Origin of the sequence: Algibacter miyuki, from assembly GCF_030409805.1 — a bacterium.
Lineage (GTDB): Bacteria > Bacteroidota > Bacteroidia > Flavobacteriales > Flavobacteriaceae > Algibacter > Algibacter miyuki.
Map to the genome: position 1 here is coordinate 1,367,571 of NZ_JAUFQP010000013.1, position 57,671 is coordinate 1,425,241.

General features: G+C 33.2%; 55 protein-coding genes (1 of these 55 only partly in view). 21 read left to right on the forward strand and 34 right to left on the reverse strand.

The window, feature by feature from the left end; genetic code table 11:
• Window positions 1-100 precede the first annotated feature (100 nt).
• The gene (gene xdhC, locus QWY92_RS17725; RefSeq protein ID WP_290273849.1) at window positions 101-871 is read left to right on the forward strand and encodes a xanthine dehydrogenase accessory protein XdhC; all 771 of its coding nucleotides are present in this window, start codon (window positions 101-103) and stop codon (window positions 869-871) included.
• 49 nt (window positions 872-920) lie between these two features.
• Here xdhC and QWY92_RS17730 read toward each other — a convergent pair whose 3' ends face one another.
• From QWY92_RS17730 to QWY92_RS17745, 4 genes are read right to left on the reverse strand one after another with little or no spacing between them, the layout of a single operon-like run.
• Window positions 921-1,403, reverse strand: coding sequence for a hypothetical protein (locus QWY92_RS17730; RefSeq protein WP_290273852.1), 483 nt, complete (start codon window positions 1,401-1,403; stop codon window positions 921-923).
• A 54-nt stretch (window positions 1,404-1,457) separates the two neighbouring features.
• Window positions 1,458-3,785: a xanthine dehydrogenase molybdopterin binding subunit gene (locus QWY92_RS17735; RefSeq protein ID WP_290273855.1), complete on the reverse strand. Its 2,328-nt coding sequence runs from the start codon at window positions 3,783-3,785 to the stop codon at window positions 1,458-1,460.
• Window positions 3,778-5,187, reverse strand: a complete 1,410-nt coding sequence (locus tag QWY92_RS17740; RefSeq protein ID WP_290273858.1) for an FAD binding domain-containing protein — start codon at window positions 5,185-5,187, stop codon at window positions 3,778-3,780. The genes QWY92_RS17735 and QWY92_RS17740 overlap by 8 nt, the downstream gene beginning before the upstream one ends.
• Window positions 5,188-5,190: 3 nt before the next feature.
• Window positions 5,191-5,661 (reverse strand): nucleoside deaminase, encoded by a 471-nt coding sequence (locus QWY92_RS17745; RefSeq protein ID WP_290273861.1) that lies wholly within the window; start codon window positions 5,659-5,661, stop codon window positions 5,191-5,193.
• A 216-nt stretch (window positions 5,662-5,877) separates the two neighbouring features.
• On the opposite strand from QWY92_RS17745, the gene QWY92_RS17750 reads away from it, so the two are divergent.
• The 4 genes from QWY92_RS17750 to QWY92_RS17765 are packed head-to-tail and all read left to right on the forward strand — an operon-like array spanning window position 5,878 to window position 10,968.
• Window positions 5,878-6,561 (forward strand): TetR/AcrR family transcriptional regulator, encoded by a 684-nt coding sequence (locus QWY92_RS17750; protein WP_290273865.1) that lies wholly within the window; start codon window positions 5,878-5,880, stop codon window positions 6,559-6,561.
• Complete coding sequence (locus QWY92_RS17755) at window positions 6,551-8,215, forward strand: peptidase domain-containing ABC transporter (protein WP_290273867.1); 1,665 nt, start codon at window positions 6,551-6,553, stop codon at window positions 8,213-8,215. Before QWY92_RS17750 ends, QWY92_RS17755 begins: the two co-directional genes overlap by 11 nt.
• 3 nt (window positions 8,216-8,218) lie before the next feature.
• On the forward strand, window positions 8,219-9,580 hold the full coding sequence (locus tag QWY92_RS17760) for an HlyD family secretion protein (protein WP_290273869.1): 1,362 nt from the start codon (window positions 8,219-8,221) through the stop codon (window positions 9,578-9,580).
• Window positions 9,580-10,968 carry a TolC family protein gene (locus QWY92_RS17765; protein WP_290273872.1) on the forward strand — a complete coding sequence of 463 codons (1,389 nt, stop codon included), beginning with the start codon at window positions 9,580-9,582 and terminating at the stop codon, window positions 10,966-10,968. Before QWY92_RS17760 ends, QWY92_RS17765 begins: the two co-directional genes overlap by 1 nt.
• Before the next feature lie 63 nt (window positions 10,969-11,031).
• Here the strand turns inward: QWY92_RS17765 and QWY92_RS17770 are convergent, their stop codons facing one another.
• The 4 genes from QWY92_RS17770 to QWY92_RS17785 form a co-directional block, all read right to left on the reverse strand.
• Window positions 11,032-11,223, reverse strand: coding sequence for a cold-shock protein (locus QWY92_RS17770; protein ID WP_290273875.1), 192 nt, complete (start codon window positions 11,221-11,223; stop codon window positions 11,032-11,034).
• 66 nt (window positions 11,224-11,289) lie between these two features.
• Entirely contained in the window at window positions 11,290-12,852 is a 1,563-nt protein-coding gene (locus QWY92_RS17775; protein ID WP_290273877.1) for an SDR family NAD(P)-dependent oxidoreductase, read from the reverse strand.
• 194 nt (window positions 12,853-13,046) lie between these two features.
• The gene (locus tag QWY92_RS17780; RefSeq protein ID WP_290273880.1) at window positions 13,047-13,814 is read right to left on the reverse strand and encodes a patatin-like phospholipase family protein; all 768 of its coding nucleotides are present in this window, start codon (window positions 13,812-13,814) and stop codon (window positions 13,047-13,049) included.
• On the reverse strand, window positions 13,793-14,215 hold the full coding sequence (locus QWY92_RS17785) for an MgtC/SapB family protein (protein ID WP_290273884.1): 423 nt from the start codon (window positions 14,213-14,215) through the stop codon (window positions 13,793-13,795). The genes QWY92_RS17780 and QWY92_RS17785 overlap by 22 nt, the downstream gene beginning before the upstream one ends.
• Window positions 14,216-14,548: 333 nt before the next feature.
• On the opposite strand from QWY92_RS17785, the gene QWY92_RS17790 reads away from it, so the two are divergent.
• On the forward strand, window positions 14,549-15,118 hold the full coding sequence (locus QWY92_RS17790; protein WP_290273889.1) for a Crp/Fnr family transcriptional regulator: 570 nt from the start codon (window positions 14,549-14,551) through the stop codon (window positions 15,116-15,118).
• A gap of 78 nt (window positions 15,119-15,196) precedes the next feature.
• On the forward strand, window positions 15,197-15,943 hold the full coding sequence (locus QWY92_RS17795; RefSeq protein ID WP_290273893.1) for an acyl-CoA desaturase: 747 nt from the start codon (window positions 15,197-15,199) through the stop codon (window positions 15,941-15,943).
• Between the two features lie 41 nt (window positions 15,944-15,984).
• Here QWY92_RS17795 and QWY92_RS17800 read toward each other — a convergent pair whose 3' ends face one another.
• Both QWY92_RS17800 and QWY92_RS17805 read right to left on the reverse strand, forming a co-directional pair.
• A complete protein-coding gene (locus QWY92_RS17800; protein WP_290273895.1) occupies window positions 15,985-17,298 on the reverse strand; it encodes a DEAD/DEAH box helicase in 1,314 nt (437 codons plus the stop codon).
• A gap of 41 nt (window positions 17,299-17,339) precedes the next feature.
• The gene (locus tag QWY92_RS17805) at window positions 17,340-18,668 is read right to left on the reverse strand and encodes a DEAD/DEAH box helicase (protein WP_290273897.1); all 1,329 of its coding nucleotides are present in this window, start codon (window positions 18,666-18,668) and stop codon (window positions 17,340-17,342) included.
• A gap of 211 nt (window positions 18,669-18,879) precedes the next feature.
• On the opposite strand from QWY92_RS17805, the gene QWY92_RS17810 reads away from it, so the two are divergent.
• Entirely contained in the window at window positions 18,880-21,708 is a 2,829-nt protein-coding gene (locus tag QWY92_RS17810; RefSeq protein ID WP_290273900.1) for an IPT/TIG domain-containing protein, read from the forward strand.
• Window positions 21,709-21,764: 56 nt separating this feature from the next.
• On the opposite strand, the gene QWY92_RS17815 is transcribed toward QWY92_RS17810, so the two are convergent.
• The 5 genes from QWY92_RS17815 to QWY92_RS17835 all read right to left on the reverse strand — a co-directional run bounded on the left by QWY92_RS17815 (window position 21,765) and on the right by QWY92_RS17835 (window position 25,065).
• Entirely contained in the window at window positions 21,765-22,031 is a 267-nt protein-coding gene (locus QWY92_RS17815; protein ID WP_290273902.1) for a hypothetical protein, read from the reverse strand.
• Between the two features lie 65 nt (window positions 22,032-22,096).
• A complete protein-coding gene (locus tag QWY92_RS17820; protein ID WP_290273905.1) occupies window positions 22,097-22,474 on the reverse strand; it encodes a hypothetical protein in 378 nt (125 codons plus the stop codon).
• A 32-nt stretch (window positions 22,475-22,506) separates the two neighbouring features.
• The gene (locus QWY92_RS17825; RefSeq protein ID WP_290273909.1) at window positions 22,507-22,725 is read right to left on the reverse strand and encodes a hypothetical protein; all 219 of its coding nucleotides are present in this window, start codon (window positions 22,723-22,725) and stop codon (window positions 22,507-22,509) included.
• A gap of 72 nt (window positions 22,726-22,797) precedes the next feature.
• Window positions 22,798-24,369: a M6 family metalloprotease domain-containing protein gene (locus tag QWY92_RS17830; RefSeq protein WP_290273913.1), complete on the reverse strand. Its 1,572-nt coding sequence runs from the start codon at window positions 24,367-24,369 to the stop codon at window positions 22,798-22,800.
• A 255-nt stretch (window positions 24,370-24,624) separates the two neighbouring features.
• Entirely contained in the window at window positions 24,625-25,065 is a 441-nt protein-coding gene (locus QWY92_RS17835) for a response regulator transcription factor (RefSeq protein WP_290273916.1), read from the reverse strand.
• Between the two features lie 94 nt (window positions 25,066-25,159).
• Here QWY92_RS17835 and QWY92_RS17840 point away from each other — a divergent pair, with 94 nt between their 5' ends.
• A complete protein-coding gene (locus QWY92_RS17840; RefSeq protein WP_290273919.1) occupies window positions 25,160-25,360 on the forward strand; it encodes a hypothetical protein in 201 nt (66 codons plus the stop codon).
• Here QWY92_RS17840 and QWY92_RS17845 read toward each other — a convergent pair.
• From QWY92_RS17845 to QWY92_RS17910, 14 genes are all read right to left on the reverse strand, one after another.
• Complete coding sequence (locus QWY92_RS17845; RefSeq protein WP_290273922.1) at window positions 25,352-25,651, reverse strand: hypothetical protein; 300 nt, start codon at window positions 25,649-25,651, stop codon at window positions 25,352-25,354. The two genes, QWY92_RS17840 and QWY92_RS17845, sit on opposite strands and share 9 nt — an antisense overlap.
• A 127-nt stretch (window positions 25,652-25,778) precedes the next feature.
• On the reverse strand, window positions 25,779-26,525 hold the full coding sequence (locus QWY92_RS17850; protein ID WP_290273924.1) for a hypothetical protein: 747 nt from the start codon (window positions 26,523-26,525) through the stop codon (window positions 25,779-25,781).
• A 176-nt stretch (window positions 26,526-26,701) separates the two neighbouring features.
• Window positions 26,702-27,400 carry a thioredoxin family protein gene (locus QWY92_RS17855; RefSeq protein ID WP_290273926.1) on the reverse strand — a complete coding sequence of 233 codons (699 nt, stop codon included), beginning with the start codon at window positions 27,398-27,400 and terminating at the stop codon, window positions 26,702-26,704.
• An 11-nt stretch (window positions 27,401-27,411) separates the two neighbouring features.
• Window positions 27,412-27,915 (reverse strand): TlpA disulfide reductase family protein, encoded by a 504-nt coding sequence (locus QWY92_RS17860; protein ID WP_290273929.1) that lies wholly within the window; start codon window positions 27,913-27,915, stop codon window positions 27,412-27,414.
• 249 nt (window positions 27,916-28,164) lie between these two features.
• On the reverse strand, window positions 28,165-28,893 hold the full coding sequence (locus QWY92_RS17865; RefSeq protein ID WP_290273933.1) for a LytR/AlgR family response regulator transcription factor: 729 nt from the start codon (window positions 28,891-28,893) through the stop codon (window positions 28,165-28,167).
• 44 nt (window positions 28,894-28,937) lie between these two features.
• Window positions 28,938-29,954, reverse strand: a complete 1,017-nt coding sequence (locus QWY92_RS17870) for a hypothetical protein (protein ID WP_290273935.1) — start codon at window positions 29,952-29,954, stop codon at window positions 28,938-28,940.
• Window positions 29,955-29,967: 13 nt separating this feature from the next.
• On the reverse strand, window positions 29,968-30,567 hold the full coding sequence (locus tag QWY92_RS17875; protein ID WP_290273938.1) for a YbhB/YbcL family Raf kinase inhibitor-like protein: 600 nt from the start codon (window positions 30,565-30,567) through the stop codon (window positions 29,968-29,970).
• Complete coding sequence (locus QWY92_RS17880; protein ID WP_290273941.1) at window positions 30,564-31,889, reverse strand: YHYH protein; 1,326 nt, start codon at window positions 31,887-31,889, stop codon at window positions 30,564-30,566. Before QWY92_RS17880 ends, QWY92_RS17875 begins: the two co-directional genes overlap by 4 nt.
• A 31-nt stretch (window positions 31,890-31,920) precedes the next feature.
• Window positions 31,921-33,720: an ABC transporter ATP-binding protein gene (locus tag QWY92_RS17885; RefSeq protein ID WP_290273944.1), complete on the reverse strand. Its 1,800-nt coding sequence runs from the start codon at window positions 33,718-33,720 to the stop codon at window positions 31,921-31,923.
• Between the two features lie 61 nt (window positions 33,721-33,781).
• Entirely contained in the window at window positions 33,782-34,819 is a 1,038-nt protein-coding gene (locus QWY92_RS17890; RefSeq protein ID WP_290273947.1) for a sensor histidine kinase, read from the reverse strand.
• A gap of 6 nt (window positions 34,820-34,825) precedes the next feature.
• Window positions 34,826-36,046 carry an ABC transporter permease gene (locus tag QWY92_RS17895; protein WP_290273949.1) on the reverse strand — a complete coding sequence of 407 codons (1,221 nt, stop codon included), beginning with the start codon at window positions 36,044-36,046 and terminating at the stop codon, window positions 34,826-34,828.
• 2 nt (window positions 36,047-36,048) lie between these two features.
• Window positions 36,049-36,792, reverse strand: coding sequence for an ABC transporter ATP-binding protein (locus tag QWY92_RS17900; protein WP_290273951.1), 744 nt, complete (start codon window positions 36,790-36,792; stop codon window positions 36,049-36,051).
• Window positions 36,793-36,796: 4 nt separating this feature from the next.
• Window positions 36,797-38,002, reverse strand: coding sequence for an efflux RND transporter periplasmic adaptor subunit (locus tag QWY92_RS17905; protein WP_290274142.1), 1,206 nt, complete (start codon window positions 38,000-38,002; stop codon window positions 36,797-36,799).
• 8 nt (window positions 38,003-38,010) lie between these two features.
• On the reverse strand, window positions 38,011-39,342 hold the full coding sequence (locus QWY92_RS17910; protein ID WP_290273954.1) for a TolC family protein: 1,332 nt from the start codon (window positions 39,340-39,342) through the stop codon (window positions 38,011-38,013).
• Window positions 39,343-39,716: 374 nt separating this feature from the next.
• Here QWY92_RS17910 and QWY92_RS17915 point away from each other — a divergent pair, with 374 nt between their 5' ends.
• From QWY92_RS17915 to QWY92_RS17970, 12 genes are all read left to right on the forward strand, one after another.
• Window positions 39,717-41,051 (forward strand): cytochrome ubiquinol oxidase subunit I, encoded by a 1,335-nt coding sequence (locus tag QWY92_RS17915; protein WP_290273957.1) that lies wholly within the window; start codon window positions 39,717-39,719, stop codon window positions 41,049-41,051.
• A gap of 2 nt (window positions 41,052-41,053) precedes the next feature.
• A complete protein-coding gene (cydB, locus tag QWY92_RS17920) occupies window positions 41,054-42,130 on the forward strand; it encodes a cytochrome d ubiquinol oxidase subunit II (RefSeq protein ID WP_290273960.1) in 1,077 nt (358 codons plus the stop codon).
• A 21-nt stretch (window positions 42,131-42,151) separates the two neighbouring features.
• A complete protein-coding gene (locus tag QWY92_RS17925; protein ID WP_290273963.1) occupies window positions 42,152-42,685 on the forward strand; it encodes a DUF6933 domain-containing protein in 534 nt (177 codons plus the stop codon).
• Between the two features lie 94 nt (window positions 42,686-42,779).
• Window positions 42,780-43,679 carry a DMT family transporter gene (locus QWY92_RS17930; RefSeq protein ID WP_290273968.1) on the forward strand — a complete coding sequence of 300 codons (900 nt, stop codon included), beginning with the start codon at window positions 42,780-42,782 and terminating at the stop codon, window positions 43,677-43,679.
• A 138-nt stretch (window positions 43,680-43,817) separates the two neighbouring features.
• Window positions 43,818-44,402, forward strand: coding sequence for a TetR/AcrR family transcriptional regulator (locus tag QWY92_RS17935; protein ID WP_290273970.1), 585 nt, complete (start codon window positions 43,818-43,820; stop codon window positions 44,400-44,402).
• A gap of 1 nt (window position 44,403) precedes the next feature.
• Window positions 44,404-45,066 carry an NAD(P)H-binding protein gene (locus tag QWY92_RS17940; RefSeq protein ID WP_290273973.1) on the forward strand — a complete coding sequence of 221 codons (663 nt, stop codon included), beginning with the start codon at window positions 44,404-44,406 and terminating at the stop codon, window positions 45,064-45,066.
• Window positions 45,067-45,076: 10 nt separating this feature from the next.
• On the forward strand, window positions 45,077-45,709 hold the full coding sequence (locus QWY92_RS17945; protein ID WP_290273976.1) for an NAD(P)H-dependent oxidoreductase: 633 nt from the start codon (window positions 45,077-45,079) through the stop codon (window positions 45,707-45,709).
• 12 nt (window positions 45,710-45,721) lie between these two features.
• Window positions 45,722-46,720, forward strand: a complete 999-nt coding sequence (locus QWY92_RS17950; RefSeq protein WP_290273979.1) for an NADP-dependent oxidoreductase — start codon at window positions 45,722-45,724, stop codon at window positions 46,718-46,720.
• A 20-nt stretch (window positions 46,721-46,740) separates the two neighbouring features.
• Window positions 46,741-47,901: an iron-containing alcohol dehydrogenase gene (locus QWY92_RS17955; protein ID WP_290273981.1), complete on the forward strand. Its 1,161-nt coding sequence runs from the start codon at window positions 46,741-46,743 to the stop codon at window positions 47,899-47,901.
• Window positions 47,902-47,908: 7 nt separating this feature from the next.
• Window positions 47,909-48,715 carry a type 1 glutamine amidotransferase domain-containing protein gene (locus tag QWY92_RS17960; RefSeq protein ID WP_290273984.1) on the forward strand — a complete coding sequence of 269 codons (807 nt, stop codon included), beginning with the start codon at window positions 47,909-47,911 and terminating at the stop codon, window positions 48,713-48,715.
• 286 nt (window positions 48,716-49,001) lie between these two features.
• Window positions 49,002-51,068 (forward strand): tetratricopeptide repeat-containing sensor histidine kinase, encoded by a 2,067-nt coding sequence (locus QWY92_RS17965; RefSeq protein WP_290273986.1) that lies wholly within the window; start codon window positions 49,002-49,004, stop codon window positions 51,066-51,068.
• Between the two features lie 227 nt (window positions 51,069-51,295).
• Window positions 51,296-53,362, forward strand: coding sequence for a tetratricopeptide repeat-containing sensor histidine kinase (locus QWY92_RS17970; RefSeq protein ID WP_290273989.1), 2,067 nt, complete (start codon window positions 51,296-51,298; stop codon window positions 53,360-53,362).
• Between the two features lie 128 nt (window positions 53,363-53,490).
• Here QWY92_RS17970 and QWY92_RS17975 read toward each other — a convergent pair whose 3' ends face one another.
• The 5 genes from QWY92_RS17975 to QWY92_RS17995 form a co-directional block, all read right to left on the reverse strand.
• Window positions 53,491-53,997, reverse strand: a complete 507-nt coding sequence (locus tag QWY92_RS17975) for a peroxiredoxin-like family protein (protein WP_290273992.1) — start codon at window positions 53,995-53,997, stop codon at window positions 53,491-53,493.
• Window positions 53,998-54,267: 270 nt separating this feature from the next.
• The gene (locus tag QWY92_RS17980; RefSeq protein ID WP_290273996.1) at window positions 54,268-56,157 is read right to left on the reverse strand and encodes a monovalent cation:proton antiporter-2 (CPA2) family protein; all 1,890 of its coding nucleotides are present in this window, start codon (window positions 56,155-56,157) and stop codon (window positions 54,268-54,270) included.
• Window positions 56,158-56,160: 3 nt separating this feature from the next.
• A complete protein-coding gene (gene kefF, locus QWY92_RS17985; RefSeq protein ID WP_290273999.1) occupies window positions 56,161-56,757 on the reverse strand; it encodes a glutathione-regulated potassium-efflux system oxidoreductase KefF in 597 nt (198 codons plus the stop codon).
• Window positions 56,758-56,807: 50 nt separating this feature from the next.
• Window positions 56,808-57,431 carry a MarC family protein gene (locus tag QWY92_RS17990; protein ID WP_290274001.1) on the reverse strand — a complete coding sequence of 208 codons (624 nt, stop codon included), beginning with the start codon at window positions 57,429-57,431 and terminating at the stop codon, window positions 56,808-56,810.
• A gap of 183 nt (window positions 57,432-57,614) precedes the next feature.
• Window positions 57,615-57,671: the 3' end of an NAD(P)H-dependent oxidoreductase gene (locus QWY92_RS17995; protein ID WP_290274003.1), read on the reverse strand. The gene runs 618 nt beyond the window's last position; the window shows 57 of its 675 coding nt (coding positions 619-675); its start codon lies beyond the right edge, outside the window — the gene reads right to left on this strand; its stop codon occupies window positions 57,615-57,617.

Here is a 57,671-nt window from a genome sequence, read left to right on the forward strand (position 1 = left end):
TATGATGAATATTGAAATGTATAAGTCTGTTATAGAAGTTGTATTTACAGAATGTATAATCAAATAAAAACCTTATTTTTAAATTCTCTTTTTATGAAGAATGAAACATTGGATAGATCTTTTATCGGAATTTAAAATCAAGCAACAACCCGTTGCATTGTTGACTGTAACTAAATGTTTAGGCTCAACACCCTGCATTGTGGGTTCCCGAATGATTATAACTGATAAAGGTGTTTTACACGGCACTATTGGTGGTGGAAAATTAGAGTTCTTAGCTATGGATGAAGCCAAAATAGCACTTACAGAGAATAGAATCATCCAATGTGCTTATACCTTAGGTCCAGAATTTGAACAATGCTGCGGCGGAAAAGTTGAATTTATTATAGAACCCATGAATCAATCTCCTCAATTATTTCTATTTGGTGCCGGACATATTGGCGTTGAATTGGCTGAAATATTAGTCGATACGCCATTTAAAGTAAATATAATCGATTACCGAAATCATTGGTTTGAAAACTTATCTTTAGATGAAAGTATAACTTTCCATGCTGTTAATTTAGACGATTTTAAAACCTTTCGAGACGTTGTAAGCTGGGGAAAAAACTGCTATGTATTGGTGATGACCCCTGATCATTCGGTCGACTTTGATATTATTGCTATGGCGCTTGAAAATGAAACCCGTTTTTTAGGTTTAATAGGAAGTAAAACAAAACGTACACGATTCCATAATATGCTCATTAAAGATTTGAATATTAAGGAAGGCATGACGAATGTGATTTGTCCGATAGGCTTAAATACAGGAGGAAACACACCAAAAGAAATCGCTATAGATGTAGCTGCACAATTACTACAAGTGCATTATAAAGGATAACGTTTTTTCTGAATTATATAATCTGATAATAGAAATAAACAAGTTGAATTTAACTAAAGATAGTTTCGCTCAATGCATAATAAACGGCCATAAAGGCAGAAAAAACAGCACTTCCTAAAAAACGCCATTTTAGTTTGAAACGATTCTGAATGATATAATTCGCTGTAAACGAAATTGGAATATTCACCAAAAACGACCAGAAAGCAATTTCCAATAAATTGAATCCAAGGGCGTTAAATTCACCAGAAAACAATTTAATAAATAGCAAATGTCTCGCAATCCATAACGGGTTAAAATACATAATGGCTAAAATCGTTTTTGTAACCGTGGCTTTTATTCCAGTTAAAAACTGCGTCTTTTTTACAATCCAATCAAAATAATTAGGAATTTCAAAAGCATAAAACGTGGCACCAATACACATCATACCAAGTACGCGATACCAAGAAAATTCAGCTAGTAAAAGTGCAGCAACAGTATCACCTGCACTGTAAATTATGGCGCCTTTTAATATATTTTGTTTTTTATAGTGCAATGGAAATAGGTGTTATTTTTGAATTATTTTAGAAGGTATTTCGCAAAAAGCTAATTACGGGTTTTTATATAAACTCATCAATACTTTTTCGGGAGTCATGGGAGCGTGAAATTCTAAATCGTAATTAGGGTTAAAAGCTTTTATCGCATTTTGAAGCGCAAAATAAGCACCAATACCATACATTAAGGGCGGTTCGCCAACGGCTTTAGATTTTAAAATAGCCAGATCATGACCATCCGTTTCTAAAGGGATTACCTCTACCCGCTTAGGTGCCGAAAATATATCGGGTACTTTATAAGTAGATAAGGCATTAGAAAGTAGTTTGCCTTCATCATTATAAGCGATTTCTTCCATAGTCATCCAGCCGATACCTTGAATTAAAGCACCTTCCACTTGACCTAAATCGATGCCTTCGCTCATGCTTTTTCCGTAATCGTGTACAATTTTTACACTATCAAATTCGTAAGTGCCACGTGTACAATCGACTGTTGTGGTTATTATAGCTGTGCCGTAAACATGATAGGCAAACGGGTGCCCTTTTTCCGTCGATTTATCAAAATGAATATCAGGTGTGGCATAATGCGCATTTTCAGTTAAAGCTACACGGTTCAACATCGCTTTATTGATGAGGTCGGTCCAAGTTAACTTGGGTTTTTCAGAATTATGATATACAAACCCATCTTTTAAAACAATGCTTTCTTTTGAAGTTTCTAAGGCTTCCGATGCCACGATTTTCAGACGTTCCAACAAGGCGTTACAGGCTATTAAAGTGGCTTTTCCGTTTAAATCGGCAGTAGAACTTGCCGCGGACGGCGAAGTATTGGCAACGCGCGTAGTATTTGTGGTTTCAATCTTAATTTTTTCAATAGGAATCGAAAATACATCTGCAGCAATTTGCATCATTTTGGTGTTTACGCCCTGCCCCATTTCTACGGCAGCGGTACTAATGCCAACACTACCATCTAAATAAATATGAACTAAAGCTCGTGCATGATTCATGGGTGTGTTGGTGAATGAAATTCCGAAAGTAATCGGCATCAAAGCCAATCCTTTTTTGAAATTTATATGTGTTTTGTTATAGCTGTGAATCTCTCGTTCTAAAGCTTCGATATTAAATATGCTTTTAGCTGAATTCCAACTGTTTTTAGCTTCGACTTTCTTCGCTATTTGTCCATAAGAAAACGTGTTATTTTCTTCCAATAAATTAGTTTCTTGAATTTGGCTTGCGCTCACACCTATTTCATGTGCTGCTTTTGCAATGGCAGATTCAATAACAAACATACCTTGCGGACCACCAAAACCTCGAAAGGCCGTGTTTGTTGGTAAATTGGTTTTACAACTCAATACTTTTGTGGTGACGTTCGGTATATAATAACTGTTGGTGGCATGGAATAAAGTACGCTCGGCAATAGCTGGAGACAAGTCGGCCGAAGCACCAGAATTCTGTAAAAATTCTGTTTGGTAAGCTAGGATTTTTAAGTCTTTTGATAAGCCAATTTTATAGGTGCTTTCATAAGGGTGTCTTTTGCCTGTCATTCGTAAATCGTCGTGTCGATTCAAAATTATTTTCACCGACTGTTTCAAGTGAAAACTAGCCAAAGCCGCCATCACTGCCCATGGTGTTGCTTGGTCTTCTTTACCTCCAAAGCCACCTCCAAGTCGGGTAACATCCACCTCAATTTTGTGCATGGCAACACCTAAAACCTGAGCAATTGTTTTTTGCACAGATGTAGGTCCTTGTGTGGACGAAGTTACTTTTATATTCCCATTTTCCTGAGGTTCGGCATAAGCGCCTTGAGTTTCAATATATAAATGTTCTTGACCGTTGGAAAAGGTTTCTCCTTCAAAAATATACTCACAATTTTTAAATGCCTTTTCAGTATCGCCTAAACTAAACGATCGTGGTGCATTAATGAAACTGCCTTTGGCTTTCGCTTCTTTTGCTGTGGTAATTACAGGTAATTCTTCAATGTCAATGGTTATTAATTGTCTTGCTTTTCGAGCTATAAATTCTGATTCGGCAACAATTAAAGCAATCGGCATGCCCCAAAAATGAACTTCATGTTCTGCAAATAAAGGTTCATCTGGAATAATACCGCCAATTTCGTTTTTTCCAGGAATATCTTTATAAGTGAAAATTCGTTCTACTCCATTCAAAGCTTCTGCTTTAGAATAGTCGATATGCTTTATTCTTCCGTGTGCTTTTGGTGCATCAAAAACCACAGCATGAAAGGTGCCTTGTCTGATATTGATATCATCTACATACACCGATTCTCCACGGACATGTGTGTACGAATCTAAGTTTTTTATACTCTTTTTCAACGCTATTGTTACAGCGTCTAATTTTGAATTTAAGACGGTATTGGCTTTGTTTTTATCCATGTTTAACAAAATCTTTTAAGTTGAAATACTTCGGAAATAACACCGTAAAATGTGCGAAAAATAACTGACGTGCTAATAAACGTTTATAATCGCTAGTGCCTCGAACATCGCTAATAGGTGAAATGTCTTTTTGTAAGATTGTGTTGGCTTCTAAAATGGTTTGGGCTGATAGCGATTTTCCTTTTAAGAATGTTGAGGTGTTTTTTAAATACTTCGGAATCGCTGCAACACCACCCATAGAAACATGTACTTCGGAAATACTATCCTTTTCAACAGAAATATGTATAGCGGTATTTACACTTGCAATATCCAAATGTGTACGCTTCGATACTTTTTCAAAATTGAAAAAAGAATGTGCCGTTGGTAATTTAAATTCTATATTTTTTAAGAGTTCATCGTCCTTTAAATCGAAATTTTTATAGCCTTGATAGAAGTTTTTAAGCGAAATAACGCGTTCTTTTTCTTCGGAAGTAATAAGCGTGACCTTGCTATTTAAAGCGAGGAAGAAAATCGTCATATCTCCTATGGGTGATGCGTTTACTATATTCCCACCAAAAGACGCCATATTTCTTATTTGCTGAGAAGACACGAGTTTTAAGTGTGATTTCAAATTAGGAAAAACAGTATTTAATTCTGGATTGTTCCATAAATTAGAAGCTGTTTCATTGGCGCCTATAATACAAACCCCGTCTTCAATATGAATACCTCTTAACTCTTGGTTTTCTGTTAAAAGTGTGATGTCAAGATCGGTTAAATTATCGGCTTGTTGTACGTATAAATCTGTTCCGCCAGAAATTCGTTTTTCTTGAGATGCTTTTAAAGTTTCGGTACTTAATGCTTTTAATCTCTCAGGAATTTTTTCAAAATACTCTGGAATAAATCCGTTTTCAATCAGCCAACTAAATCCGGTTTCTTCTTTGGTTTGAAGTTTTTCAACCACATGATTTGCTGCTTTTTCAATAGATTTATACCCGGTACAGCGGCAGATATTTCCACTAATCGCATCAATAGCGTTGTTATAATTTTTATCAGAATTTGATAGGGCAAACCCGGTTAATGCTACCACAAAACCAGGCGTGCAAAAGCCACATTGCGTGGCGAAATTGGCTTTCATGGCGTCTTGAGCGGTGGTTAACTGGTGCTTTAAATTTGTGCCTTCAACCGTCACAATATGTTTGCCGTGCGCATTACCTAAAGGCGAAATACAAGAGGTAATACTTTGGTATTCCATGGCTCCATGTTTTAAATTGCCCACTAAAACGGTACATGCACCACAATCGCCTTCGCGACAACCAATTTTGGTTCCTGTAAGGCGCTGTTGGTAACGTACAAAATCCAAAAGCGTCATTCCTGAAGGTTCTAGAGTATGTATGGTTTTGTTATTTAGGATGAAGGAAATCATACTTTAATATTCGGTTTTATCCATTTTTTTAGTCCATTCCTCAAAAGGCTCTAATGCGATTTCTCGTGCTAATTGCTCAAAAGGAATACTTCTTTTTTCGTAAGGTAAAGGAATTTCTTTATATATAAACTCATCGTCAAATCCAATATTTGCGGCATCTACTTGGTTGCTGCCGTAGTAAACCTTATCCGGTCTAGCCCAATAAATAGCCCCTAAACACATTGGGCAAGGTTCACATGAGGTGTAAATTTCACAACCGTTTAATTGAAACGATCCGAGATTTTTACAGGCATCACGAATGGCAGTTACTTCGGCATGTGCCGTGGGATCGTTGGTGGAAGTAACTTTATTATTTCCACGACCTACAATTTCACCATCTTTAACAATAATGCAGCCAAATGGTCCGCCTTCGTTGTTTTTCATTCCTTTTAAAGCGGCGTTAACAGCCTCTTGCATATATTTTTCTTTGCACATTTTTAAACGTATTTTTTCTTAAAAATACGAATGATTTTGTGGTTTATTGATGTAGGATAGTGATTTTTTTGTATTCAATTTGGCTTAGAAAGCATTCCTTAGAAATAAATTATTGTAGTAAATAGGCGAATTAAATACTCTTTTGAAGCTGATTTTTATCGTAAACACTTTTTTTTAATAGTAATACTATTATATTTGCGCAAAATAGTTTTAATTATGAAAGAATTACTCTCTAAATTTAAGATTGAATTGCCTGAGGGCATTTATATTAAAGATCCTGAATCGTCTAAACTCGGGATTAAAATTATTGAAAACAGCATTGTTCTTATTGAAAATATGGGTTTTGAAGATTTTAATTTTAAAAAGCTTGGAAAACATATTGGTACTAATGAAAGTTCAATTTATCGCTATTTTGAAAATAAGCACAACTTACTACTCTACCTAACATCTTGGTATTGGAGTTGGATCGAGTATCAACTTGTTATAGAAACCTATAGTATAAGTAATCCAGAAGATAAGCTAAAAAAAGCTATTGAGGTGCTTACCCGAATTACAAAGCAGGACAGTAATTATAGCCACATTAACCAAATGCTGCTTAATAAAATTGTGATTTATGAAAACTCTAAATCTTATTTAACTAAAAATGTGGATGCCGAAAATAAAGATGGTTTTTTTATGCCTTATAAAAGGGTTGTACATCGTTTTTCGGGAATTATTTCAGATTATAACACAGATTATAAGTACCCATTAAGCTTAGCGTCTTCTATTGTTGAAGGTGCATTACAAGAGCATTTTGTTAAAACACATTTTAAGTCGATTACAAATTGTAATGATGAACATTTGCTTACTGAGTTTTTTACAGATTTAGCAATAAAAGCCCTTTCGGTAGATGGAAAATAAAACACTTACGCCCTGGAAACGTTTTTTAGGTTTACTTAAATTAGATCGTAAAGATATTTTTCAAATTGGATATTATGCCGTGTTCGAAGGTATCGTGGCTATGTCGTTACCATTAGGTATTCAGGCCATTATCAACTTAATTCAAGGTGCGCAAATGTCTACCTCATGGATTGTTTTATCTATGTTAGTGACTGCTGGTGTGGCTTTTTCGGGTATGCTTCGTTTTATGCAAATGCGTATTATAGAAACTATTCAGCAGCGTATTTTTACCCGAGCTTCTTTAGAACTCAGCTATCGTTTTCCGAAGATAAAAATGAGTGAATTGCGTAAATATTACCTACCTGAGTTAGCTAATCGGTTTTTCGATACTTTAACCATTCAGAAAGGTTTAAGTAAAATTTTAATAGATGTGCCTTCTGCCTTTTTACAAATTATTTTCGCCCTCATTTTACTATCATTTTACCATAGCTTCTTTATTATTTTCGGCATATTGTTGATTCTTTTAATATATATCGTGTTTAAATATACCGCTAGAAATGGGTTAGAAACAAGTTTAAAAGAATCCAAATTAAAATATAAAGTAGCACATTGGTTACAAGAAATTTCACGAACGGTTATTAGTTTTAAGCTCTCAGGTAAAACAAGCTTAGCCATGAAAAAAAGTGATGACCTCGTTGAAGAATATTTAGTTTCAAGAGAAAAGCACTTTAAAGTTTTGGCTATTCAATTTGTACAAATGATTGGTTTTAAGGTATTGGTTACTGCCGGGCTTTTGTTAATTGGAGGATATTTAGTATTAGATCAACGTATGAATATTGGTCAGTTTGTTGCTGCCGAAATTATTATACTTTTAGTTATTAATTCTGTTGAAAAACTTATTATTGGCTTAGAATCATTCTATGATATTTTAACCTCCATCGAGAAATTAGGTCAAGTTATAGATAAACCCATCGAGTCTCAAACAGGAGAATTAATAAAAGCAGGAAGTCCTTTAAGTGTTGAATTTCAGAATGTATCTTATCGTGTTGAGGAGCGCCATACTCCTATTTTGAATGCTATTTCATTTACAATTGAACCTACTGACCGAATTATTATTGAAGGTCAGAGTGGTTCAGGAAAATCAAGTTTATTACAGCTTATTTCGGGGGTGCTATCACCAACTTCGGGCTATATTTATGTGAATAATTTATCCATAGAAAGTCTTTTTATGAGTGAATATCGCTCTAATTTAGGGTTGTTATTGGCTATTGAGACACCCTTCGAAGGTTCCATAAGAGAAAATATCACTTTTGGAAATAAAGATATTAGTGACGAATCCATTTATAGCACCTTTGAAAGCATTGGTTTAACGGCTTTTTTAAAGCAACAACCTCAAGGGTTAAACACCTTGTTAAAGCCTGAAGGAATCCAAATTGCTAATAATATTACAAAAAAAATAATTTTAGCACGTGCTATTGTAAAACAGCCCAAAATATTAATTCTGGAAGATCCATTAGACCATTTTAACAAAGTGGAGGCCAAAAAAATTGTAGATTTTCTTACAGATGCTTCGCAACCTTGGAGTTTAGTTGTGGTAAGTAACAATGCAAGCTGGAAACAAAAATGTAACAAGCACATTACTTTAAGTAATGGAAATATGGTTAATAAATTATAAGTTATGTTAAATATATCAAACAATAGAGTTTCGGAATATGTTGACTTAAAAAAGTTTAAATCAGGTAAAGATATTTTTACAAAGGAATACCATAAACGATTTAATAAATTTCTGATAGCGTTTTCAGTAATTATGGTCATTATACTTTTTTTACCGTGGACGCAAAACATCACGAGTGATGGTATTGTAACCACCTTAAAATTAAACCAGCGTCCGCAAACATTACAGTCATCGATACCTGGACGTATTGAAGAATGGTTTGTTCAAGAAGGTGATTTTGTAAATAAAGGAGATACCATTTTACGTATTTCAGAAATTAAAAGTGATTATTTTGATGAGAAATTAGCCGAAAGAACAGGTAATCAACTGGCATCAAAATCGTCTTCTGTAGAAGCTTATAAAAATAAAGAAACGTCATATAGAAATCAAATTGTGGCTTTACAACAAGAACGTAATTTAAAACTAGAACAAGCTAGAAATAAATTTTTACAAGCCGAGTTAAAAGTGAAAACCGATAGTATGGATTTAGAGGCTGTCAAAATAAAAAATGATATTGCTAAAATTCAATACGAACGTACTATAGCGCTGCAAGAAGAAGGTTTGAAAGCTGTTAAAGATGTTGAAGAAAAACGATCTAAGCTACAAGAGTCTGAAGCTAAATTAATTTCACAACAGAACAAATATTTAAGTACCAAAAATGATGTTATAAATGCCAATTTGTACATTTCAACTCTAAAAGCAACTTATGATGATAAAATAGCTAAAGCGGAAAGCAGCCTATTTACGGCGCAATCTAGCGGTTATGACACAGAAGCTCAAGTGTCAAAATTAGAAACCAATCTAGCAAATTATCAAAAACGTAGTAGCCTTTTATTTGTTACCGCTCCACAGAATGGTTATATAAATAAAGCCATTAGGTCTGGGATTGGAGAATCTTTTAAGGAGGGTGAAAAACTAGTAAATATTATGCCTTCAACTTACGATTTAGCAGTAGAAATGTTTGTGCGCCCTATAGATTTGCCTTTGCTACATGCTGGAGAAAAAGTACAAGTTCAGTTTGATGGTTGGCCGGCTTTAGTGTTTAGCGGATGGCCAAATGTATCCTATGGTACGTATGCCGCTAAAATTGTAGCGATGGAAAAATTTATAAGTAGTAACGGAAAATATCGAGTGTTGTTAGCACCTGATGATAAAGATATTCCTTGGCCTGAAGAGATACGTGTAGGTTCGGGAGCTAAAACTATTGCACTATTGAATGATGTGCCTATTTGGTTTGAAATGTGGAGACAAATAAACAGCTTCCCGCCTAATTATTACAAATCGGGAGGGGAAAATGAAGATTCAAAAGATAAAAAGAAAACCTAATGAAGAACCTTATATTTATAATGTTGGTTTTAATGGTGTCCTTAAGTTTTTCGCAAACCAATGAGACGGTTTTAACTTTGGAGGAATATTTGGGTTACGTGAAAAAGTATCACCCAATAGTTAAGCAAGCCGAACTTATTACCACAGAAAGCGAAGCAAAACTATTAAAAGCTCGTGGTGCTTTCGACCCTAAATTAGAAGTTGATTATAGCAGAAAAAAGTTTAAAGACACTGAGTATTACGATAAGTTGAATGCGGCTTTTAAAATTCCAACTTGGTATGGTATTGAGTTGAAAACAAATTATGATGATAATAACGGCAAATATCTAAACCCGGAGTACAACACCCCGGAAGGCGGATTATATAGTGCCGGCATATCGATTCCTCTTGCTAAAGACTTGCTCACTAATAAGCGAATGGCGACTTTAAAACAGGCTAAAATTTATACTAAGCAAGCCGTGGCAAAACAGGAATTTGTTATCAATGACATTTTATACAGCGCCATTTCTTCTTATTTTTATTGGTTAAAAAGTTATCAAGATAAAATGGTGCATCAAGATTATGTTGGAAATGCACAAATGCAATTAGGTAATGTAAAAAAAAGTTTCTTTGCAGGCGATAAACCGGCAGTAGATACTTTGGAGGCTAGCATAAATTTAAAAACGAGGCAGCTTAATTTTGAAAAATCTAAAATTGGATATGTGAAATCAACGTTGGAATTATCAAATTTTGTTTGGCTGGAAAATAATTTGCCTTTGGAGTTAAACGAAACCATCACTCCTGATATCAATACTATTAAAATTATTGATTTGGTTTTAAATAGTTCAATTTTAAATAGTAATGAAAGCTTAATTGAGAACCACCCAAAACTGCAAGAATTACAATTTAAAAAAGCAATTCTAACAGTTGATAAACGCTTAAAAACAAATAATTTATTACCTAAAGTGAATTTGCAATATAATTTTTTGACTACTGAATATCAGGCGATAAATAGTTTTAATACAGCGGATTATAAAAGTGGGTTAAATATTAGCATTCCTCTGTTTTTAAGAAAAGAACGTGCCGATTTGAAATTAGCGAAACTCAAATTAAAAGACATCAATTTTGATATTGCAACCACAAGAGTGAGTTTGAAAAACAAAGTGCTTGCAACAATACAGGAGATTGAATCGTATAAAGCGCAGTATAAAATTCTATTAGATCTTGTAGAGAATTACAAGCAACTAATGAGAAGCGAAGAACGTAAATTTAGTTTGGGTGAAGGCTCACTATTTCTTGTGAATTATAGGGGGGTAAAATTAATAGAAAACGAATTGAAAAAAAATGATTCGGAATATCAAGTTTGTATGAGCAAAACAAATTTATTAAGAACATTGAACAAGCTATAAATTAAAACAAAAAAAGCCCATCAAACTAAATTGATGGGCTCTTTAAAAACTTGAAGTATATATTTAGATAACTTTTACGTTAACTGCATTTAGTCCTTTGTTTCCTTCTTGTAATTCAAATTCAACAACATCGCCTTCACGAATCTCGTCTACTAATCCTGAAATGTGTACAAAATGATCTTTGTCTACGCCTTCTTCAGTGATAAATCCGAAACCTTTAGCATCGTTGAAAAATTTTACTGTTCCTTTACTCATAATATTATAATGTATTTAATAATTACTTATTAGTAGTCAAAGATAGTGCCAATTAATAGATATGGTCTACCAATCTATAGGAAAATAATCTTTTAAAAATTTACCCGACCAATGTTTTCCGGTATTAATCCCGTCAATAAGCGGATCCATTACCCTCGCGGCACCATCAACAATATCTAATGGTGGTTGAAAATCGTGTACATCTACCTTTTTCTTCGATAATTCTACCGGATCTTCATCAGTTACCCATCCTGTATCTACCGCATTCATGTAAATTCCCGACTTAGCAAAGGTGGCTGCCGAGGTGTGTGTAAGCATATTTAAGGCCGCTTTTGCCATATTTGTATGTGGATGACGGTCTACTTTTTTGAACCTGTGGAACTTCCCTTCCATAGCCGAAACGTTTATAATATGTTTCTTTCCTGTGTTTTCCTTCATCATTAAATTTGATAAACGGTTGCATAACACAAAAGGTGCTACGGCATTTACAAGCTGTACCTCTACCATTTCGGTAGTTTCAATTTGCCCTAGTTTTAAACGCCAGCTGTTGGTTTTTCTTAAATCTACTTGTTGTAAATCGGCATCTAATTGCCCTTCCGGAAAAACTTCTGAGGTTTGTAATGAATTGTCAAAACTATATGGAATTTGAGATAATTCGGCTGAATTACGCAAACCAATTCCTGGTTCTGGACCGTGCCAAGTTACAGGTAGTACATTGTTTTTACTGGTTTTATTGGTGGACACACTTAAATCTGACAATTCTTGCAAGCAACTTACATGGTCGTTTAATAAAGTTTGCGCTAGTTTTGGTAATTGGTCTACAGGTAATTTTTCGTTTTCCATTAGATGGAAATAAAAACCAGATGGACGACGAACGGTTTGTGCGGCGTTATTGATTAAAATATCTAAGCGATCGTATTTTTGTTCAATGTAATTACAGAAAATTTCCACACTCGGAATATGGCGTAAATCAAGCCCATGAATATGTAAACGGTCGCTCCATTGTTTATAGTCGTCTTCTTTAGAAAAGCGAATGGCCGAATCGGCAGGAAAACGCGTAGTAGCCACAACGGTAGCCCCAGAACGCAATAACATTAAAGTAATATGGTATCCAATTTTTAAACGTGACCCTGTAATTACAGCTACTTGACCGTTTAAATCAGTGGTTTGAAAACGCTTGGCATAGTTTAAATCGCCACAATCGCTACACATGGTGTCGTAAAAATGATGCAATTTTGTAAAAACGGTTTTACAAACGTAACAGTTTCTAGGAGATTCTAATTCTGGAGTATCTTCTGATATGGCTGCTGCGGCTAATAATTTAGGAGCCACAAATAAAGCCGATTCCCGTGCTGAACGAATACCTGTAGATTTTCTAGCATGTTTATCTTTAGCAATCATTTTACGTTTTGCAGCCTTTTTAGCATCTTTTCGTCGGCGTTGAAATTCGTCACGATTCGGGCGAGATAGCATTCCTGACGCTTTAAATAAAGCATTTCGTTGCGCTTCAGGAAGCTCAAACATTTGGTTCGTATCTGCATTTAATTGTTCTAAAACAGCAATGCATTGGTTTATTTCTTCTTCTGAAATAATCCTATGGTTATCGTTTTTATTCTGATTTTCAGGCATATGTGTAAACGTTATATCGTAAAATGGTTGATATAAAAAATAATTTGCGCAAAGGTAATGATACCGTGCTTTGTAAATTGATAATTTGGATGAATATTGTGATTGATGTTATTTTTTTATCCCAATCTGTAGATTTTATTATGGTTAGTTATTTCTTCAAATAGATGAAAAAATAAGGAGTTATTATTTTGAATTTAATCTAACGACTTCAAAATAGTATCCATATTTGCCATAGTGCTGTCATAACCTATCTGAAATAATTCTTGAGATTTTTTAATAGAAAACATGGTATACTCAAGGTGTTTATCAATTAGTACGGTCGCGTTACATTTATTAATGCGTTCCTGTACGGTGTTCCAAACAGCGAGTTGCAGGCAACGTTCAGTGACTTGTAACGGCCCTTTTATCTTATTATTAATATGGTGCTCGTTTACGCTAACACCAATAATTTTATGGCAGGTTTCTAAAAGCGGTTCTACCGGAAAATTATTAAGTAAACCACCATCAACATACAAATAATTATTAATGCTTACCGGTTTGAACAATAAGGGCACGGCGCAAGATGCGGCAATAACATCGATGATATATCCAGAAGACATAATTTCATTATTACCAATATTTAGATTAGTTACCGAAATAGATAACGGTATGTTTAATTCTGAAAAATCACTTTTAATATGATTGTTTAAGAAGGATTTTAACCGTGTCATTTCGGTAAGTCCTTTGTTTAGAAAACCGATTTTAAAGATATTTAAAAAGGCTTGACTTTTTGATAATTCTAATATTTCCAAAGGCTTATAGCCGCTGCAATAAAGGGCTGCAATTAGCGCTCCTGCACTAGCACCAGAAAGATGGCTGGGGTAAATTCCATTTTCATTTAAAGCTTGTAACGCTCCAATATGTGCGTTTGCACGAGCGCCACCACCTGAAAGAACAAGACCTATTTTCTTTTTTTCAACCATTTATCTATCGGGTTTATGCCTAAGTTTACAATAATAACTATGGCGGTGCAAATTAGGGTTTCTAAAAAGTAACCAGAAGCCGCCATACAGCCAATAGCCGCACTACACCAAATGGTGGCGGCAGAACCTAAACCATGGACATTAACACCTTCTCTGAAAATAACACCAGCACCTAAAAAGCCAACGCCTGTAACCACTTGGGCGATAATTCGGGAAGGATCTACCAGTGTGGAATGTGCTGTAAGTTTTAAGGAAATCATAACAAATATGGCCGCACCAGTAGCCACTAACATATTTGTTTTTAGTCCTGCTGATTTATGATTCCATTGACGCTCAAAACCAATCGCTAAACCAGCTAATACAGCAACAAGAATACGTAATGTAAAATCGATAACGGTCATATTTAATTGAAATGAGATATTAAAGATAATCAATATTTTTTATGTAAACTCTATTTAAATGTGGTGTAATTTTATTCTTAAAAAGCAAAAACGGAAAATAAATAATACTTTAAAGGTTGACTAAAACTATCGTAAGTGAGTTCTATTTATTTTTATAATTTAATGAGTTGATGGTCTGTATAATGTGTAGCAGGATTTGGTTTAAAGCCTGCTATTGTAAGATCACAAACTATCATGAATATTACTATTGTTTTTTTTCATTATTACATATTTTCAGCTTAATTTTTTAATCGAATGCTTATATTCGTAAGCTCAATATTTAGGTTAAATTCTTTGGAACAAATAAAAGCTTACTTAGATCAAATTGCCGAAATATCCGAAACGGATTGGGCTTTTTTCACGTCGAAATTACAACGTCGTGTAATTCCGAAGAAAAGTGTTTTTTTGAAAGTAAATGAGATAGAAAACTATATTTCCTTTATAGAATCGGGTGTGGTGCGTTTATATATTCCGAAGGAAAACCCGGAAAAAGAAATCACATTTGGCTTTAGTTTTGAAGATGAATTTGTAAGTGCCTACGATTCATTTTTAACACAAAAACCATCTGCTTATCAGCTTCAAGCACTTACAGAAACCACCGTTTTAAGTATAAGTTATGATGATTTGCAAGCGGTTTATAAAACAACACAAATAGGAAACCTTATAGGAAGGTTAACTGCCGAACGCCTTTTTTTACTAAAATCCAAACGGGAACAACACTTATTGAATTTAACAGCCGAAGAACGTTACACCAAGCTTTTCAAGGAACGCCCAGAACTTTTTAAAGAAGTGCCTTTGAAATACATAAGCTCTTATATCGGTATAACAGCACAAGCTTTAAGCCGTATTAGAAAGCGAATATGATGTTTTTTGTGGTGTTTTTATTGACCTAAGTTCATTGTTTCACTCGTTTTATCCTATTATCTTTACCAAAAAAAAGTTATGGCGGTAATTATTTTCGTTTTAGTGCTTTGGTATGGAGGTCTGTTTTTTCAGTCTTTCTTTTTACACCGATATGCGGCACATCAAGTATTCACGATGTCTAAAACCATGGAGCGTATTACGTTTATTTTAACCTGGATTTTTCAAGGTTCAAGTTATTTAAGTGCATATGGTTATGGTATTATGCACCGCATGCATCATGCTTATACAGATACGGAAAAAGACCCGCACTCCCCTTCTTTTGATGATAATATGTTTGCCATGATGTGGAAAACAAAAACGATATATCAAGATATTAATAAGGAGCGTATTGAGGTGGATCAACGTTTTACTAAAAATGTTCCGCAATGGAAAAGTTTTGATAATTTTGCAAGTTCTCGTTTTTCTAGAGTTCTTTGGATGGCTTTTTATGTGTTGTTTTTTGCCTATTTTGTAACATCGGCTTGGCAATGGGTGTTATTACCTATCACTTTTTTAATGGCGCCAATACATGGTGTTATTATTAATTGGTTCGGACATATTTATGGCTATGTAAATTTTCAAATGAAAAACACAAGTAAAAACTTATTCCGTTTTGATTTCTTGATGATGGGTGAAGGTTATCATAATAACCATCACAAACATGCCAACAGAGCTAATTTTGGTGTAAAATGGTATGAAATTGATTTAACTTACGTGATTATTAAAGTACTTAATGCCTTTGGAATTATTCAATTAAAAAGAATTCCTGTAAGGATTGAAGATTAAAAAAACTATTTCTATATAGATTATAAAAAGTACGCAGTGTATTAAAGCACGTAAATGCGTACTTTTTTCTTTTTAAGTCGGCTGTTGTTTAGTTCTGCAATTAAATTATGCGCTAAATATACTGGTACAGCAACGAAAGCACAATCTTGTTTCAGTTCGATAGTACCTAATTGTTCTCGCGTTAAATTACCTTGTTTTATAAACAATCCTGCAATATCGCCTTTTGAAATTTTATCTTTTCTTCCTCCGGAAATAAATAGGGTTTCCCAATATTGTGGTTCTTTTTGTGCTTTTTTAGAAATATCAGCTTCCTCATCAACTTCAATAAAGTTGGGTAAGTTTTTATTTTTCCACTTAATAATATAGGCCGTTCCTTTTTCGTTTACACGGGCCGTTCTACCGTTTCTATGGGTGAATTCTTCAGGATGAAAAGGTAGTTCAAAATGAATGATAAATTTTAATTCCGGAATATCAATACCTCTTGCCGCCAAGTCTGTGGCTAATAATATTTGACTCGATCCATTTCTGAATTTTATCAAAGCACGCTCTCTATCTTTTTGTTCCATGCCTCCAGAAAAACAGGCATGACTAATTTTATGCTTATCCAAAAATGAACTTACATTGGCAATGCTATCTTTAAAATTACAAAAGATAATGCCTTGCTGATTTCCGATATGTAAAAGCAAATCGAGTAAATATGGTAGCTTATCATTTCCTTCAGCAATAACTGTTTTAATCGCTAACCGTGCCGATGCTTTTTTATCCAGATAGTTTATGATTTCAGGATCTTTCAACGCGACAAACTTCGGAATGCTAACGCCTTGTGTGGCAGAAGTTAATATACGTTTGGTTAAACCTGATAATTCAAGTAAAATGGCGCTCATTTCTTCCTCGAAACCTATTTCTAACGACTTATCAAATTCATCTAAAATCAACGTTTTTATGGTTGAAGTATCAAATCTTCCATTATCAAAATGGTCTAAAATTCTACCTGGCGTTCCTATTAAAATTGCCGGATTATGTTTTAATTCAATTTTATCTTTAGACATCGGCCTGCCACCATAAACCGCATTCACTTTAAAACCTGTACCCATATTACGTAGTACTTGTTCTATTTGAATCGCTAATTCGCGGGTTGGCACTAAAATTAACGCCTGAACATCGTTTGTATTATGGTCTAAACGTCGTAATAATGGTAGTAAAAAAGCCAAGGTTTTCCCTGTACCTGTTGGCGATAGAATAATAGTATTGATGCTATTATCAATGGTTAAACCGGCTTCAACTTGCATGGTGTTTAATGCGGAAATTTGAAGCTTTTTTAAAATATCTTCTTGATCTTTATTGGAATGTGCCATGCGATGTTTTAATTATGAAACTGTAAACGAATGTGATATTTCTATTTTTTAGACTTAGAGTCTTTAGCATTTGAAGCGCCTGTTTGCTCTAAGTAATTCGCTAATATTTTATCTACCAATTCTTCTTTTGTTAAATGATGAAAAATGGTTTTTATCTGTGCTTTAAAATCTTGAGAAACGTCACGATTTGGCTTCGTTTTAAATATTTTTTTCGCCCAAAGCAATCCGTTGTTTTCTTGAATACTTTGCGCGTCGGCCTTTTTAAATTCCTTAAAAATAATACCTAATTCTTGTTCAAACTCTGGAATATCTTCAAGTTCTTCTTTCTGGATAATACTTAAAGACAGTCCGGTTGCTCCTGCCCTAGCCGTACGTCCGCTACGGTGTACATAAGCGTCGTAAGTATCTGGTAAATGGTAGTTAACTACATAAGCAATATCTTTAACATCAATACCACGCGCAGCTAAATCGGTAGCTACTAAAATATTAATGTGCCCATCTCTAAACTGCCCCATAATACGATCGCGAATACCTTGTGATAAGCTACCGTGTAACGCGCCAGATGAGAATTTATTAATAGCTAAGTTTTTCGCTAATTTGTTAACTGCAGCTTTGGTTTTACAGAAAATAATACCACGTTCTCCATCTTTAGAATTTAAAAAATGCATTAACACTTCCAACTTTTCAATAGGTTCAACAACCATATAATTATGGTCGATACCTTGATGTCCAGAGGTTGCCATATCAGCTTCAATTTTAACCACATGTTTAGACATGTAATTTTGAATAAGCTGTTTTACGGTACCTGGCATAGTGGCAGTAAATAATAAGGTGCGTCGCGATTTTGGGATTTCAGTAATAATACTATCTAAACCTTCCTTGTGTGCCGTTACCATTTCATCGGCTTCGTCTAATATAAAATACGCTATGTTTTTTATATTGATTTCGTTACGTTTAATTAAATCGGCTAAACGCCCAGGAGTTGCTACTACTACATGTGTCGCGCTTTTTAAGCGTTCTATTTGTGGTTTTATAGGAATACCACCAAACAATCCTACAATAGAAATTTCCGGATTATTAACAGCAAAAGATTCTAAATTAGAAAAAATTTGTTGTCCTAATTCGCGTGTTGGTGCTAATATTACCGCTTGAATAGTCGTGTTTTCAGTATCAATAAGTTGTAATAAAGGTAACCCAAAAGCTGCTGTTTTTCCTGTTCCTGTTTTGGCTAAGGCTACAACATCTTCATTTTGTTTCAATACTACAGGAATGGTTTTTTCTTGTATATCTGTAGGTACCGAAATGTTTAAAGTGGCTAAACTTTGTTGAAATGACTCTTGAAGTCCTAAATCTGAAAAACGCTTTGACATAAAAAATAATTTTTGCAAAGATAACGTCCTTATTTTTGGGAATTGATGTAATTGTAGGATTTATTAAAGTGAAGGATATTCAATTCAAGAACGTATTATGGTTATAATTTAGTAGCAATACTTTTAATAACTTAACTAATTCTAGCCTTTAAAAGTTGTGATAATTATAGTAAAAAAAAACAATTAACTTTGTACCTATTAAAATCTAGATATGATTAAAAAAATTACTCTCCTTATTACTATAGCATTTTTTATTTCATGTGTAGAAGATGAATCTCTAAATGAGAACAACAATAAAAGTGTCGAAATTTCTTCTTTTGTAATAGACAATAACACAGAAACAGGAATAAAAACAACAACAAACCTGAATATTACAGGGTTCGATGGTTTTTCTTTCCAAAACCATGGTGTGGTTATTCTTCATAAAGATTCCACGGTTAGAACTATTTCACAAGGAGCATTAACAAAAAATAGTTTTGAATCTGTTATAAACTCAGGAATTGTTAAAGGGAATGCTTATTCTGTTTTTCCATATGTTATGGCAGAAAACCAATTTGTTTATGGCGACACTTTAGATTTTATAAGTCGTTTAGATATTAAAATTAAGGTAAATGAAATTAGACCTTTGAATGGTTTTGTGTATGATACTATTTCAATTATTGGAGAAAATTTTTGTAAATCACTTTCAGATACACGAACTCAATTTTTGCTAAATAATAACTATCAAAATGTAATATTTGAATCGGATAGTTTAATAAAAGCAGTAATTACACCATATATTGATGCATCAAAATTGACTCCTACAGTTAGAAATTGTGGTGTAGATACTATTATGCCAGATGTTTTTAAAATTAATCCTCCAAAACTAGATTCTTTATCTTCTGCGGAAGCTTATGTTGGTGACAATGCTTTTATTTATGGAGAAAATTTTCATTCTCAAATTAGTCATGTTTGGATTAATGATATTGAAGCGTCATTAAATAAAGAACGTTTAGATATTGATAAACTGGAGTTTACCGTTCCGGAAGGGTTGCCTGAAGATTTATTGAATTTAAAAATTAAGGTTTTAGATACCGTTATAGAAAAACAAGGTTATTACAAAAGTACGTCTCCGGTTATAAAATCGTTGGATAAAAGAGATACGGGCTTTTTGGATACACTGACTATTAAAGGAGATTACCTTAAACAGAAAAACGTTACCACGAAAGTTTTTGTTGGAGGAAGAGAACAGAAAATATTGAGCGTATCAAACGAAGAAATTCAATTTGTAATTAGTGAATATTTTAGTGAGGAGTCATCTAAGCTTTTATTAAAATTAGGAAGTTTTGAACTTGAAGAAGACCTAAATATGCTTCCTCCAGAAATAGTGTCGTTTGATAAGAGCAAATACCATTTATATGATGATTTTGTAACCTTTAAAACTAAATATTTTATCGCTAATTCCAGCTCGAATATAAGCATTGGAGGTGTTACATTAAAATCAAGTTCTTACCGCTTTGAAGATGTGGATGAGAAAGGTAATGTAACCTTATCGATATCTGATTGGTTAGAAGCGCAGGTTTATAGATACCCTAGTTTTATATTTGCCGAGACAGGACAACTAAAAGTAGAAATAAAAACACAGTTTGGAACGAGTGAAAAGAATATTAATATTTTTCCTCCTAAAATTGAGTCTATTGCCAATAACTCTTTATTTATTAGTTCATCAACAGATTATATTGAACTCAGCGGATTAGATTTTGGATACAAAGGAGTGAGTAAAGTTTATATTGACGATGAAGTGGTCGTTGATCCTTATACTTCAGCATATAATTTATTTAATACACAAATTAATTTTCAAATTCCTTCAAACGTAAAAGCAGGAGACCATAAGTTAAAAGTGGAAACTGGAGGTCAATTCTCTAACGAAATTGCCTTTAACGTAAAAGAAATTACTGCTACCGGAATCTCTAATAGTTCTGGAGCACGAGAAATAGACCTGTTTACCATTACTGGAAACAATCTTGAAAATAAATACAGTTATGTTATAAAAGTAAATGGAATTCGATGTACCGTTGTTAACGCTTCAAAAACACAAGTTGAGTTTACAATACCCTATTATACAGCCTTAGAAAGCAATATGCCAGTAACTATAGAGTATGGTGATGCGGTTATTGATGTTGGTATTATAGATGGTTTTGAACCCCATGCTAAACTTACTAATTACAAAGACCAAGGCTACAATTATTTGGCCCATAGTAGTTCTCACTTTGAGTATAACAATAAACTCTATTTTATAAGTGATACTGGGATTTTTCTTTTTGATATAGATTCCGAAAGTTGGATTAAAGTAGAAAGTAACATGCCTTTTTCAAATTATTTAGATAGTAATGGTAAGAATTATATTTCTCAAGTGGGGGATAAAATTTATATTCCATTGGGAAAAACATTTTATCCTTACGATATGGTTAAAAAAACATGGGAAACCCCCATTCAACTTTCTTTAGAAGAAGGTAATAGAATGGTTTATGGAATTGTTACCGATGAGAGTACAGCCTATATTATTGAAGGATTATCTTTAAAGAGTAATACAACATTCGTAAAATACGACCTTGAAAATCACACCAAACAAACTTTAACACAACCTTCATATACAATGGGAGCTAGTGGTTTAGGTGATGAGTTATATTACCATAATGGTAAAGTATACCTTGACGGAAGAGATGTAAATATTAATGTCTATGATATTAAAACTGATCAATGGGAAGATATTGGTTTCCCTACAAATTATAAATATTTCTATGATAATAATTTATATGTTTATAAAAACGTACTGTATTTTAGTGGAGGTCAAGGTAATGAGGGGCTACAATATAACTTATATGGTTATGATTTAAGCACAAAAGTTTGGACGGAAAAAACACCGTTACTATTAAAGCTTGGTAAACATGCTGTTTGGGGAAATGAGGACTTTTTATATTTTGGTTTAGGGGCACAAACGTATGTTTCCTATGAGAATCGGGAAATGATAAAGTATGATATTAAAAAAGACAATCGTTGATTTATATTATATAAAAATATATGCTTTTCCCTTTTTTATAGTCAGTTTTTTCTAAGTTAGGAATTGGTTGAAACGTGATGCAGTTTATAAACTTGCTTAAACGGACCTCCTGAAACTTCAATTTCTGCTGAAATAACATCTTCAAGTTTATAATCTGTATTATGACTTAAAACTTTAGCTGTAAGTATTTTTCCTACAGATAAAAAACCGGGATAATTTCCATTCGAAGGCAGTTCTATAATAACAATTTTAACTTCTTTGTTTTCATTAAAAAGTTCTGTAATAGTTGCTTTAATGGGGGTTTGGTTGGGTGCGAATTCCATAGTTTAGGTGTTAAAAGTTAAGCCTAAATTAATACAAGTAGTACTAATTTAGGCTATTAAAGATATTATTTTTTTGTTGAAGATTTCCTGGAGCGCGTCGTTTTTTTTGGTGGGCTTTCAGCCTCTATTTCCATTGGCTCTGGAGCATCGGTTAGTGTAGCTTCAACATGATTAGCGCTTATGTCTGTTGGATTTGGCGCAGCATGATCTGCCATGCTATGTTCTGTTTCAAAATCTTCTGGTGCAGGAGCTTCCGTATCAAACATATTTTCAGAAGCATTTTCATGGTTTTCAAAATCTGGAGACGGTGCGTTGTCATTTATCTGCTTAGAGATACTGGTTTCTATTGTTTCTGGTGTTGGCAAATTAACTGCTAAACCCTGAAGTGCTTCAGTATTTGAACTTGCGTTACCATCGCCAACATTAAAATTTATGGTCATCATAGTTTCTATGTTTTAAATGTTAATGTTTCGTTTTATAGGTATAATAAGGTAATTTGGTTTGCCGCATCGATAGTACCCGAAACCGTTTTATTATTGCCTTTTGCAACATTAAGCATCATAAACATGTTGGTTACGCCGTCGGTAGATAGTTGTCCTATTTTACGCCATCCAATAGTATCTATATTGGCCCATGCATTTTTAGAATGTGGTGATGCGTATGTTTGTACTACTTTTTTATTTGAAAAATTCATAATATTAATATTTTAGAAGTTAATAATTTGTTTGATGTTTCATTATTCTAAATAGTTTTTAGAACATGTTAGTTAAGTTAAATAGACAATATGTATGCTAGAGGCATCTATTTCTGCGCGAACTAATAAGTCTTTTGCACGTGCAACATTCAAGAGAAAAAATACGTTACTCACGCCATCGGTAGATAATCCATTGATTTTACGCCATCCAATAGAATCAATATATGCCCATGCATTTTTACTATGCGGAGAGGCATAAGTTCTCGTAATTTTCTTAGTTACCCAAGTGGTTGCATTGCCGCCGGTACCTACCACAATATTGGCTGTGATGTTATTTCCAGATCGGGTAATGTTGGTAACATTTACTTTAGAATCAGTATTAGCATACGATTTACTATTTGGGCTAGATGTGTTATTGAAAGCCTTATTCGTTGCTAACGGAAAGGCATCATTAGCATCTCCACTATTAGCATCGGTATTTAAATGTCTACTGCCATCAGCCTGTTCAATATCAACCAAGTAATGGTCTTCATTGGTGTTGTTAGCTTGATTTTCATCAATATGTTCGATGATTAAACCTTCGCCAGGAAGATGTTGATCGAAGCCGTTTTTCTGACGGTTAGATAATAGGAAATACTCCTTACTATTAACACTTCCGATAGGCATTTTTATAATGTCTTGGTTGTTATGGAAAGGTTTTAAAGTAATGTTTTTGGTGTCGTTAAAAATAACTTGTGGGGTTACCCAACCACATTTTACCTTGCACCATGCTGTAGGGTGTGCAGGCGTGTGACCGCCATTATTCCAGCTTCCACCAGCCATTAAATCCCATTGACCTGTACCGCGAGAGGTGTAATCGGTGTCGTATAAGTCTGGTAATCCGCAAAGTAAATGTCCAAGTTCATGCGCCATTACACCTACTCTACCATCTTCTGGTGCCATAAAATAGCGGTTGATTTTTACACCATCGACATTTTTGGTAGGAATACTCCATTTATGCGACCAAAAATCTGATTTATTACCTGAAGATTCTCCACCTGTACCCGCGCAAATCACGATTAGAGCTTCAACAAAGCCATCGCCACTATTATCATAATTACTGAAGTTGACATGTGGATTCGCTAAATCGATAACATCTTCTACACATTTTTGTGCATTTCGTGGGTAAGTACCAAAACCAAAATCATTATTGGTATAATAGGCTTTTGTTCTAGGTGCTCTGTACCAACCTGTTGTTGCGCCACCGCTACCTGAAACTTCACCTACCACATTTAATTTTCCGTAAGACGCTTCTTTATAAAAATCGCGCATACTCCCCGTGGCGTAAGTGTTTTGTGAAAATAACATATTATTGAAGTGTGCTTGGTTTTGCACAGCTTGTTTGTCTGAAAAATCCACAAGTAATACAATGGCGCGTTTAGTTCCTAATACAGGCGCTTGTTCTGCTGATGCAGAATGGTCGTGCGCTCTAGTTCGTTTAGAGCGGTTCGTTATTAAGGTAAACGTACTCATATCGAGGATATCGACTTCATCAATATCTTCAAATCCAGTTTCCTTAAGAATTCTCTCTTTTGTAGCTCGTATTTTCTCTTCCAATTTTGGGTCTGGAGAAACAATACACAAGCATTCTTGTTGTTCTTTCATCTATATAAAATTTAGTAGTTAAGTTACTCTTTAATGGATTTTCACTTTCCTCCATATCTTCTTTTTCAAAGTTATAAGTATTTCATTATTAAGACAATACCCAATGTTGGGCATTTTTAGGAAAACCTAGTAGTTATAGGGTATACGGAAGTTTTTCATAGTATTTACTATAAAATAATTTAGATGAATTGTAACTGGTATTTCCGCTTCAAAATAGATTGAAACGGACAAGAAAGATTAAGTCTGTTTAATTTTTTAAATGAGATTGAAAGCGTATATAAATCGCATTAAATTTGAAAAGGATTTAACTTTCAATTTATTATTTATGTTTTTACGATGCTGCTCTACAGTACTTCGACTAATAAAAAGTTGTTCGGCAATTTGAGGATTATTGTGGCCTTCGCCTAGTAATTGGATTATCTCTTTTTCTCGATTTGTAAGTTTGTTGTATTTTTCGGTATTCCGTTTAACAAATTGTAGTTCTTCTTTTATTCTGAAAAACTTCCTACCTAACTGCATGTTGGTTTCAGTATCTCCATCAACTTCCTCGCTAGATAAATGTTCGGAATCAGGTTTATTCCAACCTTCGTTAATAGTGACATGAAGTTGTTGACCATTTATTAAAAGTCTTAACAATTGATCTATCGTATCTTCATTGTTACCATCTAAAATGGTTCTTACTTGATAATTGGGCATAACAGACATGTGAAAACAGATTAAATTAATAACGTGCTTATTAATGCCATTCTTGAGGGAAAAATGAAATACTGTACTTAAAATACAATATATTATGTTATTTTCAAAATTACAAAACAAGATTAATCCTACAAAAGGGAATAACTGTTTAAAAAAAGGTGTTTTTCCTGTATTTTGGGTATTTGATAATAAAAAAAGCCTTTTATCTCAATTAATATTAATCAATAGAGATAAAAGGCTTAATGTTATTTTAAAACAACTTAAAGTTGCAATAACTTATATGGGTTTATTTTAAAAGACCAAGTAAACCGGTTAATTCGCTTAGGTTTAAGCTAGAGTTATTATCAGCGTCTAATACGTTGAAGTTTTCTGCTACAGAGCCAATAGCTTCTGTTGAACTAATAGCCTCATCTTTATTAGTATCTAATAGTGTAAACAAGCTAGATATTTGTTGTACTGTAGAGTTTGAGCTTAAAGAACTTAATAATGTTGCTGCATTTGCAATGCTTGATGTGTCCATGCTTTTAACAGTGTTACAGCTTGTCATTCCCATAACAACAACTGCAGATAGTATTACTTTTTTCATAATAGATTTTGTTTTTATTTGACACAAATGTAATATTAGAATGGGGTTTTAGAAAAAAGAATAGACGAACACAGTAATTTTATCTTTTAAACAAGGCAGATTTTAGATGAACCACTTTTGAATGGTTTTAGTTTAGTTCTTCTTTTAATTTGGTGATTAAAATTTTAGTTTTACCACGTAACATTTTCGCGTTATTCAGTTGAATTTTGGTTTGCAATAAACGGTCTATCATCGTGTTTTGATATTCCTTACTGGCTAGTAGGGCGCTGTAATCCGACTTATTTCCAAAAGTTTTTATATGAGCATATTTTGAATTATCATTTGGAAGCATATCGACTAATGAAATATATTTTTCCAAAACAGGCTTTAACCTACCGGAAATTATTGTTTTAATTTTAGCATCTTGTTCTTTAAATATCGATATTTTATTTGGGTAAACAGCAATTAAATCTTTGAGTTCTGTACTTTCAATAAATTCAAATTTTGTGGTGCTAACCAACGAGTTTATCGAGCTATCTAAAAGGTTAACATCTTTATCTGCTATATTTATAATGGTGTCCTTTGCGCCTGCTGTAATGTCATTAGGCTGTTTGCCAACGTAATTTAAAGTGTTTTCTATAGCAGTAATAGTTTCTGGGTATTCATCAATTAAACCTTTTAATACATTTAAGTTGCTGTTTAATTCTTCGTTTAAGTTGTTGTAAATTTTGTATTCAACAATATGATTTTTCCGAATATCGTTTAAATCATTAATTTTCCAAGCAATTGATATCCCAATAACAATAAGGATAATTTCGCCCAAAGCATAAAGTGTGTAAGACTTAAACTTACCCAAAGCCATGAGATTTTTTCTTAATTTCCGGAATAGTTTCATTGTATATTTTTTAGAGGAAGCAAAAATTAAGACATTTGACTTCTTTTTTTATCTAGATGATAGATATAAAAAATGCGTTTTTGATTACAAGAATTTCTAAAAAGAAAATCCTAACGTAAACAAACACGCATTTATTTAAACTCTATTTTAGTACGTTAATTAAAACGTATAATTTTTTAGATACCTTTTACAGGACAACCAATCGCTTTTGTGAAATTTGGACTTGGTTTTTCTCCGTTTTCTATAGCATCAATAGCATCTTCTACATATTTAATGGTAACATCTTTCGCCGATTTAGCATTATTATCTATAGTGCCAATGTATTGTACTTTTCTTTCTGCATCTAATAAAAATACATGAGGAGTTCTTACAGCGCCGTATTTTGGAAACACTTCTTTATTTTCATCTGCCAAATACACAAACGGAAAACCTTTTTCTTTGGCTCTTTTTTGCATTGCACTAAAGCTTTCTTTTTCATTATCTGCGCTTACATTAGGGTTAATGGTAATCACAGAATATCCTTTAGGTGCATATGTATTATGAAGAGAAATTAAACGGTCTTCGTACATTTTAGCAAACGGACATTCATTACATGTAAAAACAACAATGTATCCTTTCGCATCTTTAATGTCTGATAATGAAAATGTAGTTTCATCTACATTTTTAAGTTTAAAATCGGTAGCTACATCCCCTATCTTATATCCGCCTATTTCTTCTAATGTTTTGGTTTGTTCAGGATTATGACCGCCTTTTGGAGGACCTTTGCGCTCTCCGTTTGGTGGTGGTCCTTTTCTATCTTGAGCATTTGCAGTATGGGTAATAAAGACACTACTCATTAAAATAATGGCGGTAAAAATTAAATTGCTTTTTTTCATGTTTGTTGATTTTAATTTATTTTTTGAATTTCATTTATAAGATCTTCTATATTCTCAAACGTTCGCTCGTGAAAAGAACGCTTTTTAGCATTAAAAATAATAGTAAACGGAATAGAGCCAGACCAATTAGGATCTATTTTATCTATCCAAGTATTAGAGTCTGGATCATCTAAAAGAACCACATTTGTAGTAATTCCTTTTTTCTTTAAAAATGGTTTTAGTTTTGTTTCTATATCTTCAGTAAAATCAAGACTTACCAATGTTACTTTTACCTGAGGATGCTGTTTTTGATATTCTTGTAATATTGGCAGCTCTTCAACGCAAGGCGCACACCACATTGCCCAAAAATTAACAATATGAATCTCTTCTGAATCTGTATATAATAAAGGCTCTAAAGCATCAAAATTTAAAACAGGTATGCTTGTAGTATTTGTATTTTTAATAATTTGTGAATTACTTTTGGTTGTAAATCCCAGAAATAACACAGTAATTAAGATTAAAATATTTTTACACATTTTTGGATTTGATTATTTGGTACTCTAAAGTTTAAAAGTATCAGTATTCTCTTTAAAAAAAGAATGAAATAGACCATGTTTTATATTCTCACTATGAAATCGGCTTTTTTATAGACGAAGATTAAAACCCTTAATAATCATCATTTCAATAAAGAAGAATCTTATAAAGAGTATGAAGAGTCTACCTGATTATGTTATTCCTCAATATTTTGGAATAACACAGGTGTGGTATGGAATGAAGGTAATTAGCTACAAAGAATTATTATTCACAAACTCCAAAAACTTAGGTTTGTATTGTTCAGAAACAGTGATACGTTGGTTGTTGATAATAATCTGACTACGTTCTATAACCTCAATGTTTTTTAGTGAAACAATAAAAGAACGATGCACTCGCATAAAATGACTTTCAGGCAATTCTTCCTCTAGTGATTTTAAACTCATAAGGGTTAAAATAGCTTTCGGATTGTCTTTTACCCATATTTTTATATAATCTTTTAAACCTTCAAAATATAGTACATCATCTAATTTTATGCGTAATTGTTTGTATTCCGATTTTACAAAAAGAAATTCTTTTGCTTCGGAAACTGCGTTTTGCGAATTCCCTTTTAACAACGAAAACCAAGTATTAGCTTTATTGGCAGCGGCTAGAAATTCGGCATAATCAAAAGGTTTTAATAAATAATCTATAGCTTCAACCTTAAAGCCTTCCAAAGCATATTGATCAAAAGCGGTTGTGAAAATTACTCGCGTATCTTTTGGTAGCATTTTTGAAAACTCTAATCCTGTTAAATCGGGCATTTGTATGTCTAGAAATAATAAATCTACAGGTTTGTTTTTAATAAACTCCATAGCTTCAATAGCACTACTACACTTTTGTTTTAGCTCTAAAAAAGGGGTTTTCTCCACATAACTTTCTACTAAATTTAGTGCCATAGGCTCATCATCTACAATAACACAACTGATTTTTATATTACTCATTATTTAAGTGGATTTGGTTTGTATCAAAAATAAATATACTTCAGTTAATTTACGGTGTATCTAACAATTACTTCATTATCTAAAATAACGTTGGTAGACCATATAAATTGGGCATCGGCTTGGCTGTTATCAAAAACATCGATAAAGTTAGTATAGGCTGGTTTATTATCAACACCTATAGTTTTGTTTGAAAACTCGGTGGCGTTAGGCCATTCGTTATCATCAAAATCTGCAGATTGCCAATTTGATGGAATTTTCCAATGCAAAGCGAAATAAGATGTGCCGTCATTAGAATCTTCTGTACTGCATGTTTTACTTAATCTTAAAGCACCTTCTTCTGAAGCACAAGATAAATCTTTTAAAGGCGCGGTGTAAAATGTTTGAGCTTTCCAATTAGAATCTGTTGTGGCAATTATATCGCCTTCTGCATTTTTGAAAACAGCAACCATACCACCATCTCCTGGGTGAAACGCTTGTCCTCTATTGGCCTCAGAACCTAAACCACTATTTTCTTCCCAATCGACTAATTTCATGGCGATTGTAAAAGGTGTATTCACCTTAAAACGAACAATATTAGAATTAAACTGTGTAAAAGGTACATTATCCTTACCTACTGGTACGCCATTGATATACATTTCAAAGTAGTTATCGGCAAAGACATAAGCTGTAATAATTTCGCCATCGGCATCCACTTCTATAATATCTTTTCCATCTAATGCTGCTAAGGCTTCATCTGTAGATGCGTATTCTACTTTTGTACACGGATTAAACAAATCGGATGCAAAAGGAAAGGTTTCATTTGTAAAGTTAGCTTCAGCAGGTACGGTCCATTTACTGCCATCTGTTGCTGTAGAGGTACCAATGGGGGCTTTTCTGCCTCTATCGCATTCAAAAATATTTTGGGTAACTACGGTTGCAGATCCTTGTGATACAGAAGCTGTTCCTGTATAAACTATTGAATTTTCGGATGTCGTTTTCTTACTATTTTGACCATTTTTGCAAGCTGCTATTGAAAAACAGGCTAAAACAATCATTAGTGTGCTATTCTTTAAATGTATCATTATTATATTTTTTTTAGTTTGAGTCTATAAATGTTAAAGTCGTTCTGTCTATAATGTTTACGGTTGCAAGTGCATTCATAAAGGCATTGTAATCTACGTTTAAACTGTGTTTTTCCGGTAACGTAGCAGGCGTTTCTGATAAGGCATAAAGGGCTATGGTGTATTCGTGTTTACCTTTGCCACGAGAACACGGCGATGTGTAGGATATCGCTGTACCGTCTTTATTTCCGCCCATAAACCAATCGCCTTTGGATGCCATTTTATATGGTATTTCGGTTGTTTTAGGATCTATATCCCATAATAAGAGGTATGAATTGATTTCTGATTTATCATCCTTTTTAGGATAATGATACATTACAATGGCTAAAGATTTAGTGCCATCCGGTACATTTTTCCACGAAAGTGGTATGGAATTTTCCACATCGTTTACTTTCTCTTCACATTTGTAAGCATCCAATAGAACACCGTTTTCTATAGCGGTACTACTTAGTTTAAAATTTGAATGGATGGTTTTATAATCATCATGATTTACTTTTGTTATTGCTTTGTCATTGTTTTTACAAGACATAAAACACGTAACAAGCAGAAGCACTAAAAATTTCGAATGTTTCATTTTTCTCTAGGTTTATAAGTTTCAACCGTTGATGTACCATCAGGATTTATAAATTGATAGCTGTAATTATCGTCGCTGTCCCAATTGTAATTAATGATATATTCTTCTGAGTCTAGACTATAGGTTAATGCATATGAATTTTCTCCTAAAGATTTAAAATCAATAATCTCTGCACCTCGTAACGGGGTTAAAGCAGGTCGTAATTCTTGTGTTCTTGGTTGTGGATACACTTGGTTTTCTGGCGCTTTTGTTTTTGGATCTAATATCACTTCGCCTCGCATACCTGCGATAAAATAAGGATATTCTTTAATGGTATGGTATTGATAAGAACCATCTGGGTTTGTTTTTCCTAAATATTTATCTAATGTATCTGTTGTTTCTCCATAGACAGGAAAACCATCAACAGCGTAAGCAACCGGGTTTCCAATTCCTACTTGATTTTGTAAGTGTAATGGTGGTAAATGGTAATGATAATCGTCTGCACGACCACAATGTCCGCCCCAGTTGTCTAATTCTCCGATGGCATTAGCATCTTCTCCTCTATTATTTAAAGGATTAAAGATAGGTATTCCATTGACTGCAACAGCAATGGCTCCTTTAAGTAAATTGGTTTTTGTAGATAGCGGGTGCTCTGCCATTTTAGGGTGCGTAGGTATAGCCCAACTATTACCACCCGTGTAATTTTGATTAATAGGCACTTGTTGTTGCCAATTTGTGATACCAACCATCATGTCATGATCTGGTAATCCATTTGAAGAAATATAGAGATAATTATCATCAGTATGGGTTGAAACCCCATCAAATTTCTCGAAAAAAGTTTGCATCATTCCAACATCACTCGAAAGTGTTTCTGTTTGACTTGTTTTAGCAGTACTTGTATTTTTGCAAGACACAATAAAAAGCACAACTAAACCAAGTGTGCCGTGCGTGAGGTAAATAGCTCTTTTTTGCTTTATCAGTTTAGATACAGAAAAAGATAAAAGAAAGATACCCAAAGCTATAAGACTTATATTAAAGTGAGATAAAGGTTGTTGCTCCGTTTCTACTGTTGCATTATTATTTAAAGTTTGAATGAACTCACTTTTGGATTTAATGTAATCTTGATCGACTTCTGTAAATTCCGAAATTTGAAAAATACTCACTTTATGGTTTCCATCTAAAAGCCAAACTTCTTCATTTTCATATTTTATAAAGTCAGCATTAATTGTTTTATTTTCAGTTGTTAGCTCCCATGTTTTCAAATCTAGCCCATGTCCGCCTTCATGCGCAGAAATAGAGCCAAAAGAAAAGACGATGAGAATCATTAATATTGAATGTTTCATAGGTTTTTAATAGTTATAGGAATAGTTGAATTTATTCTTTTAAAGTGTTTTTAATTTTATCTATATTTAAGCTATTCGCCATCGCATTGAAAATTTTATAATAGGCACTCTCATTGTTATACAATGCCTCATGAGTACCCTGTTCTATTACTTTTCCTTTTTCTAAAACAATAACATTTTCAGCATCGATTATTTGAGAAATACTATGTGAAATAACAATTACCGTTCGCCCCTTTTTTATGGCATCTAAACTTTTCTTTATTTTTTCTGTTGCTATAGCATCCAAACTCGCCGTGGGTTCATCAAGAAAAATAATAGGAGGATTTTTTAGAAACAATCGTGCTATAGAAACCCGTTGTTGTTGTCCTCCAGAAAGTAAGGTTGCTTTTGAATTATAGCCATCGGGTAATTGACTGATTTGCTCATGGATATAAGCTTGTTTTGCTGCCGCTATAACCTCGTTATCTGTAGCATTTTCTTTTCCGTAAAGGATGTTTTCTTTAATACTACCATTAAATATATGATTTTTTTGTAATACCAACCCAATGTTATCTCGTAACCAATGCGTATCATATTTTTGTAAATCAACGCCATCTAAAAGTATTTCTCCCGAGGTTGGCGCATAGAATTTATCTAGCAAATTAATCATCGTGCTTTTTCCAGCGCCACTTAAACCAACTAGTGCATTTATGGTATTGGGTTTAATAACCATGGAAACATCATACAGCGCTTTGGTTCCGTTTGGATATGCAAAATCAACATTTTTAATTTCAAAAGTACCGGTGAATTTTTCAGGAATGTACGTGCCACTTAATTCTGTTTGATCATCGGCGTCCATAATTTCAAAAAAGGCATCCGAATATATTATCGCATCTTGTACTTCATCATAAATACGATGTAGTTGTTGTATAGGTGCCGATACATTGTTAAATAGCAAAATATGAAACATTATGGCGCCAATAGTCATGCTGCCATTTAAAACAAAATAAGCGGTTAAGATGATAATAATAACGACTCCAAATTGTTCTGTGAATTTTTTTAATCCATCAAATAAGAAACTTAGTTTTCTTGTTTGTAATTGATTTTCAGTCATATCTAACTGAATGGCTTCATGCTTTTTACTTTCAAAACTTTCTCTTGTAAAAGATTTGATAACAGTAATTGAATTTATTAAACCAATAATGCCATTGTTTTTTGTTTCTCTATATTTTCTCATGGTGCGTCTAAAACCTTTCAGTTTTTTAGCTTGTAGACTGCTTATGTAGAAGAAAAGTGGAATAATTGAAAGACTCACTAACCCCACATATACGTTGGCGTTAAACATGATAATTAAAGCGACAAAGGCGTTAAAAAATAAAGGTAATATATCAATAAAAAAGTTTTTTACTAACTGTGTTAGGCTGGAAACGCCTAAATCTATTCTGGTTTGTAATTTGCCACTTTCATTCGTTGGAGAACTGTAAAAAGCCATTTTGTAAGTTAATATGCGTTCTACAATGTTTTGCGCAAAGTCTTTTGAAATGTAAATTTTCATTTTTTCTCCGTAGAACTTTTGACCAAATTGTACTAATGCATAAAAACCTTCCTTTAAAAGAAGAATAATGCTAATTGTTGCTAATAGCGAAAACCCTTCTTTTACGGTTTTATTAGCGTTACTTAAAGTAGTTAATTCATCTACAGTGTAGCGCAATACTAATGCATTAACCTGCGCCAATAATGCGCCAATTATAGTTAAAATTAAAGACGCAATAACCAAGTTTTTGTACGGTTTTACGTAATTCCAGAGTTTTTTAAAAAGCGCTACAAGCGTCTGCTTAGAGGCATCTTTCATATATTAAAATTTAAGCGTATTGTGATTTGATAAATCGATTATTTTAGTCATGTTGCCATACTTAGTTTGTTTCCACTTCTAAGGTTACTAAAAAGCGATCATCTTTTAAAATAGTTTTAAAGTTGAATTTATCTGAATACAATAACTCCAAACGTTTTTCTAAATTCTGAAGCCCGATACCAGAGCCACTTTTATCGTCTGTTTTCTTCGGAAAATTATGGTTTTCAACAGAAAATAACACCGTTGCATCATCACAAGTCATATTAATATCAATCGTACTTGGTTTAGTCGCCGAAACCCCATGTTTAAATGCATTTTCAATTAATGAAATAAATAATAAAGGCGCTATTTGAATACCTGTTTCTTTAATAGGAAAACTATAACTAACCGTTGTTTTATCTGATACTCTTAACTTCATTAAATCAATATACTTTTTAAGAAAATCAATTTCTTTACTAAGCGGCACGACTTCTAAATTAGTCTCATACAACATATAACGCATCAGTTTACTTAAACTGTGAATAGAAGATTTTGCTTGATCTGGCGAAATATCGACTAATGAATAGATGTTATTTAAAGAATTAAAAAAAAAATGCGGTTGCAATTGATAATGCAAATGCTGTAACTCTGACTTCAATTTAAAGTTAGCGGCTTCCTTACGTTCTGTTTCCGTTTTAACCCATCGTTTTGTAGATTTTAATGCTACTGAAAAGAATAAAGGTGCTAAATACGATAACAATTGTATGTACATCGCTATTTTAAATGGAGGCTCTGTTCTCTCGGTATTTGCTCGACGTTTTTTTAAAATATATTGAAAATAGTTATCTTCAATATATTCTTTTAAAAATAAAAAGAATGCTATAATTATGATATTCAGTAGAATAAACTGAACTGTTTTTTTGGGGAACAAATAACGATCTACTAAAACAAAGAAGTTAAAGTAAAAGATAATGGCAGAAAAGAATAAAGGAATCCAAAAATGCGCAATTACTCTATTCATTTCTTGTTCTTCACCAGATGATAGCAAATAAGGCAAACAAAATAGTGTTAACCATACTAGCACATGTGATATTACCGTTATTGTTTTATTCTTGTACATAATTTATTATTCGTAACGTAAAGCAGTTATTGGATCTAAAGCTGATGCTTTTCTTGCAGGATACCATCCAAAAAAGATACCCGTTACAGCACAAACTGCAAAAGAAATCACAATAGAATACATAGCCACACTTGTAGGCCAATTTAAGAATTTTTCTATGAACACCGTTGCTCCAAGTCCTAATAATACTCCTAAAACACCACCTGTTATACTTATTAGAATGGCTTCTATTAAAAATTGCATTAAAATATCAGAGCCCTTTCCTCCTACAGCCATTCGTAAACCAATTTCTTTAGTACGTTCTTTAACAGAAACATACATAATGTTCATAATTCCAATTCCTCCAATTAATAACGAGATACTTGCCACTGCAACTAATAGAATAGTTAGCATTTCACTGGTAGAACTGAAGGTTGAAATTAACTCTTCCATGGAACGTACGGTAAAATCGTCTGTATCACTATCAGTTAACTTATGTTGTTCTCTTAAAATTTTAGAGACTTCTAAAACAGCATTAGGCGCATCATTCTCACTAATGGCAGATGCCATAATTTGATTTAAATGATCGATAGCCAAAATACGTTTTTGTACCGTTGTATAAGGCGCAATAACGACATCATCCTGATCTTGACCAAAGGTGTTTTCACCTTTTTCCTCTAAAACGCCAATCACTTTAAAGGGAATATTATTAAAACGAATCATTTGCCCGACCGGATCTTGACCGTCAGTAAACACATTTTCTACAACTGTTTGACCAATTACAGCTACTTTTGAAGCCGTTTGTACTTCTGCATCTGTAAACATGCTTCCGCTCTGTAAACCGACGACTTTAATGTTTAAATATTCAGGATTAACACCATAAATTGATGATGGCCAGTTACTAGAACCGTTTATAACCTGACCTCTACCTTCTACTACTGGAGAACTATAACTTAATAAAGTCGATTGTGCTTTAATGGCTTCATAATCACTTAAAGTCAGTGATTCCATAACACTTGCTTCCTGTCTCACGCCTCCTTTTGTGTCTGCTCCTGCTTTTATTGTAATCATGTTGGATCCCATAGCAGAAATGGAAGTACGAATACTTTCCTTTGAACCTTCTCCAATGGCTAACATAGCGATAACAGAAGCGACACCAATAATAATTCCAAGCATGGTTAACAAAGTTCTGGTTTTGTTAAGAATGATGGCTTTTGTTGCGATTTTAAATAAATTTAATAGTCTCATAATTAATCGTCTTGTTTAGGTAATTTGGCTAATTCGTTTGCTGCAGATTGAATATTATCATTATTATAATCTTTCATAACCGCACCATCTTTTAATACAATAGTTCTACTACTAAACGTAGCAATATCCGGCTCGTGCGTTACGAATGTAATCGTAATACCTTGTTTGTTTAACTCTTGAAATAAGGACATGATTTCGTAAGATGTACGTGTATCTAAGTTTCCTGTCGCTTCATCAGCCAATATCATTACTGGATTGTTAACTAGCGATCTAGCAATAGCTACACGTTGCTGTTGTCCACCCGAAAGTTGTGCTGGTGTATGATGTAAACGTTCTCCAAGTCCTACTTTTTCTAAAGCTTCAATAGCACGTTTTCTGCGTTCTTCTGTAGATACTTTGCTGTTGTACAATAAAGGTAATTCTACATTTTCAATAGCAGATGTTCTTGCTAGTAAATTATACGATTGAAAAATGAAACCAATCTTCTCGTTTCTAATGGTTGCTAATTCATTTCGAGATAAATCTTTTACGCGTACACCATCAATTTCGTAAGTTCCGGACGTTGGCTGATCTAAACATCCTAAAATGTTAAGCATGGTACTTTTTCCCGAACCACTAGATCCCATAATAGTCACAAACTCTCCTTCTTTTATATCAAACGAAATACCTCTCAACGCATGAACCGTTTCGGTTCCCATGGTAAACTCTCGTTTTAAATCTTCTATTTTTATGATTGCTTTTTTCATCGTATTATCTTTTTCCGCCACCACCTCTTTGTGGCATAAATGGACTTTTGCTTTGTTCTTCTGTCGCTGCTTCTGATTTAGAAACTTCTTTTAAACTGTAAACTAGTTTATCTCCTGCCGAAATACCACTTAATATTTCTACATTAACCCCATCACTAGCTCCTAGTGTTACTACTTTAGGTGTAATCGCTCCGTTCGCTTGTAATACCCAAAGCGCGGTTTCTTCTCTAGAAGGTCTACTTGTGGTTTCAGGTAATTGGTGTTGCAAATTGTAGTTTGCAAAGACTTCTCTTTCTGGTTTAAAGTTGATGGCTTTAGCTTCCGCAGTTAACACATCATTTAATTCTAATGTATAAATCGAGATGGTTGCTGTTAATCCTGGTTTTAGTTTTAAATTTGGGTTATCTGCCTTAATTACAACCGTATACGTCACTACATTTGAAGTAACCGTTGGGTCTAATCTTACCTGCGTTACTTCACCTTCAAAAGTTTCACCTAAGTAAGCATCTACTGTAAAAGTAACACGCTGTCCTTCTTTTACTTGTCCTATATCTGCTTCATCTACATCTGCTTCTACTTGCATTTCTTTTAAATCTTGAGCAATAGTAAATAATGTTGGTGTGCTTAAACTTGCTGCTACGGTTTGCCCTTCGTCAATAGCTCTAGACAATATCACTCCATCAATAGGTGAATAAATATTAGCATAGCCTAAATTGGTTCTGGCTTGTTGCAAATCTGAATAACGTTGCGTAACCGTCCCTTTTGCTGTTTGATAATTGAATGCCGCATCATCAAAATCAGATTTACTTATCACTTGATTATCATATAATGTTTTTTGTCTGTCGTAAATAGTTTGTGTGTAGTTTCGTTGGCTAACTGCATTATCGTAAGCTGCTTGTGCTTGCGTTTTTGCTGCATTTAAATTGGTTTTATCCAATTCTGCAATCAACTGCCCTTCCGTAACTACACTGTTATAATCCACATATATTTTTTCTACCACACCTGATACCTGTGTACCAACTTCAACTTGTGTAATAGGCTCCATAGTTCCGGTTGCGGTAACCATGGTAGTGACGTTAGCTTTTTTTGCGGTTATTGTTTTCGCTTCGATAATAATAGCGTCATCAGTTTTTATAAATGAATATCCTACAATGGCGAGTACTACAATGGCAATGCCACTTATTATAATGTTTTTTTTATTTTTCATGATGCTTTAGATTAAAGTTTGATATCGTTTCCTTGATAAAATTGTAATAATTGGTGGTATAAAATATTGAGGTATTTGGCTTGTAAATAATTTTGTTGCGCGTTAGTAAAGGTGTTTTGGCTAATTACTAAATCGGTTGTGCTTAAATCGCCCAATTCATATTTCTTTTGAGCCAGTTTATAACTTTGTTCCGATGCTTCTTTGGAAGCTTCCGCGGCAATAATTTGTTCTTGTGCAGATAATGCATTTTGATAAGCCGTTTCTACTTTCTTATAAAGTATTTTTTCTGTAATTTGTTTTTGAATTTCAGCCTTTTCAATATTTATTGTAGCCGATTGTACTGCTGATTTTGTTTCGTTTCTATTGAAAATAGGAATGGTTAATGATAAACCTAACTTCTGATTAAAGTTAACATCAAACTGATCGGAAAATGTATTATCATTTATACTCGTGTACCCAGAACCTACACTTCCGGAAAGTGATAATGTTGGCGAATACCCACCTTTAGCAATATCTAGTTCTTTCTCTTTTGCTGCTACATTTAACTTACTAGCTTCTATTTCTGGCAAGTAATTTAAGGCGTTGTTATAGATGGAGATTTTATCTAGCTCTAAGTTAATTAAATCCATGTTTTCATCGATAGACTCAATTTCTAAATCGTCCATTGGTGTTAGCTCTAACAGTTGTTTCAAATCAATAATATACTGTTGGTAATTATTTTTAGCAGCAATTAGATTATATTGATTAGTAGCAGTTTGACTTTGTGCTTCGGTATAATCACTTAAAGCTATTGTTCCTGCGTCTAAACGTGCTTTTGCTCGCAATACTTCTGTTTTAGAAGCTTCTAAATTAGATTCGGCAATAGCAATATCTTCTTTACTGAAAAGTGCTTGTAAGTAGTTTTCTAAAAGACTAATAACAATACTGTTTTTGGCTTCTTCTTCTAAAAAAGCACTTTGCTCTAAAAGAATTTTATTCTGCTCAATCTGATTGTTTATTTGATTGCCTTTAAACAGCGTTACCGAACTATTAATACCCACATTAGTACTGTGAATTTGATCGGTAACATAGCTACTTGTAATAGGATCGATAGTATTTCCGTTAGAAAAACTTTGTGAAGCACTACCAAATAAGTTAGGTAATCTAGACGATTTTGCTTTGCTATAATCTACTTCGGCAAGATTTGTATTTAAAGAAGCATCCTTTACGCTAATATTATGTGCTATAGCGTAATTGATACAATCTTCTAAAGACCAAACTTTCGTGGTGTCGTCTTTAGGTTGTTCTTGCCCTATTGAAATCTGTGCAAATAGAAAGCTTGCGATAATAATATATAATTTCATTTTTTTAAGGTGTTTTTGTTTTACACATCAAAAATGAAACTAAATACATCCTTATAAAAAGGGAATAGAAGTTTGGTGGGATTGCCTATACCAAAACCGTTATTGTATCGACGAGATTTTTATCACTATTGCAGATAATTGAAATATAGAGAACAGCTTTTGAACTTTTGATAAAACTTGCTTTAAAGGCTTTATTTAACCGATATTATACCAAGTAAACAAACCGTAATGGTTAACTTTGTTTGCAGTAAATTTAATTGATGAATTAGCGATTTTATATTAATTACTGAAACTTTTTATCTGTAACAAAAGTTACTGTTTCTTAGGTTAAAATCGAATAATTTCGTCGGCAACACATACAAATTATTGCTTTTATGGAAGACATGCTTTTTTATGATAGAATGCAGTTTGCTTTTACCATTACCTTTCACTACTTATTTCCGCAATTAACCATGGGCTTATCGCTTCTAGTGGTTTATTTTAAAGGAAAATATCTTTATTCTGAAATAGAAAAATATAATGACGCCGCTAAGTTTTGGATGAAAATTTTCGCGCTAAACTTTGCTATGGGTGTGGTTACCGGAATCCCGATGGAATTTCAGTTTGGAACTAATTGGGCGAAATTCTCGGAGCTTACCGGTGGTATTATTGGCCAAACTCTGGCTATGGAAGGCATGTTTTCGTTCTTTTTAGAATCTTCTTTTTTAGGACTTTTTATTTTTGGTGAAAAGCTTCTAGGGCATAAACTCCATTTTGTTACTGGGTTTTTAGTCTTTTTAGGCTCTTGGGCCAGCGGCTATTTAATTATTGCTACACACTCATGGATGCAACATCCGGTAGGTTATGAAATTTTGGAAAACGGACGATTTGTTCTAAATAACTTCGGAGCCTTATTTTCTAATCCCTGGTTATTGCCATCGTATTTTCATAATCAATTAGCATCGGTAATTACCGCATCATTTGTTGTTGCTGGTATTGGCGCATTTTATATTCTAAATAATAAACACAGCGAATTCGGAAAACTCTTTGTTAAAACGGGTGTTGGTTTCGGTTTAGTATCTAGTATATTGGTGGCTTTCCCAACAGGAGATTTAGTTGCTAAAAACGTGGTAAAACACCAACCGGTAACCTTTGCAGCTATGGAAGGCATTTTTGAAACCGAAGAAGGTGGTTCGGAAATTGTTTTAATCGGACAACCTAACATGCTCGAGCAAAAGTTAGATAATAAAATAGCTGTCCCCAATATTCTAAGTTTTTTAACCTATCAAGACTGGAATGCGGAGATTAAAGGTTTAAATGAATTTGATAAAAGCACACACCCAACAAACATACCCGGGCTTTATTACGCCTACCATATTATGGTTGGTTTAGGCACCATTTTTATAGGTTTAATGTTATTGGCAGCTGTTCAGCTTTTCAGAAAAAAACTATATACCACTAAATGGATTTTGTGGGCACTTTTGTTTATGCTGCCTTTTCCATATATCGCCAATACAACAGGTTGGTATACTGCGGAATTAGGCCGACAACCTTGGTTAGTCTATAACTTGCTGCGCACCGCAGATGGCGCATCGCCAACCGTATCGGCAGGAAATACGTTATTTACATTACTTGGTTTTATTGGTTTGTATTTACTTTTAGGCTTGCTGTTTTTAATGCTTGCCGGAAAAATAATTAACAAAGGTCCACAACTTAACAACACACATTAATTATGGAATTATTTTGGTATATCGTTTTAATGACCATGTTGGCTGTTTATGTCATTTTGGATGGTTACGATTTTGGAGCAGGTATTATTCATTTGTTTTTTGCTAAAACAGAAAAAGATAAAAAAGCAATAACTAATGCTATTGGTCCTTTTTGGGATGCTAACGAAGTTTGGCTTATCGCTTCTGGTGGTATCTTGTTTTTTGCATTTCCAACGTTGTATGCCTCATCGTTTAGTGGTTTTTATTTACCTTTAATTATGATTTTGTGGTTGCTTATTTTTAGAGCCATTGGTTTAGAATTACGCGGACAAATACACAATCGTATGTGGGAAGCCATTTGGGATAAAGCCTTTGGAATTTCTAGTTTGCTTTTAGCCTTGTTTTTTGGTGTAGCATTGGGTAATGTGGTTCGTGGTGTTAATTTAGGAAATGTTGTAAATGGTGTGTCTACGCACGAAGCACATTTTTTCTTTTTACCACTTTGGAACCCAACATTTAGTCCACATGCTGAAGTTTTAGGTGTTATCGATTGGTTTACACTTTTATTAGGTGTTATTGGTGTGGTGTCTCTTGCTATACATGGCGCAAATTGGATTATTTTTAAAACCAGTTCCGATTTAAATACCAAGCTTAGAAAGGTGATTTTCAACTTAAATATTGTGCTACTAGTTTTAGTAATTATCTCAATTTTAATTTGGCATTTAATAGAACCAAAACCATTTCACAACTTTTTTAAATACCCTTGGTTATGGGTGTTTCCAGTTATTACACTAACTGGGTTGTTTGGTTTGTTCAAAATTAAATCGTTCAAAAAAGATGGACATGGTTTTGTGTTTTCATCCTTATTTTTATTCGGAGGTTTAACCACAACAGTATCTTCAATTTTCCCTAAAGTATTGCCTTCAACAAATGATATTAATCCAGATTTAACGCTTTATAACGTAGCAGCAGATGAGTATGGTTTATCCGTTGGTGTGTATTGGTTTGCTATCGCAATTGTGTTAGTGGCTGTATACATGTTTATTCAATATAAAGTCTTTAGAGGAAAAATGGACGATGTTGGTTATGGAGAACATTAAATTTTTAAATATTTATAGATTATGCAAACCCCAATATATACATCTATTAAATTAGAGAAATTAATTAAAAAACTAATTAAAATAGAACCTACAAAAAACTTAGGGTTGTTAGGGAAATGGAATGCCACTATTTTTCATGTTAATAGAAAAAAATGTTGGCTTGTGGCTAACGCAAAAACGCAATACTCTGTAATTTTAACAGATATAAAAGCGAAGGATTTAAAAAATATTTCAGATATTTTTAAGAACGCATTTTATACGCAGTTAATCTATGATGGTATTATTATCGATTTTGAAATCGTAAATTCACTTATTGGTGAAATAACCTTTTTTAGGACGGATAATGACAGAAAAACTACAGGCTTTCAAAACGATAGGCTTTCACATTTAGAGTATTGGAAAGATGAATTTAATAGCTTAGAAGCTATGCCCATTAAAGATTTAACAAACCGTATAAATAATATACCCATCCATATTGGAAAAAGTAAAAAAATGGCAGATTTCACTTATGCTAAAATCGAAATGCAACAATGTATTGAATCGATACAATTGTAAATCATTCCTTATTTTAAGTTTACCTTATAATTAACAACGCCAAGATATCTTATATTTTTTATTGTAGAATTAGAGATTAAATTATCTTCGCGCGATGTGGATGTATTTAGGGCTTTTAGCCGCGTTATTTTTAGGATTACATAACTTATGTAAAAAGCATGCCGTTCAAGGTAATGAGGTTTTTCCAGTACTTTTAGGTACAGTGACTTCTAGTTTTATTTTTCTGTTACCGTTTTTTATTGGTTCCTTATGTTTTCCGGAATTCACTAGAAGTTTAGGCTTTTTTATAGAACCTATTCCGTGGCAAACTCATGGGTTTGTTTTTATAAAATCGGCTATCATGGCTAGTTCATGGGTTTTGGCTTATCAGGCTTTAAAGCATCTACCAATCACCATTGTAACGCCTATTCGTTCTGCTGGTCCGTTTTTCACGTTTATTGGAGCGATTCTTATTTATGATGAAAGACCAAACGGTTTGCAATGGGTGGGGTTTTTCCTTATAATATTTTCAGTAATGTTATATTCAAAAATTGGAAAAAAAGAAGGTATCAACTTCAAACGAAACAAATGGATTTTTGCCATTATAGCAGCCACTTTTTTAGGCGCATCTAGCGGATTGTACGATAAGTTTTTAATACAAAGCTTATTTCTAGACCCACAAACTTTATTGTTTTGGTTTAGCTTTTACGTTATTTTAATCCTTTTAGTAATTTTATCTATTACATGGTTTCCTTTTGCTGAAAAACGAAAAGCTTTTAAATGGCGATGGACAATTCCGGCGGTTGGAATTCTTTTAACAGCTGCCGATTATTTCTATTTTAAAGCACTACAAGATCCTGATGCCTTAATTATGTTGCTTTCTGCTATTAAACGCAGTCAAATTATAATTGCTGTGGTTGTTGGTGGTCTTATCTTCAAAGAACAGAATAAACGTAAAAAGCTGGTGCCACTTTTTGGAATTATGCTTGGTGTTTTTCTTATCCTATACTCATAGTTCCTATTTGATTTAAAAGTTATCTATAATTATTTTGGCTATTTATTCTTCTCTTCTATGTAAGAAAAATTAAATCTTTGTTAAAAAAAGAATGAACGTTCATTTTTTATATATCTTTGTATCATAAATATATAGAACATGGCGAAACTTCAGAAAAGCATAGACAAGCGTAATGCCTTAATTAAGGCAACTATCGAGTTGGTAAACAACGACGGTTTTCATGCCACGCCTATGAGTAAAATTGCAAAAATGGCGAGTGTTTCTCCTGCTACTATTTATTTGTATTTCGAAAATAAACAAGACTTAGTAAATAAAACTTACATTGAAGTTAAAGCGGAATACACAAAATATGCTTTTGAAACTTATGATGAAAATATGCCCGTTAAGGCTGGTTTCGAATTAATTTGGAAACGTATTGCCGATTTTAAATTGAAAGAATGTGAGCACGCCATGTTTTTAGCACAGTGCGATAATACACCTATGATTGATGAGCCTAGCAGACAAGAAGGCATAAAACATTTGCAACCTCTACTCGACCTTTGGGCGCGTGGCAAAGCGGAAGGTATTGTAAAACCAATTTCAGATTATTTATTGTATGCCTACGCTATAAACCCGTTATCATTTTTAATGATGATACAAAAACGTGGTGCATTTCAATTGAATAAAAGTCATATTGAAGAAGCGTATCAATCTGCTTGGAGCAGTATAAAAGTTTGTAAATAAGATGAAGAAAACGGTCATTATATTAGGAGCAACCGGATTAACAGGAGGTATTTTACTTCAGAAATTAATTGAAGACACCCGATACGAACGCATTAAATTGTTTTCACGATCCAAGATTGAAGGGCTTCCTGAAAAGGTAGTTCAATTCACCGGAGATCTTTTAAATCTAGAAAGTTTTAAGGCTGATTTCAAGGCAGACGAAGTATTTTGTTGCATTGGTACCACGGCAAAAAAAACACCAGATAAAGTGCTTTATAAAGCTATAGATTATGGTATTCCTGTAAATGCCGCGAAGCTTTCAAAAGAAAATAAAATAAATACTTTTTTAGTAATTTCTGCTATGGGAGCCGATAGATCAAGTAATGTATTTTATAATAAAACAAAAGGCAATATGGAACACGATGTGTTGCAGCAAAATATAAAAAACACTTTTGTATTAAGGCCTTCACTTATTGGAGGAGCACGCCAAGAGCGGCGTTTATTAGAAAAAATAGGTTTGATGGTTTTTAAAATTATTCAACCATTATTTATTGGAAAACTGAAAAACTATAAAATAATTAATGCTGAATCTATCGCGAAAGCCATGTTGAATTTAGCCAATAATACAAGTCATGCCGAAGTCATTATTACTTCAAACGAAATCGAATTAATAGCAAATAAATAAAACAAAAAATATGGATTTATTAAATAAATTAAATTGGAGATACGCTGCAAAAGCGATGAATGGCGAAAAAGTTTCCGAAGATAAAATTGAACGTATTCTAGAAGCTGCGCGTTTAGCACCAACATCTAGTGGTTTACAACCATTTGAAATAATAGTGATTAAAAATCAAGATATCAAAGAAAAAATAAAGCCTGTAGCTTGGAATCAATCTGTAATTACAGACTGCTCTCACCTACTCGTTTTCGCTGCGTGGGACACTTATACAGCCGATAGAATTAACCACATGTTCGATTTAACAAACGATATTCGTGGCTTTAAAAATGAAGGTTGGGAAAATTACCGCCAAATGTTATTGAGTTCTTACCCTCAAAAAGATGAAGAAGAAAACTTTAACCATGCAGCAAAACAAGCTTACATCGCATTTTCACAAGCGATAACTGCAGCTGCTTTTGAAGGAGTAGATTCAACACCTCTGGAAGGATTTGATCCTGCGGCTGTAGATGACATTCTTGGTTTACGCGAAAAAGGATTACGTAGTGCTGTTTTATTACCTATTGGTTACAGAAAAGAAGATGCCGATTGGTTAGTAAACTTGGTAAAGGTGAGAAAACCTATGGAAGAATTAGTAACTGTAATTGAGTAAAAAAAAGAAATTATGACTAAGACAATTTTATTAAATAATAGACCACAAGGAAAACCAACCGTTTCAAATTTTGAATTTGTTAATGAGGATGCTGAATTAAAAGTTGGCGAAGGAGAAATCCTTCTAGAAGCAGCTTATGTATCGGTAGATCCATATTTAAGAGGACGCATGAGTGATGCAAAATCGTATGTTCCTCCTTTTGAACTTAACAAACCTGTTCAGTCTGGTGTGGTTGCAAAAGTAATGGCTTCTAAAAATAAGAACTTTTCAGAAGGTGATTATGTTTCTGGTTTATTAAGCTGGAAAACACAGCAAATATCTAACGGTGAAGGCCTTTTAAAAGTTGATGGAAATAAAGCACCATTAAGCACATATTTAGGTGTTTTAGGGATGACTGGTTTAACGGCATATTTAGGTTTAAACGAAATAGGAAAACCAAAAGCTGGAGAAACTATTGTGGTTTCGGGAGCAGCTGGAGCTGTAGGTTCTATTGTAGGACAGATAGCTAAAATATTAGGACTTCGTGTGATTGGAATTGCTGGAACCGACGAGAAAATTAACATGCTGAAATCCAAATTTGGTTTCGATGCTGGTATCAATTATAACACGAGTAAAGATATTAATGCCGACATAAAAGCCTTAGCGCCAAATGGTGTTGATATTTACTTTGATAATGTTGGTGGCCCAATTTCAGATGCAGTGTTATTCAATATTAACCGTTTTGCTCGTATCATTATATGTGGTGCCATTTCGGTTTACAATGAAACGGAATTACCTAAAAGTGTGAGTGTACAACCTTTCCTAGTTAAAAATAGCGCCTTAATGCAAGGTTTTATTGTCTCTAATTATGCTGAAAAATTCCCAGAAGCTATGAAACATCTATCAGGATGGTTAGCAGAAGGTAAATTAACATACAGCGAAACTATTGTTGAGGGTTTCGATAATATTCCGAATGCTTTTATCGATTTATTTGAAGGTAAAAACAAAGGGAAAATGATAGTGAAAATATAATATTTTAAAAGAAAAAGAAGATGAACAATTTTGAATTAAAAAACCCAACCAAAATTATTTTTGGAAAGGATACTATAGCACAAATAAAAAACGAAATACCTCAAGATGCTAAAGTATTATTGCTTTACGGAGGAGGAAGTATTAAAAAAAATGGAATTTACGACCAAGTAAAAACAGCTTTAGCTAACGTTGAAGTGGTTGAGTTTGGCGGTATTCCTGCAAATCCTGAATACGCTGTTTTAATGGATGCGCTAAAGGTAATTAAAGATGAAAAAATATCATATTTATTAGCTGTTGGTGGTGGTTCTGTAATAGATGGAACTAAATTTTTATCGGCAGCTGCCCTTTTTGAAGGAGATACACCTTGGGATATTTTAACCGAAAACATTAAAACAGAAAAAGGTATGCCTTTCGGAACGGTTTTAACCTTGCCTGCTACAGGATCGGAAATGAATTCTGGAGCTGTAATTACAAGAAAAGAAACGAAAGAAAAATTAGCCATGGGAGGTCCTGGTTTATTTCCTGAGTTCTCTGTCTTAGATCCGCAAGTAATTGCATCTATCCCTGAGCGTCAATTAGCAAATGGTTTAACCGATGCTTTTACGCACGTTTTAGAACAATACATGACATATCCTATCGGTGCATTATTGCAAGATCGTTTTGCTGAAAGTATTTTACAAACCATTATTGAAGTGGCACCTAAAGTAATTAAGGATCCAACAGATTACGAAGCAACATCAAACTTTATGTGGAGTTGCACGATGGCTTTAAACGGACTTATCCAAAAAGGAGTTCCTGGAGATTGGGCAGTACATGCTATTGGTCATGAATTAACGGCTTTATTTGGTATCGATCATGCTAGAACTTTAGCGGTCATTGCTCCTAGTCATTACAAATTCAATTTTGAAGACAAAAAGGAAAAATTAGCACAATACGGTGAACGTGTTTGGAATATTTCCGAAGGAAGTATCGACGATAAAGCCTATGCTGCCATTGAAAAAACAGAAGCTTTTTTCCATGAATTAGGTATCGATACCAAACTATCTGATTACACCAAAGATTACGACGGTACTGCTGAAGAAATAGCCAAGCGTTTTACCGATCGTGGTTGGTTAGGTTTAGGGGAACACCAAACATTATCTCCAGACAAAGTGGAGAAAATTGTAAAAATGGCATATTAATTTCAGTATGAACATCTTAAAATCATTTGCACTTGTTTGCACTATTGTTACAGCTTCGAGTTGTAAAGATGCAAAACAAGACACCACTTCTGAAAAGGTTTCAGAAGTAAAAATAGAATCAAAAAAACAAAACAACATGAAAATATTATTTGTATTAACATCTCATGACAAATTAGGTGATACAGGAAAAAAAACAGGTTTTTGGGTTGAAGAATTTGCTAGCCCATATTATACTTTATTAGATAAAGGAGCAGAAATTACAATAGCAACACCAAAAGGTGGCGCAGCTCCAATAGACCCAAGTAGTGATTCGCCAGATGCTGCTACGGCTTCTACAGATCGCTATAATGGTGATGCTGACGCAAAAGCAAAAATTGCAAACACGGCTGTTTTAGCAGATATGAATCCTAATGATTTTGACGCTGTATTTTATCCGGGTGGTCACGGTCCTTTATGGGATTTAACTAACGATAAAAACTCGGTGGCATTAATTGAAGCCTTCGATCGCCAAGAAAAACCAATTGCTTTTGTTTGTCATGCACCGGCTGTATTGAAAGATGTGAAAAATGAAGACGGAACAGCTTTAGTTAAAGGTAAACGTGTTACTGGATTTTCAAATAAAGAAGAAGCAGCTGTTGGCTTAACAGAAGTTGTGCCTTTATTATTAGAAGATATGCTTATTGAAAATGGCGCATTGTATTCTAATGGTGAAAATTGGGCAGCTTATGCCGTTCAAGATGGAAATTTAATTACAGGACAAAATCCTGCATCATCAGAATTAGTAGCTGAAAAATTATTAGAAAGTTTAAAATAAATTAAACATCATTTGTATAAAAAGGTTGTCCATAATTTGGGCAACCTTTTTTTTTGAATTTATACTAATTACTTCGTTAAGTAAGCGGTAACTTTTTTTGATTTCAGTAAAAAGTGGTGTCTAGTTTTAATGTAAAAACAACACTTTATCGGTTTTATATGTTTTTAATCGGTTTTTGTAAAGCCAGAACGATTAAAAATAGAATTAGTTTTTTTTCTAATTTTATAAGGTTTTATATTGTAATAAATTTCAACCACCCATACTTAAAAAGTATAAAGCCCTATTTATGCAAGCCTATTTTAATAAACCACACATCAAGTTTTACGGTATATTTTTGTGGGTTATTTTTAGTGGTTTTGGTACTAATTATTCAGCTTTTGCACAAGAAGAAATAAAGAAACGTCTTCAGGAAAAAATTAAAAAACACAAGGAAAATAATAATTTCCAACGAGATACTACTTACATTAATTTATTGTATGCATTGGGTATGCAATATGCGCAATACAATTTAGATAGTTTACTCATTATTTCTAACGAATCTATTAAGTTAAGTAAAGCTATGTATTACCCTAAAGGTGAAGCGCAAGGTTATTTAATTGAAGGTTTATATTACTCAAATACAGGAAAACAAGATCTTGCTATTTCGTATTTTCAAAAATCTGTATCTATTGCGAGTGCTTCTTCTGAAATCAATTTATTATTAGAATCTAAAATTAAATTGGCGGCAGAGTATAAATATAAAGAGGATTATGCCAACGCTCTAAAATATTATTTAGAGGCTATAGAAATAGCCAAAGCATACGATAGTGATAAATATTTATCTAAATGTTATTTAAATATTTCATCCATATACCGTGTTCAAAAAGAATATGAGCAAACTATTTTGTTCTTATCTAAATCCTTAAAAATCAATCAATCAAATAACGATGATGTACAATTTGCTAAAAACTTAAATAATTTAACGGCTTGTTATATTGAAATGGGAAATTTAGATAAAGCAACTGTCGCTGTGGACAATGCGATTTCCATTTTTGAAAAAGTAAAGTTAGATTCATGGCTTTCGTATGCATATGAGTTAAAAGGATCTATTCATACCAATAAAGGGCAATTCTATCAAGCCTTAGAATGGTTAAATAAAAGTGAAAAAATTCATGATAAGATTGATAAAGGACGCTATAAAATACCTTTAGCTCTAAATTTATCTAAAACATATTTCGGACTTAAAGATTATGATAAGGCAGAAGCTTACGCTTTAAAAGCACTTGAAATTTCTGAAAAATTAAATGTTTTAGAAGAACGAGATGTGACTTTAGAACTTCTTTATAAAATAGAAAAAATCAATGGAACCCCAGAAAAAGCACTCGCCTATTTAGAAGACTTAAAAGCGATTTCTGATACCATCAATAAAAACAACAATATTAAAGAGTTAAGAATACTCAAATCGAATTTAGAGTTTGAACAAAAAAAAGAACAGTATATCTCAGAAAGTCAACAAAAACATGTATTGCAACGTAGTTATATTTACTTTTCGATTCTAATTATATTGGCTTTTGCTATTATCATTTTTATACTTAAAAAAAATAACAAAACCCAAAATGCTCTAAATCAAAAATTATTAGAAAATACAGAAGCTCTTAAAAAAAATGAAATACATTTAAATGAGGCCAATAATACTAAAAGTAGGTTGTTTTCTATTATTGCACACGATTTAAAGGGCCCTATAGATTCATTTAAATCACTTTTAGATCTATTTAATAAAAGCGAATTGAGTAAGACTGAATTCATGCACTTTATGCCTCAAATAGGTGAAAACATTGACTCTATTGCTTTTACTTTGAATAATTTATTAACCTGGGGACAAAGCCAAATGGATGGTTTATCTACCAAGCCAGATGTGATACCGCTTAAAACATTGGTAGATGAAAGTTTAAGACTTTTATCTAAGCAAGCCGAAGTAAAATCTATTTCAACTATAAATAATATTGATAAAAATGTAATTGCTTGGTCTGATAGAGATCAAATAGATGTTGTTATCCGTAACTTAATAAGTAATGCTTTAAAGTTTACGCGTGAACATGGTATAATAACTATTTCGGCCGTTGAAAAAGCCTTGTTTTGGGAAGTACAAATTCAAGATAATGGTGTTGGTATGAGTGAAGATGCACTTTCTAAAATTTTTACAGAAAACGAAACCGCTTCTTCTTATGGTACACGAAATGAAAAAGGAACTGGTTTAGGACTTCGAGTTTGTAAAGAAATGGTTGAAAACAATGGCGGAACTATTTGGGTAGAAAGTAATTTAAATTATGGCTCATCTTTTTATTTTACAGTTTCAAAATCAAAAACACTATAAGTTATATTTCAAAATACTTTATTAATTACAGCTTTATTATAAGTTGAAATACAGGGTTTTATAATTTCTTTTTAATATAATTTGCATCGTTAAAATGAAGGCTTAATTATGTGGTTAATCCTAACAGGAAATAATAACATTTAAAATCGCGTATATATATCATTTTGCAACATATATTTTGCTAGGATTTTGTAAATTGTACTACAACCAGTCTTATAGTATTGCTTATGCAACATCAGTTAAAAACAAACTACCCCCTACTTTCCAATGTATTTATAGGTATCCTTTTTCTTTTTTGTTCCAATAGTCTTTCGGCATTTTCGGAAGACGACATAAAAAAGGAGATACAGCGTAAAATTAAAACACTTAAAGCAAGTCCTAATTTTGAAAAAGACTCCACTTATATTAATTTATTACACGACTTAAATTGGGAATATATTCACTATAATTCCGATAGTTTATTTGTCCTTTCAAATGAAATTATTTCTCTAAGTAAAGCCATTAAATATACTAAAGGAGATGCTAAAGGCCATTTTTTTCTCGGTGTATATTATTCTGATAAAGGAGATCAAGATAAAGCTATTTCTTATTTTTCAAAAGCACTATCCAAAGGAGAATCTATTAATGATCCTTTAATTATCATACAATCTAAAATTGAGTTAGCTCGGGAATATGAGTATAAAGAGGAAAATGAAAAATCGTTAAGAGAATACTTGAGTGCTATTGAAATCGCTAAAAAAAGCAAAAATGATTCCTGGTTAAGCAATTTATACCTTAATGTTTCTACGTTATACGGCAATCAAAAAGACCATGAGCAAGCCGTTTTGTTTTTAATAAAAGCTAAGGAACTTAATGAAAATAAAGGTGAAGAAGAAAGAATGGGAATCATTCTTTCCAATTTAGCCATTGCTTATATTTCCATGGGCGATTTAGATAGTGCAAAATTAAATATAAATAAAGCTGTTTCTATTTTTGAAAAACTTAAGTCGGATGATTGGTTAGCTTATGTTTATCAGGTAAAAGCTAATGTTTATCTAGAACAGAACGAGTTTAATAAAGCACTTATATGGTTGAAAAAAAGTGAAAAGATTCATGAAAATATTGATTCGATTAGGGGAAAAAAGCAACTAAACCTCCTACTATCTAAAGCATATTTCGAGCTTGAAAATTATGATGTTTCCGAGGCATATGCTTTAAGATCTTTAGAAATAACCAAAGAGCTCAATATTCTATTAAGCAGAGATCAAATTTTTGAGATTCTATATAAAATAAAAAAAATAAATAACGATCCAGCCGCCGCACTTACTTATCTCGAAGAGTTTAAGGCTATTTCTGATACAATAAATAAAAACGATAATAGAAAAGAATTAAAAATACTAAAGGCAACGCTTGTTTCTGAACATGAAAAAGATCAATATATTTTAGCAAACGAGAAGAGGGAAGCAAAACAAATGGGCTATACTTATATTTCTACGTTAGTTATTTTGGCGTTTTTAATCATTATCATTATTCTTAAAAGGAACAACAAAACTCAGAATATTTTAAATCAAAAACTGATAGAAAACACGGAGGCCTTAAAGAAGCACGAGGCGCATTTAAACGATGCGAACAACACTAAAAACAAGTTATTCTCTATTATAGCACATGATTTAAAAGGACCTATAAATTCATTTAAATCATTATTCGATTTGTTTAATAAAAGAGAAGTAACAACTGCCGAATTCATGGAATTTATGCCGCAAATTGGTGAAAATATAGATAGTATTGCTTTTACTTTGAATAATTTATTAACCTGGGGACAAACACAAATGAATGGTTTGGTAACCAAACCTAGCTATATAACTATTAAAACTTTAGTAGATGAAAGTATTAAGCTATTGTCTAAACAAACTGAAGTGAAATCGATTATTATAGCAAACAACATCGATGAGAAGGTTATTACGTGGAGTGATAAAGATCAAATTGATATTGTAATTCGGAATTTGATTAGTAATGCCGTGAAGTTTACACGAGACCATGGAGCGATCACTATTGATGCTTCCGGAAAACCTGGTTTTTGGGAAATAGCGGTTAGAGATAATGGCGTTGGGATGAGCGAAGATGTTGTAGCCAATATTTTTAACGAAGAAGAAACTTCAACCACTTATGGAACCCAAAACGAAAAAGGAACTGGGTTAGGTTTGCGAATTTGTAAAGAAATGGTGGAAAATAACGGTGGAACTATATGGGTGGAAAGTGTTTTAAACCAGGGATCTTCATTTTATTTTACAGTACCTAAAAGTAAAAATTCTTAACCGAATTTTCACAAATAATGTGTCTATATTTAAAAATTAGAAAAGATAATATGAATTATAAAAAAGACCAAGCTTGTAAGCTTGGTCTTTTTTTTATTTAAATAATTTTTTGTTCTTAATATGATATATTAAGCTTCTCCTCTAGCCGGATAATCTGCTTTTAAAATATAATCAATACCTCCTAAAACATCGTTAAAGCTTGGTCGCCCAAAAGGCATAGATTGTATTGATTCCCAGTATATGGTTTGCTCTGGAGTAACTAAAAACAAGCCTGGCTCTGTAAAGTGTTTTGGCTCTTCTTTAATCCCTTCAGAAATAAATAATCCCCATGTTCTGGCTTCTTCAATAGACAAGCCGTAACCTAAAGGTATATCTGCAATATCCCATGCTTCATGTGTTGCTTTAGCCACGTCTTCGGTATCCGCACTTATAGCAATTACGTTAACGCCACGATCTGTAAATTTATCTAGTTTTCGTTGTAAATCTTCTAGCTGACTTTTACATACTGGGCAATGTTTTCCTCTGTAAAATAAGACTAAAGTGAAGTTTTTCGGCGATTGATCGCTTAATTTCCACGTACTACCATTGACTAATTTTATTTCTAATTCTGGTGCTTTCTCTCTTGGTTTTATCATTACGGTTACGGTTTTAATTAATTAGAAAGGCCGTTGTATAGTACAACATCCTTTGCTATTAATAGTTATTAATTTATTTATTATAAAGGTACAGGGAATCCTAATGAATACGTTACACAATTATAGGAATACCTTATAACATTGACGTATGATGTAATATAATGCCGAAAGCAATTATTGATGTGATGATTTATAAGAATTACCTTTAGATGAATTTGTGCCTTACACTATACAGTGCGTGTTAGACGGTTGGTAGAACGTGTGATGTATTTATTGGTCTTTTGTTTTATCTAAAACCTTTCTAATATGTTCACTATCCCAATGGCTATCATACTCGACAACTCCCCTTTTGAAATCTTCATTTAAGAATTTCTCCTGTTGCTCTAACTCTATTTTTGCTTTGAATATATAGTTTTTTTCATCCTTAGGTTCCGAAGATAAACGTCTTAAACTGTCTTCATCATATTTGATAAAGTTTTGTACTTGTCGGTTTAAAGTATATTTTCTGAATCCCATTTTGCTCAAAACATCTTTAGCCAAAGTTAACGACGTTTCTAGAGATTCACGATAGATATTTTCATTTCCAAGATTAAGTAATTCATAAGCATCATATCGGTTTTTAGTCCGAATCATGAATTCTACATGCGGGTATTTATCCTTAATTATTTTACCAATAGCTTTAGAAACGGCAATTTTATTGGTTGCGCAAATAAGTATTTTAGCTTCTGCAATTCCTGCAGATTCTAATAAATCGAGACGTGTGGCATCTCCATAATACACTTCAAATCCCATTTTTCGAAGAAAATCTACACGATTAGAATCATGATCTAAAATAGTGGCTTCTACACCGTGCGAACGCAAAAACCGTCCGATAGTACTTCCAAAATGTCCAAAGCCAACTAGTATTATTTTTTGCGATTTCGCAATATGATCCATTGGTCTTTTTACCGATTGTTTGGTACCAATCTTTGGGAGTATAAAACGCTCATTAAGGATGCCAATAATTGGCGTTAGCGACATGCTCAAGGCAGTAATCACTAATAACATATCCATTTGATCTTGATTTAAAAGATTTAAACCAAAGGCAAACGACAATAATACAAAAGCAAATTCCCCAATTTGAGCCAAACTACAAGTAAGCAGGATGTTTTGGTCAAGTTTCAATTTAAAAATACGTCCAGTAATATATAAGACAATAGCTTTTAAAAGAATAACAGCGACTAAAATACCACCAATAGTTAATGGGCTATTCGCGATAACAACAAAGTTTATCGAGGCACCGACCGCCATAAAAAAGAGTCCTAAAAGTAAATTTTTAAAAGGTTCTAATGTGCTTTCCAACTCATGTTTAAATTCACTATTTGAAAGTACTACACCTCCTAAAAACGCACCTAAAGCCGGACTTAAGCCAACATATTCCATTAAAAATGAAATTCCAAAAACAATTAAAAATGCCGAAGCAATCAGCAACTCTCTTACATCTGTTTTAGCAATTTTTCGAAGTATTGGTACTATCAAATAACGTCCTGCAACAATAATTAAAACCACCGATAAAATAATAGCCAAGGTTTGCAGGCCAATAGGTAAATTGTCTATTAAATTCGAACTGGTGCTATGGTTTTCCGCGGAAGCGTTACCGTCTGAATTAGACAACAACGGGATAAAACCCAACATAAAAATAACAATAATATCTTGAAATAATAGAATGGAAAATGATGATGTTCCAAAGGTGGTATCCATCAATCCTTTTTCCTTTATAGTTTGCATCGCAATTGCTGTAGAAGATAAAGCTACAGCCATTGAAATAACCAAAGCCACTTTCCATTCAAAACCTAAAAGCGTAAATAGAATGTAGGATAATAACATGGTTCCGCCAACTTGAATACCGCCCATACCGAGTATGGTTTTTCGCATGTTCCAGAAGTTTTTCGGTTCTATTTCTAACCCAATTAAAAACAACATAACAACCACTCCAAATTCAGCAAAATGTAAAATATCTTCTCCCTCATTTCCTATAAAGCCAAAAACATAAGGGCCTATTAAAACCCCTGCTAATAGGTAACCAATTACCGAGCTTAAGCCTACTTTTTTTGCTAAAGAAACACAAATAATTGCTCCGGTTAAAAAAACTATGGCTTGAAAAAGTATACTTCCAGTCATATTTTATATGGTGTTTAGTTTAGGTATATCGTTTATAAAAGAAAATCCCTTACAGTCGTTGTTGCTCAGGTTGTTTTGAAGTAAAGTGACTAGATTCGCATATTGATTGGCATAATTAGTTAAAGCCTCATCGGTTAATTTATGCGTTTCCATGGCGGCAAAAGGTGGTAAATAATGCATGCCACACAAATTTGCTGTTTGCTCAAAGGGCCTTAAAAATTGACGGACTGTAAAACTATTACTTCCTTCGGAACAATAAACTTCTCTTGAACCTCCTGTGGTAATCACGTTTAGGCAGGTTTTAGATTGCAGGGCATTTCCGTTAGGTCCATAAGCCCAACCAAATTCTAAAACCATATCAATCCACTGTTTCATCAATGGTGGGCAGCTATACCAGTAAAAAGGATGATGCCATATAATGATATCATGGGCTTCTAATAGTTCTTTTTCTGCAGGAACATTAATATTAAAATCGGGATAAGCCTCGTATAAATCATGAAATGTAACACCTTCAATATCAATAATTCGATTTACTAAAGCGTTGTTTGCTCTAGATTTTTCAAATTTAGGGTGAGAAAATAAAACGAGTATTTTTTTCATGAGAACATCAATATCAAATAAGAACTAGGCCTAATTTACACTTTATAAAACTAATTAGATATTAAATCGAACGAAATTTTAATACCTTGTATAATCATACCGGTACCGATAATAGCGATAATTAATCCCATTATTTTTCCTATTACAGAAATAACATTATACCCAACAAAACTCACAATATGATCGCTTAGTTTGAAGGTGAAGTATGTTATCAAACTCATAGATCCAAATATAAGGATAACTAAAATCATTTGTAATGGTGCTGCGTTAGACACGAAATTCATAGCTGTAACAATGGTTCCTGGCCCTGCCAAAATAGGTATTGCTAATGGTGAGACTGCAATATCTTCTTCAATATTTACATCGTTTAAGCTTTTTACATTCGATTGTTTAGACTGTAACATTTCAAAACCAATAAAAAATATTAAAATTCCACCTGTTATTTTAAACGCAGGAATACTAATATTGAAAAGTTCGAAAATATACTTTCCTAAAAGTATAAAAACCAAAACAATAATAAAGGCTATAAAATTAGCTTTTTTATTGATGGCATTTTTAGTCTCTTTACGCGCGCCTTGAGTTAAAGATACAAAAACCGTCATGTTTGAGATGGGATTGGTAATAGCAAAAAAGCCCGTAAATACGGTAATTGAAAAGGTTAATAAGTTATCCATTTGTTGTCAAAATTTGAATCTGGAAAAGTACTTGAATTACTCCTGTTCCACCAAACCAAATACGATTTTTTTTTCAGTATATATTAAAATACTTGTTTTATATAAGAAATGCAGGGCTTAACTTGAAAATTAAGACCTGCATTTTAGTAAAATATGGGATATTTAGATTTGGTAGTTAGCGTTTTACTTCCAAGTTATAATGTCTTCAAAGTTTCTTCTAGACTTTTCATGTGCAGGATC

Coding starts and splice junctions, on each gene's coding strand:
- xdhC (WP_290273849.1), top strand. CDS start 101: ATGAAACATTGGATAGATCTTTTATCGGAATTTAAAATCAAGCAACAA.
- QWY92_RS17735 (WP_290273855.1), bottom strand. CDS start 3,785: ATGGATAAAAACAAAGCCAATACCGTCTTAAATTCAAAATTAGACGCT.
- QWY92_RS17740 (WP_290273858.1), bottom strand. CDS start 5,187: ATGATTTCCTTCATCCTAAATAACAAAACCATACATACTCTAGAACCT.
- QWY92_RS17745 (WP_290273861.1), bottom strand. CDS start 5,661: ATGTGCAAAGAAAAATATATGCAAGAGGCTGTTAACGCCGCTTTAAAA.
- QWY92_RS17750 (WP_290273865.1), top strand. CDS start 5,878: ATGAAAGAATTACTCTCTAAATTTAAGATTGAATTGCCTGAGGGCATT.
- QWY92_RS17755 (WP_290273867.1), top strand. CDS start 6,551: ATGGAAAATAAAACACTTACGCCCTGGAAACGTTTTTTAGGTTTACTT.
- QWY92_RS17760 (WP_290273869.1), top strand. CDS start 8,219: ATGTTAAATATATCAAACAATAGAGTTTCGGAATATGTTGACTTAAAA.
- QWY92_RS17765 (WP_290273872.1), top strand. CDS start 9,580: ATGAAGAACCTTATATTTATAATGTTGGTTTTAATGGTGTCCTTAAGT.
- QWY92_RS17770 (WP_290273875.1), bottom strand. CDS start 11,223: ATGAGTAAAGGAACAGTAAAATTTTTCAACGATGCTAAAGGTTTCGGA.
- QWY92_RS17775 (WP_290273877.1), bottom strand. CDS start 12,852: ATGCCTGAAAATCAGAATAAAAACGATAACCATAGGATTATTTCAGAA.
- QWY92_RS17780 (WP_290273880.1), bottom strand. CDS start 13,814: ATGGTTGAAAAAAAGAAAATAGGTCTTGTTCTTTCAGGTGGTGGCGCT.
- QWY92_RS17785 (WP_290273884.1), bottom strand. CDS start 14,215: ATGACCGTTATCGATTTTACATTACGTATTCTTGTTGCTGTATTAGCT.
- QWY92_RS17795 (WP_290273893.1), top strand. CDS start 15,197: ATGGCGGTAATTATTTTCGTTTTAGTGCTTTGGTATGGAGGTCTGTTT.
- QWY92_RS17800 (WP_290273895.1), bottom strand. CDS start 17,298: ATGGCACATTCCAATAAAGATCAAGAAGATATTTTAAAAAAGCTTCAA.
- QWY92_RS17805 (WP_290273897.1), bottom strand. CDS start 18,668: ATGTCAAAGCGTTTTTCAGATTTAGGACTTCAAGAGTCATTTCAACAA.
- QWY92_RS17810 (WP_290273900.1), top strand. CDS start 18,880: ATGATTAAAAAAATTACTCTCCTTATTACTATAGCATTTTTTATTTCA.
- QWY92_RS17815 (WP_290273902.1), bottom strand. CDS start 22,031: ATGGAATTCGCACCCAACCAAACCCCCATTAAAGCAACTATTACAGAA.
- QWY92_RS17820 (WP_290273905.1), bottom strand. CDS start 22,474: ATGATGACCATAAATTTTAATGTTGGCGATGGTAACGCAAGTTCAAAT.
- QWY92_RS17825 (WP_290273909.1), bottom strand. CDS start 22,725: ATGAATTTTTCAAATAAAAAAGTAGTACAAACATACGCATCACCACAT.
- QWY92_RS17830 (WP_290273913.1), bottom strand. CDS start 24,369: ATGAAAGAACAACAAGAATGCTTGTGTATTGTTTCTCCAGACCCAAAA.
- QWY92_RS17835 (WP_290273916.1), bottom strand. CDS start 25,065: ATGCCCAATTATCAAGTAAGAACCATTTTAGATGGTAACAATGAAGAT.
- QWY92_RS17840 (WP_290273919.1), top strand. CDS start 25,160: ATGTTATTTTCAAAATTACAAAACAAGATTAATCCTACAAAAGGGAAT.
- QWY92_RS17845 (WP_290273922.1), bottom strand. CDS start 25,651: ATGAAAAAAGTAATACTATCTGCAGTTGTTGTTATGGGAATGACAAGC.
- QWY92_RS17850 (WP_290273924.1), bottom strand. CDS start 26,525: ATGAAACTATTCCGGAAATTAAGAAAAAATCTCATGGCTTTGGGTAAG.
- QWY92_RS17855 (WP_290273926.1), bottom strand. CDS start 27,400: ATGAAAAAAAGCAATTTAATTTTTACCGCCATTATTTTAATGAGTAGT.
- QWY92_RS17860 (WP_290273929.1), bottom strand. CDS start 27,915: ATGTGTAAAAATATTTTAATCTTAATTACTGTGTTATTTCTGGGATTT.
- QWY92_RS17865 (WP_290273933.1), bottom strand. CDS start 28,893: ATGAGTAATATAAAAATCAGTTGTGTTATTGTAGATGATGAGCCTATG.
- QWY92_RS17870 (WP_290273935.1), bottom strand. CDS start 29,954: ATGATACATTTAAAGAATAGCACACTAATGATTGTTTTAGCCTGTTTT.
- QWY92_RS17875 (WP_290273938.1), bottom strand. CDS start 30,567: ATGAAACATTCGAAATTTTTAGTGCTTCTGCTTGTTACGTGTTTTATG.
- QWY92_RS17880 (WP_290273941.1), bottom strand. CDS start 31,889: ATGAAACATTCAATATTAATGATTCTCATCGTCTTTTCTTTTGGCTCT.
- QWY92_RS17885 (WP_290273944.1), bottom strand. CDS start 33,720: ATGAAAGATGCCTCTAAGCAGACGCTTGTAGCGCTTTTTAAAAAACTC.
- QWY92_RS17890 (WP_290273947.1), bottom strand. CDS start 34,819: ATGTACAAGAATAAAACAATAACGGTAATATCACATGTGCTAGTATGG.
- QWY92_RS17895 (WP_290273949.1), bottom strand. CDS start 36,046: ATGAGACTATTAAATTTATTTAAAATCGCAACAAAAGCCATCATTCTT.
- QWY92_RS17900 (WP_290273951.1), bottom strand. CDS start 36,792: ATGAAAAAAGCAATCATAAAAATAGAAGATTTAAAACGAGAGTTTACC.
- QWY92_RS17910 (WP_290273954.1), bottom strand. CDS start 39,342: ATGAAATTATATATTATTATCGCAAGCTTTCTATTTGCACAGATTTCA.
- QWY92_RS17915 (WP_290273957.1), top strand. CDS start 39,717: ATGGAAGACATGCTTTTTTATGATAGAATGCAGTTTGCTTTTACCATT.
- cydB (WP_290273960.1), top strand. CDS start 41,054: ATGGAATTATTTTGGTATATCGTTTTAATGACCATGTTGGCTGTTTAT.
- QWY92_RS17925 (WP_290273963.1), top strand. CDS start 42,152: ATGCAAACCCCAATATATACATCTATTAAATTAGAGAAATTAATTAAA.
- QWY92_RS17930 (WP_290273968.1), top strand. CDS start 42,780: ATGTGGATGTATTTAGGGCTTTTAGCCGCGTTATTTTTAGGATTACAT.
- QWY92_RS17935 (WP_290273970.1), top strand. CDS start 43,818: ATGGCGAAACTTCAGAAAAGCATAGACAAGCGTAATGCCTTAATTAAG.
- QWY92_RS17940 (WP_290273973.1), top strand. CDS start 44,404: ATGAAGAAAACGGTCATTATATTAGGAGCAACCGGATTAACAGGAGGT.
- QWY92_RS17945 (WP_290273976.1), top strand. CDS start 45,077: ATGGATTTATTAAATAAATTAAATTGGAGATACGCTGCAAAAGCGATG.
- QWY92_RS17950 (WP_290273979.1), top strand. CDS start 45,722: ATGACTAAGACAATTTTATTAAATAATAGACCACAAGGAAAACCAACC.
- QWY92_RS17955 (WP_290273981.1), top strand. CDS start 46,741: ATGAACAATTTTGAATTAAAAAACCCAACCAAAATTATTTTTGGAAAG.
- QWY92_RS17960 (WP_290273984.1), top strand. CDS start 47,909: ATGAACATCTTAAAATCATTTGCACTTGTTTGCACTATTGTTACAGCT.
- QWY92_RS17965 (WP_290273986.1), top strand. CDS start 49,002: ATGCAAGCCTATTTTAATAAACCACACATCAAGTTTTACGGTATATTT.
- QWY92_RS17970 (WP_290273989.1), top strand. CDS start 51,296: ATGCAACATCAGTTAAAAACAAACTACCCCCTACTTTCCAATGTATTT.
- QWY92_RS17975 (WP_290273992.1), bottom strand. CDS start 53,997: ATGATAAAACCAAGAGAGAAAGCACCAGAATTAGAAATAAAATTAGTC.
- QWY92_RS17980 (WP_290273996.1), bottom strand. CDS start 56,157: ATGACTGGAAGTATACTTTTTCAAGCCATAGTTTTTTTAACCGGAGCA.
- kefF (WP_290273999.1), bottom strand. CDS start 56,757: ATGAAAAAAATACTCGTTTTATTTTCTCACCCTAAATTTGAAAAATCT.
- QWY92_RS17990 (WP_290274001.1), bottom strand. CDS start 57,431: ATGGATAACTTATTAACCTTTTCAATTACCGTATTTACGGGCTTTTTT.